Origin of the sequence: Shewanella canadensis, assembly GCF_003966225.1 — a bacterium.
In the GTDB taxonomy this organism is placed as follows: Bacteria; Pseudomonadota; Gammaproteobacteria; order Enterobacterales; family Shewanellaceae; genus Shewanella; species Shewanella canadensis.
Window position 1 is genome coordinate 1 of record NZ_RXNU01000007.1, and the last position, 57,671, is coordinate 57,671.

52 protein-coding genes and 1 rRNA gene (1 of these 53 running past the window's edge) are annotated in these 57,671 nt (G+C 46.1%); 19 read left to right on the forward strand and 34 right to left on the reverse strand.

What is annotated here, in order from left to right; translation table 11 throughout:
• The 3 genes from EKG38_RS14045 to EKG38_RS14055 all read right to left on the reverse strand — a co-directional run.
• Window positions 1-118: ribosomal RNA gene (locus EKG38_RS14045) — 16S ribosomal RNA — on the reverse strand; the annotation flags it as partial.
• 677 nt (window positions 119-795) lie between these two features.
• Entirely contained in the window at window positions 796-1,665 is an 870-nt protein-coding gene (gene fieF / locus EKG38_RS14050) for a cation efflux pump FieF (protein ID WP_126520871.1), read from the reverse strand.
• 103 nt (window positions 1,666-1,768) lie between these two features.
• On the reverse strand, window positions 1,769-2,275 hold the full coding sequence (locus EKG38_RS14055) for a Spy/CpxP family protein refolding chaperone (RefSeq protein ID WP_126520872.1): 507 nt from the start codon (window positions 2,273-2,275) through the stop codon (window positions 1,769-1,771).
• A 237-nt stretch (window positions 2,276-2,512) separates the two neighbouring features.
• Here EKG38_RS14055 and EKG38_RS14060 point away from each other — a divergent pair, with 237 nt between their 5' ends.
• Window positions 2,513-3,196 (forward strand): response regulator, encoded by a 684-nt coding sequence (locus EKG38_RS14060; RefSeq protein WP_126520873.1) that lies wholly within the window; start codon window positions 2,513-2,515, stop codon window positions 3,194-3,196.
• A complete protein-coding gene (locus EKG38_RS14065; protein WP_126521092.1) occupies window positions 3,196-4,563 on the forward strand; it encodes an ATP-binding protein in 1,368 nt (455 codons plus the stop codon). Before EKG38_RS14060 ends, EKG38_RS14065 begins: the two co-directional genes overlap by 1 nt.
• Here the strand turns inward: EKG38_RS14065 and EKG38_RS14070 are convergent.
• Window positions 4,560-5,204 (reverse strand): TetR/AcrR family transcriptional regulator, encoded by a 645-nt coding sequence (locus EKG38_RS14070; RefSeq protein ID WP_126520874.1) that lies wholly within the window; start codon window positions 5,202-5,204, stop codon window positions 4,560-4,562. The two genes, EKG38_RS14065 and EKG38_RS14070, sit on opposite strands and share 4 nt — an antisense overlap.
• A gap of 133 nt (window positions 5,205-5,337) precedes the next feature.
• Here EKG38_RS14070 and EKG38_RS14075 point away from each other — a divergent pair, with 133 nt between their 5' ends.
• Window positions 5,338-6,201 (forward strand): LysR family transcriptional regulator, encoded by an 864-nt coding sequence (locus tag EKG38_RS14075; RefSeq protein WP_126520875.1) that lies wholly within the window; start codon window positions 5,338-5,340, stop codon window positions 6,199-6,201.
• A 370-nt stretch (window positions 6,202-6,571) separates the two neighbouring features.
• Here EKG38_RS14075 and EKG38_RS14080 read toward each other — a convergent pair whose 3' ends face one another.
• The 3 genes from EKG38_RS14080 to ardA form a co-directional block, all read right to left on the reverse strand.
• Window positions 6,572-7,723, reverse strand: coding sequence for a DcaP family trimeric outer membrane transporter (locus tag EKG38_RS14080; protein WP_126521093.1), 1,152 nt, complete (start codon window positions 7,721-7,723; stop codon window positions 6,572-6,574).
• A 299-nt stretch (window positions 7,724-8,022) separates the two neighbouring features.
• A complete protein-coding gene (gene ardB, locus EKG38_RS14085) occupies window positions 8,023-8,376 on the reverse strand; it encodes an acrylate reductase cytochrome subunit ArdB (RefSeq protein ID WP_126520876.1) in 354 nt (117 codons plus the stop codon).
• 28 nt (window positions 8,377-8,404) lie between these two features.
• The gene (gene ardA / locus EKG38_RS14090) at window positions 8,405-9,925 is read right to left on the reverse strand and encodes an acrylate reductase flavoprotein subunit ArdA (protein ID WP_126520877.1); all 1,521 of its coding nucleotides are present in this window, start codon (window positions 9,923-9,925) and stop codon (window positions 8,405-8,407) included.
• 268 nt (window positions 9,926-10,193) lie between these two features.
• Between ardA and EKG38_RS14095 the strand changes: the two genes are divergently transcribed.
• Window positions 10,194-11,111 (forward strand): LysR family transcriptional regulator, encoded by a 918-nt coding sequence (locus tag EKG38_RS14095; RefSeq protein ID WP_126520878.1) that lies wholly within the window; start codon window positions 10,194-10,196, stop codon window positions 11,109-11,111.
• On the opposite strand, the gene acuI is transcribed toward EKG38_RS14095, so the two are convergent.
• Together acuI and EKG38_RS14105 are read right to left on the reverse strand one after the other, a co-directional pair.
• Window positions 11,108-12,088, reverse strand: a complete 981-nt coding sequence (acuI, locus tag EKG38_RS14100) for an acrylyl-CoA reductase (NADPH) (protein ID WP_126520879.1) — start codon at window positions 12,086-12,088, stop codon at window positions 11,108-11,110. The two genes, EKG38_RS14095 and acuI, sit on opposite strands and share 4 nt — an antisense overlap.
• Window positions 12,089-12,261: 173 nt before the next feature.
• Window positions 12,262-14,058 (reverse strand): sigma-54-dependent Fis family transcriptional regulator, encoded by a 1,797-nt coding sequence (locus EKG38_RS14105; RefSeq protein WP_126520880.1) that lies wholly within the window; start codon window positions 14,056-14,058, stop codon window positions 12,262-12,264.
• A gap of 304 nt (window positions 14,059-14,362) precedes the next feature.
• Between EKG38_RS14105 and exaC the strand changes: the two genes are divergently transcribed.
• The 3 genes from exaC (at window position 14,363) to EKG38_RS14120 (ending at window position 18,585) form a co-directional block, all read left to right on the forward strand.
• A complete protein-coding gene (gene exaC, locus EKG38_RS14110) occupies window positions 14,363-15,883 on the forward strand; it encodes an acetaldehyde dehydrogenase ExaC (protein ID WP_126520881.1) in 1,521 nt (506 codons plus the stop codon).
• 280 nt (window positions 15,884-16,163) lie between these two features.
• Window positions 16,164-17,717, forward strand: a complete 1,554-nt coding sequence (locus tag EKG38_RS14115; RefSeq protein ID WP_126520882.1) for a YjjI family glycine radical enzyme — start codon at window positions 16,164-16,166, stop codon at window positions 17,715-17,717.
• Window positions 17,689-18,585 carry a YjjW family glycine radical enzyme activase gene (locus EKG38_RS14120; protein WP_126520883.1) on the forward strand — a complete coding sequence of 299 codons (897 nt, stop codon included), beginning with the start codon at window positions 17,689-17,691 and terminating at the stop codon, window positions 18,583-18,585. Before EKG38_RS14115 ends, EKG38_RS14120 begins: the two co-directional genes overlap by 29 nt.
• Before the next feature lie 14 nt (window positions 18,586-18,599).
• Here EKG38_RS14120 and EKG38_RS14125 read toward each other — a convergent pair whose 3' ends face one another.
• Window positions 18,600-19,535 carry a LysR family transcriptional regulator gene (locus EKG38_RS14125; RefSeq protein WP_126520884.1) on the reverse strand — a complete coding sequence of 312 codons (936 nt, stop codon included), beginning with the start codon at window positions 19,533-19,535 and terminating at the stop codon, window positions 18,600-18,602.
• A gap of 266 nt (window positions 19,536-19,801) precedes the next feature.
• On the opposite strand from EKG38_RS14125, the gene trmL reads away from it, so the two are divergent.
• Window positions 19,802-20,266, forward strand: coding sequence for a tRNA (uridine(34)/cytosine(34)/5-carboxymethylaminomethyluridine(34)-2'-O)-methyltransferase TrmL (gene trmL / locus EKG38_RS14130; RefSeq protein WP_126520885.1), 465 nt, complete (start codon window positions 19,802-19,804; stop codon window positions 20,264-20,266).
• Between the two features lie 33 nt (window positions 20,267-20,299).
• On the opposite strand, the gene EKG38_RS14135 is transcribed toward trmL, so the two are convergent.
• From EKG38_RS14135 to EKG38_RS14150, 4 genes are all read right to left on the reverse strand, one after another.
• Window positions 20,300-20,812 carry a hypothetical protein gene (locus EKG38_RS14135; protein ID WP_185826861.1) on the reverse strand — a complete coding sequence of 171 codons (513 nt, stop codon included), beginning with the start codon at window positions 20,810-20,812 and terminating at the stop codon, window positions 20,300-20,302.
• A complete protein-coding gene (locus EKG38_RS14140) occupies window positions 20,793-21,359 on the reverse strand; it encodes a hypothetical protein (protein ID WP_126520887.1) in 567 nt (188 codons plus the stop codon). Before EKG38_RS14140 ends, EKG38_RS14135 begins: the two co-directional genes overlap by 20 nt.
• 142 nt (window positions 21,360-21,501) lie before the next feature.
• The gene (locus tag EKG38_RS14145) at window positions 21,502-22,944 is read right to left on the reverse strand and encodes a M16 family metallopeptidase (RefSeq protein WP_126520888.1); all 1,443 of its coding nucleotides are present in this window, start codon (window positions 22,942-22,944) and stop codon (window positions 21,502-21,504) included.
• Window positions 22,941-24,272 (reverse strand): M16 family metallopeptidase, encoded by a 1,332-nt coding sequence (locus EKG38_RS14150; RefSeq protein ID WP_126520889.1) that lies wholly within the window; start codon window positions 24,270-24,272, stop codon window positions 22,941-22,943. Before EKG38_RS14150 ends, EKG38_RS14145 begins: the two co-directional genes overlap by 4 nt.
• 270 nt (window positions 24,273-24,542) lie before the next feature.
• Here EKG38_RS14150 and EKG38_RS14155 point away from each other — a divergent pair, with 270 nt between their 5' ends.
• Window positions 24,543-25,214, forward strand: coding sequence for a flagellar brake domain-containing protein (locus EKG38_RS14155; protein ID WP_126520890.1), 672 nt, complete (start codon window positions 24,543-24,545; stop codon window positions 25,212-25,214).
• Window positions 25,215-25,282: 68 nt separating this feature from the next.
• Here EKG38_RS14155 and EKG38_RS14160 read toward each other — a convergent pair whose 3' ends face one another.
• A complete protein-coding gene (locus tag EKG38_RS14160) occupies window positions 25,283-25,918 on the reverse strand; it encodes a class I SAM-dependent methyltransferase (protein WP_126520891.1) in 636 nt (211 codons plus the stop codon).
• Between the two features lie 37 nt (window positions 25,919-25,955).
• Window positions 25,956-26,315, reverse strand: a complete 360-nt coding sequence (locus EKG38_RS14165; RefSeq protein ID WP_126520892.1) for a hypothetical protein — start codon at window positions 26,313-26,315, stop codon at window positions 25,956-25,958.
• A gap of 281 nt (window positions 26,316-26,596) precedes the next feature.
• Here EKG38_RS14165 and EKG38_RS14170 point away from each other — a divergent pair, with 281 nt between their 5' ends.
• The gene (locus tag EKG38_RS14170) at window positions 26,597-28,708 is read left to right on the forward strand and encodes a putative bifunctional diguanylate cyclase/phosphodiesterase (RefSeq protein ID WP_126520893.1); all 2,112 of its coding nucleotides are present in this window, start codon (window positions 26,597-26,599) and stop codon (window positions 28,706-28,708) included.
• Window positions 28,709-28,998: 290 nt separating this feature from the next.
• On the opposite strand, the gene EKG38_RS14175 is transcribed toward EKG38_RS14170, so the two are convergent.
• Window positions 28,999-29,592: a tRNA-uridine aminocarboxypropyltransferase gene (locus tag EKG38_RS14175; protein ID WP_126520894.1), complete on the reverse strand. Its 594-nt coding sequence runs from the start codon at window positions 29,590-29,592 to the stop codon at window positions 28,999-29,001.
• Window positions 29,593-29,813: 221 nt separating this feature from the next.
• On the opposite strand from EKG38_RS14175, the gene EKG38_RS14180 reads away from it, so the two are divergent.
• A complete protein-coding gene (locus EKG38_RS14180; protein WP_126520895.1) occupies window positions 29,814-30,698 on the forward strand; it encodes a putative porin in 885 nt (294 codons plus the stop codon).
• A 117-nt stretch (window positions 30,699-30,815) separates the two neighbouring features.
• Here the strand turns inward: EKG38_RS14180 and EKG38_RS14185 are convergent, their stop codons facing one another.
• Window positions 30,816-32,018 carry a multidrug effflux MFS transporter gene (locus EKG38_RS14185; protein ID WP_126520896.1) on the reverse strand — a complete coding sequence of 401 codons (1,203 nt, stop codon included), beginning with the start codon at window positions 32,016-32,018 and terminating at the stop codon, window positions 30,816-30,818.
• A 107-nt stretch (window positions 32,019-32,125) separates the two neighbouring features.
• On the opposite strand from EKG38_RS14185, the gene EKG38_RS14190 reads away from it, so the two are divergent.
• Both EKG38_RS14190 and EKG38_RS14195 read left to right on the forward strand, forming a co-directional pair.
• Entirely contained in the window at window positions 32,126-33,088 is a 963-nt protein-coding gene (locus EKG38_RS14190; protein WP_012004392.1) for a LysR substrate-binding domain-containing protein, read from the forward strand.
• 194 nt (window positions 33,089-33,282) lie between these two features.
• A complete protein-coding gene (locus EKG38_RS14195) occupies window positions 33,283-33,648 on the forward strand; it encodes a hypothetical protein (RefSeq protein WP_126520897.1) in 366 nt (121 codons plus the stop codon).
• A gap of 124 nt (window positions 33,649-33,772) precedes the next feature.
• On the opposite strand, the gene EKG38_RS14200 is transcribed toward EKG38_RS14195, so the two are convergent.
• The 3 genes from EKG38_RS14200 to EKG38_RS14210 form a co-directional block, all read right to left on the reverse strand.
• Window positions 33,773-35,011: a hypothetical protein gene (locus tag EKG38_RS14200; protein ID WP_246033170.1), complete on the reverse strand. Its 1,239-nt coding sequence runs from the start codon at window positions 35,009-35,011 to the stop codon at window positions 33,773-33,775.
• Between the two features lie 109 nt (window positions 35,012-35,120).
• A complete protein-coding gene (locus EKG38_RS14205) occupies window positions 35,121-36,536 on the reverse strand; it encodes a tetratricopeptide repeat protein (protein WP_126520899.1) in 1,416 nt (471 codons plus the stop codon).
• Window positions 36,537-36,594: 58 nt separating this feature from the next.
• A complete protein-coding gene (locus EKG38_RS14210) occupies window positions 36,595-37,311 on the reverse strand; it encodes a hypothetical protein (RefSeq protein ID WP_126520900.1) in 717 nt (238 codons plus the stop codon).
• Between the two features lie 184 nt (window positions 37,312-37,495).
• On the opposite strand from EKG38_RS14210, the gene EKG38_RS14215 reads away from it, so the two are divergent.
• Together EKG38_RS14215 and EKG38_RS14220 are read left to right on the forward strand one after the other, a co-directional pair.
• Window positions 37,496-38,014: a DUF2780 domain-containing protein gene (locus EKG38_RS14215; protein ID WP_126520901.1), complete on the forward strand. Its 519-nt coding sequence runs from the start codon at window positions 37,496-37,498 to the stop codon at window positions 38,012-38,014.
• A gap of 117 nt (window positions 38,015-38,131) precedes the next feature.
• Window positions 38,132-38,584, forward strand: a complete 453-nt coding sequence (locus EKG38_RS14220; protein WP_126520902.1) for a tellurite resistance TerB family protein — start codon at window positions 38,132-38,134, stop codon at window positions 38,582-38,584.
• Window positions 38,585-38,595: 11 nt separating this feature from the next.
• Here the strand turns inward: EKG38_RS14220 and EKG38_RS14225 are convergent, their stop codons facing one another.
• The 6 genes from EKG38_RS14225 to EKG38_RS14250 form a co-directional block, all read right to left on the reverse strand.
• Window positions 38,596-39,366: a class I SAM-dependent methyltransferase gene (locus EKG38_RS14225; RefSeq protein ID WP_246033171.1), complete on the reverse strand. Its 771-nt coding sequence runs from the start codon at window positions 39,364-39,366 to the stop codon at window positions 38,596-38,598.
• A 340-nt stretch (window positions 39,367-39,706) separates the two neighbouring features.
• Window positions 39,707-39,997, reverse strand: coding sequence for a cytochrome c3 family protein (locus tag EKG38_RS14230; RefSeq protein WP_126520903.1), 291 nt, complete (start codon window positions 39,995-39,997; stop codon window positions 39,707-39,709).
• Window positions 39,998-40,018: 21 nt separating this feature from the next.
• Entirely contained in the window at window positions 40,019-40,960 is a 942-nt protein-coding gene (gene nrfD, locus EKG38_RS14235) for a cytochrome c nitrite reductase subunit NrfD (RefSeq protein WP_126520904.1), read from the reverse strand.
• Window positions 40,957-41,634: a 4Fe-4S dicluster domain-containing protein gene (locus EKG38_RS14240; protein WP_126520905.1), complete on the reverse strand. Its 678-nt coding sequence runs from the start codon at window positions 41,632-41,634 to the stop codon at window positions 40,957-40,959. Before EKG38_RS14240 ends, nrfD begins: the two co-directional genes overlap by 4 nt.
• 15 nt (window positions 41,635-41,649) lie before the next feature.
• Window positions 41,650-42,123, reverse strand: coding sequence for a multiheme c-type cytochrome (locus EKG38_RS14245; protein WP_126520906.1), 474 nt, complete (start codon window positions 42,121-42,123; stop codon window positions 41,650-41,652).
• A gap of 87 nt (window positions 42,124-42,210) precedes the next feature.
• Complete coding sequence (locus EKG38_RS14250; protein WP_126520907.1) at window positions 42,211-42,711, reverse strand: DUF2726 domain-containing protein; 501 nt, start codon at window positions 42,709-42,711, stop codon at window positions 42,211-42,213.
• Window positions 42,712-43,252: 541 nt separating this feature from the next.
• Here EKG38_RS14250 and EKG38_RS14255 point away from each other — a divergent pair.
• Window positions 43,253-44,218 (forward strand): LysR family transcriptional regulator, encoded by a 966-nt coding sequence (locus tag EKG38_RS14255; protein ID WP_126520908.1) that lies wholly within the window; start codon window positions 43,253-43,255, stop codon window positions 44,216-44,218.
• 238 nt (window positions 44,219-44,456) lie between these two features.
• Here the strand turns inward: EKG38_RS14255 and EKG38_RS14260 are convergent, their stop codons facing one another.
• The 7 genes from EKG38_RS14260 to EKG38_RS14290 all read right to left on the reverse strand — a co-directional run bounded on the left by EKG38_RS14260 (window position 44,457) and on the right by EKG38_RS14290 (window position 53,878).
• A complete protein-coding gene (locus tag EKG38_RS14260) occupies window positions 44,457-45,455 on the reverse strand; it encodes a LysR family transcriptional regulator (protein WP_126520909.1) in 999 nt (332 codons plus the stop codon).
• A gap of 992 nt (window positions 45,456-46,447) precedes the next feature.
• Window positions 46,448-46,924, reverse strand: coding sequence for a hypothetical protein (locus tag EKG38_RS14265; protein ID WP_126520910.1), 477 nt, complete (start codon window positions 46,922-46,924; stop codon window positions 46,448-46,450).
• A gap of 11 nt (window positions 46,925-46,935) precedes the next feature.
• Entirely contained in the window at window positions 46,936-47,595 is a 660-nt protein-coding gene (locus EKG38_RS14270; protein WP_126520911.1) for a TorD/DmsD family molecular chaperone, read from the reverse strand.
• 53 nt (window positions 47,596-47,648) lie between these two features.
• Complete coding sequence (locus EKG38_RS14275) at window positions 47,649-48,326, reverse strand: DMSO/selenate family reductase complex B subunit (protein WP_126520912.1); 678 nt, start codon at window positions 48,324-48,326, stop codon at window positions 47,649-47,651.
• A gap of 14 nt (window positions 48,327-48,340) precedes the next feature.
• Window positions 48,341-50,869, reverse strand: coding sequence for a DMSO/selenate family reductase complex A subunit (locus EKG38_RS14280; protein ID WP_126520913.1), 2,529 nt, complete (start codon window positions 50,867-50,869; stop codon window positions 48,341-48,343).
• Window positions 50,870-50,903: 34 nt separating this feature from the next.
• Complete coding sequence (locus EKG38_RS14285) at window positions 50,904-52,913, reverse strand: MtrB/PioB family decaheme-associated outer membrane protein (RefSeq protein WP_126520914.1); 2,010 nt, start codon at window positions 52,911-52,913, stop codon at window positions 50,904-50,906.
• 14 nt (window positions 52,914-52,927) lie between these two features.
• A complete protein-coding gene (locus EKG38_RS14290; RefSeq protein ID WP_126520915.1) occupies window positions 52,928-53,878 on the reverse strand; it encodes a DmsE family decaheme c-type cytochrome in 951 nt (316 codons plus the stop codon).
• Window positions 53,879-54,649: 771 nt separating this feature from the next.
• On the opposite strand from EKG38_RS14290, the gene menD reads away from it, so the two are divergent.
• The 3 genes in view from menD to menC are tightly spaced (each overlapping or abutting the next) and all read left to right on the forward strand, a layout consistent with a single transcriptional unit that may run on beyond the window.
• Window positions 54,650-56,359, forward strand: a complete 1,710-nt coding sequence (gene menD, locus EKG38_RS14295) for a 2-succinyl-5-enolpyruvyl-6-hydroxy-3-cyclohexene-1-carboxylic-acid synthase (protein WP_126520916.1) — start codon at window positions 54,650-54,652, stop codon at window positions 56,357-56,359.
• Window positions 56,359-57,141, forward strand: coding sequence for a 2-succinyl-6-hydroxy-2,4-cyclohexadiene-1-carboxylate synthase (gene menH, locus EKG38_RS14300; RefSeq protein ID WP_126520917.1), 783 nt, complete (start codon window positions 56,359-56,361; stop codon window positions 57,139-57,141). The genes menD and menH overlap by 1 nt, the downstream gene beginning before the upstream one ends.
• Window positions 57,138-57,671, forward strand: partial view of an o-succinylbenzoate synthase gene (menC, locus tag EKG38_RS14305; RefSeq protein ID WP_126520918.1) — the 5' portion only. 522 nt of this gene lie beyond the right edge of the window; only the first 534 of its 1,056 coding nucleotides appear in the window; the start codon lies at window positions 57,138-57,140; its stop codon lies beyond the right edge, outside the window. Before menH ends, menC begins: the two co-directional genes overlap by 4 nt.

Sequence of the window (57,671 nt, forward strand, 5' to 3'; positions counted from 1 at the left end):
TTACTCACCCGTCCGCCGCTCGACGTCTGATAGCAAGCTATCTCCGTTTCCGCTCGACTTGCATGTGTTAGGCCTGCCGCCAGCGTTCAATCTGAGCCATGATCAAACTCTTCAATTAAAGTTTTTTGTTTTACTCGGTTAAGAGCAAAACGGCTCAATGAATTATACTGTTTTTCATCAATCCGAAGATTAATGAAGTTTACATATTGCTATGGTCACTCAGTGGTTCATCGAGTTAAATTTTTGATTGCTTCCTAAGAAGCAATTTCGAATAACTCAACACCTGTGAGTGTCCACACAGATTTCTTGTTTAGTATTGTTAAAGAGCTGGTGCTTGGTAGCACCGCCGTTGACGCTAGGTCGTAGGCTTTTACTTACTGACCAAGATGTTTCGTCTTGGCTAGGGAGGCGTATTCTACACGCTCCACTGTCGGCGTCAAGCGCTTATTTTAACAAGTTTTTCAAGCGGTGATTTCTTAAGCAGAAGTCGAACTCGAAGCCCTTAAAGCGATTGTCACCTGAATCTAATCTCCGAGGAGTTTCAATTCTCTAACACCGCTGCAAGTCCCGTACTCCTTAGCTTAACGCTAACTCGTTGGCCTGCTGTGCCGTGTCAGTGGATGCGCATTATAGGGATACCAGCCCAGAGTACAAGGGCTTTTTAATAAAAAACCGACCTTTTTGCAGTTTTCATCCTTAGCCACATAATACCCACCACTTACCCCCTGAGTTATCCACACAACACATTATCCGGAGGTAATTGGGGTACCTAATCACGATTAAAACAGGATCTCGTTATACAGGATCTTGATGGATGATCACTTCGGCATGATCAAAAGCATTTCTTAACCTTTCCTCGGTTTCATCTGCGATTGTATGGGCATCTCTTAATGTAAGATCGCCATCCAGTTCTAAGTGACACTGAATGAATGTTGTCTTTCCTGACTCGCGAGTTCTAAGGTCATGAAACCCGTTTACTCTCGGATCTTCCTGGATTAACTCAACAATCGTCAATCGAGTATCAGCATCCAACTCTCTATCTAGCAGTGACTGAATCGAACGGTAGCCAAGCCCAATGGCTTGTTGACCAATAAAGATGGCAATAAGAATGGCAAACAGACCATCGGCCCACCACCAACCATACTGAGATAAGACTAATGCGAGTAATACCGCTGCATTCAGAAACAGGTCAGACTTATAATGTAGCGCGTCGGCTTCTACTACTGTACTGGAAGTCTCTGCCAATGCTCTTTTCTGCAATAAGACCAAGGCAAACGTTAATACAATGGCGATAACGGATACGACAACGCCTACCATGGCATGATTAATTGGCGTCGGATTAATTAATCGATCGCCACCGTGAAACAGTAACAGGAAGGCTGAACCAAGAATAAATGCTGACTGAGCTAAGGCTGCCAGTGGCTCTGCCTTACCATGTCCGTACCTATGATCCTGATCGGCTGGTACGATTGCATACCGGATCGCAATGAAGTTAACGATTGAAGCTAGGGCATCGGCAAATGAATCTGTTAATGACGCTAACATACTGGCCGAACCAGAGTACATCCAGGCCGCCATCTTGATAATAATAAGGGTCAAGGCAGTAGCCACAGCTGCGCGGCTAGCTAACTTGACCCAGAAGTCATATTGGGAAGTCTGTTTCATAGGATCATATTTCTACTATCTATAGCTACTATCATTTTCTATTAGATAGCAGGGGAAGCACATGACCCTAAGTGTATCTTAAATCATCCTAAAACAGTGACGACTATCGGTCTCCTTTACGTTCGTGACGAGAATGCCCCCTTTCGAAGTTCTCCTTAAACTTAACTTGCTGCTCAGAAGTCAGTAGCTTATATATCTCATTCTGCACTTTAAGCATGCCTACAGCTTTATCTTGACGCTTCTCATGCTTTTGCTGCATGAGTAGTTTTACTTGAGATTCATCGAAACTATCTGCAGTGATCAAGGCAAGCATCTCTGTTTTATGTGCCTGGCGTTCATCACTCGTTGGACGGCTGTCCTGCATTGACTCTTTCTGTGCTTTCATCAATGTTTTGATTTCGGTGCGCTGCTCATCGGTTAAATCTAACCCTCTGAACATCTTCTTCATAGCACTCTTCATACCACCATTATGATGCCCCATTCTGTCACCTTTCATATGGTAGCCACTATCTTGGCATCCAGTCTGCTGTTCTGCATAAACGCTTGTAGTCAATAACGCGGTACTGGCCACAATGGCAAGTAGCCCTGCTTTCAATGTATTTGCTTTCATATAACTGGCCTCTAATTGTTTATGGGGGTAATCCCCTAAATCGACACTAGCTATTTTAGCGCCCCCTATGTAAGTCAGGGTTTTGGTTTCGTAAAAGACTGTAAATAAAGTAAGACAGGCTATTGCTGCCTATGACTGCTCCCTTATCTTTACGTAGAATTACATTGATAAACTGCAATTGACATCCAAAAGGGTATAATTCCGGTGTTAGCGTCTTGTTTTAAGGTAGAGAAATTTATGAGCCAAATTTTATTGATCGATGATGACCTAGGCCTGTCTGAGCTTTTGGCACAACTTCTTGAGTTAGAAGGGTTTGAGCTTACTCTAGCCCATGATGGGCAGACAGGACTCGAGCTAGCACTCGAAAAGCAATTTGACCTCATTCTTTTAGACGTGATGCTACCTAAACTCAATGGATTTGAAGTTCTAAAAGCACTGCGTGTCAGCAGGCAAACTCCGGTTCTCATGTTAACCGCAAGAGGTGATGAGATTGACCGAGTTGTCGGACTTGAAATTGGCGCCGACGACTATCTACCTAAACCTTTCAATGACAGAGAGCTCGTTGCCAGAATAAAAGCCATAATTAGACGCTCCAATATTTTACCGGAAGAAAAAGCAACGACTGTATATGAATATGGTGATATTCAACTCGACCCAGGCAGGCAGGAAGTCTTTTGCCAAGAACAACTACTCATATTAACCGGTACAGAGTTCGGATTACTGTTTGAGATGTTACAAAATGGCGGCGAGTTAATCAGCAAAGAGATGCTCAGCGAAAAAGTGCTGGGGAAAAAGCTGATGCCATTCGATCGCAGCCTGGATATGCATCTTTCAAACTTACGTAAAAAACTCCCCGAAAGAACTGATGGTCGACCAAGAGTCAAGACGATCCGAGGTAAGGGTTACATTTGGCTGCCTTAATGATCAAAGACAGACTCCCGAATCGAATTTTTATTAAATTATTGCTCGGCTTCTGGCTGTGTAGCTCCCTTATTATTGCTATCGTCGGTCTGCTTCCTCTATTGCAGCAAAATCATGATCGTGCCCCATTGCCTCCTCACCTTGAAAAGTTACTCGAGCGATATGCAGAACGGATCATAGATAACCCAGAGATCATTCAAAACAATCAATTCAGGCGTCTTAGTCATCGTCGTGATTTTCAGGGGAAACCGATTCGATTTTATCTGGTAAACGATCAAGGGAGGGTCATCAATACCGAAAAAGTTTCCCGAGGTATGCGGCGATTTATGCTTATGGCAGAGGAAACCAGTGAACCGATCAGCCATCAATTTAAGGATGAGCTGCTGTTTGGACCTTATGATTTTGAAGTATTAGGAAAACAATACTCACTGTATGGTCGATTTAATGATCGCCATCCGCGTCCCTGGTTCTTCTTCTTCGCTGAAAACAAGCTGCTCACGTTAACGTTGGCGATCGGGTTATCAGGGCTAATTTGTGGACTACTCGCCTGGCACTTAGGTAAACCACTTCGAACACTGAGACTCAGTGCCGATGCACTTGCCAATGGCGATCTAACCAATCGCGTCGACAATGCAACCACTAAGCGAAAAGATGAGATAGGCCAGTTAGCCCAAGCCTTTAACGGTATGGCCGACTCAGTTGAAAATATGGTTAATAGCCAACAAAGACTCATCAGTGATATCTCACATGAACTTCGTACACCTCTGACCCGATTGCAGCTCGCACTAGCTTTAGCCCGTAAGAAAGGCCAGGAGTCGGCAGAAACTAAGCGTATTGCCTATGAAGCAGAGCAGTTAGAGAAGATGATCTCAGAGCTATTAGAGCTATCTAAAGTTAAACTCAATGCTCATGACCACAAAAAACACCTCGGTTTAGCGGAGACATTAGGGCAGGTACTCGACGATGCCGAGTTTGAGGCAGAACAGCAGCAAAAGGAGTTATCAATTGAGATAGATGAGGAGATAGAGTTACCTCTCTACCCTAAGCCTCTGTCCCGCGCTATAGAAAACCTGTTACGTAACGCGATTCGTTACTCGCACTCCTCAGTCTCAATCAAAGCCCACAAGGCAATGAACATAGTGACAATTGAGATAACCGATGATGGGCCCGGTATCGATAATGAACAAGATCTACAGGCAATCTTTAAACCCTTCTATCGCCCACAATCGGCACGAGAGCGAGAGTCCGGTGGCTGGGGATTAGGCCTTGCCATTACCGAGGCAGCTGTAATGGCTCATCAGGGCAAGATTACTGCATCTAATCTCGTCCCCCATGGGCTAAATGTGACTATTGAGCTACCAAGTTAAGCCGCTGTCGCAGCCCTCTCCTGTACCAACCAGGCAGAGAACTCCATCTTTCCCGGGATACGCTTATCTGAGTGTCCCATAAGATGGGTTAGCGCATAACTGAATTGATAATACATCTGCACATCACCGCTATGCTTGTTGGCATCGTCACTATTTATCATGGCGCCGCGTAAATAGTTGACCACTAATTCGGCCCGATCGAAACCAGCAACATCACCAACTTGGGTAATTAGCCCCTTATTCCACAGCTCATACTGAGAGTAAAGCTTCTCGAATCGATGGCGATAATATTGAGTCGCTTGCACTAAAATCTCAGCATTTGGCATCACACGTTCGATGACAAAACGTTGATTAGATAGAGTATCTCGCAAGCGCCAGCAGTGGTGGAATAAGATTCGCCTTAGGGGATCGTTATAATTGAGCTCATCATCTTTAGCTTGCTCCAACCAACGGCTGTAATCTGCACACGCTACTGCGACAATAAGATCGGCCTCAGAGGGGAAATGGTTATAGATGGTTCCTTTAGATATCTGGCTTGCCTTCACTAAGTGTGAGCGACATAGATCGAATGTCTTATGCCCTTGCAGACACCTTTGAGCGACCTCTATCAGATAATGCCCACGCTGTTCCCAATTACTCATATCGACCCCATCACACTTATCAAAACAATTTAATATCAAGTTCACAATCAAACGATAACAAGTTCTATCGCGAGTGGATATTGAGTAATATAGGTAGCATTATTAACTATCTCAATATCAACGGTCTCAACCTATGCTTAAGAGTGAATTATTAGAAGGTTTTATCGCCGTCGCTGAATGCGGAAATTTGTCTAAGGCTGCGGAGAAGATCTGTCGAACTCAATCAACCCTTAGCTTACAGATTAAAAAGCTTGAGGAGAGTGTGGGCCAATCCCTGCTACTGAGAGATAATAAAGGTGTCACACTGACAGAGCCGGGTGAAACCCTGCTCAACTATGCTTATAAGATGATGCAACTAAACTCTCAGGCACTCGATGAACTAAAAGAGTGTAAAAACAAAGAAGTCATTCGCTTAGGTGTTCCTACCGATTACATTAACCGTTATCTCAGTAGTAGCCTGCTTGAGTTTATTCGCGAATTCACCTGCATCGAGTTGGTGATCGATACTGACGTCAGTGGTAACCTTTATAAACGTCTGCATCAGGGGGAGTTCGATGTTATCGTCGCGACTCACTGGCAAACGCCAGCACCAGGACATGGCGAACTGCTATTTGAACGCCGCTTTCTCTGGGCTGCAGCCAAGGGCGGTAATGCTCACAAGCGCAATACTGTCCCAATGGCGCTCTACCCTGAAAACTGTCCTATTCGAGCCCAGGTCTTTGCCAACCATCAGATATCGATGCGTCAGATCAATGTTCTGCTTTCCACTCCATCGCCAAATGCTCTGTGCATGGCGGTTGAGAACGATTTAGCCATAGCGCCTATCGCAGAGTTTAGAATCAACGACAAGATGGAAGTTCTCGATCCTATTGAGCATAACCTGCCCCCATTGCCTGTATTTAATGAGTCCCTGTACCTCAACCCCGACACACAAACTAAAGCGACGAAACAGTTAACCACACTGCTTAAGGCTCACACAGAAAAGTATCAGCAATAATTCGCCCCTCAATTATTTTTCACAAAAAAAGGAGACTTTAAGCCCTCCTTTTACTCGTCTTTAGTATCGCTCATTCAGCAATAAATCATCGACTAAAGAGACTCTCCAAAATAAGCTAAAGCGCATATTTAGCCGAGAACATCACCGATACTTCTACCAATATTTCATGCGTACCAGTACCTAAACTCACGCACAAACTGAGCGACCAACTATCAGATAACATAGATTGAGCGTACACCTAAAAATATCAGCAATAATTCGTTCTTCAATTATCGCCCACAAAAAAGGAGGCTTTAAGCCTCCTTGTACTAGTCTTTAGTATCGTAACTTCAGCAACAAATCACTTCGCAGAAATACTATTCTAAATAAGTTAAAGCACATATTTAACCGAGAAAATAACCCGATTTAACTCGCCTTTATCACCATTTTGTTTCGTGTTTTCTGCATACATGTACTCAACACCAACGGTCAAAGGCTTAACCGGTGAATAGAGTAAGTTCACATAACCAGAGTACGACTCTTCATTAACTGCTCCACCCGTTAACGCGACATCATTATCGGCCTTAAAACCTGAGACGGTGAAACTTGAGCGCAACTTATCATTCCACCAATGACGATATGAGGCAAAACCACCGTAAGAGCTAATGGTCTCAATATCACCATCACTGTTTAAGACACCAGCATTAGCATAGTTGAGCGCCATATAGCGGCCCATACCCTCACCAACCGTCGCTGAAAGTTTGATATCATCACTACCAACCGGAATGACACCAGTTAAGCTAACACCGTAACCCATTTCCTGAGTATCCAGATCACCTTGCTCAATGTTCAGCTGTCTCGCTAAACCGGCAACAGTGAACTTAGCGCCACCTTCAGTTTTGAAATTATAGCGTGCAACAAAATCCGGTACCATGCCACTGCCGCTAGTAATACGAGCACCGCCACCGTTTGGAGTCACCGTGGTCTCTGGGTTCTCTACCGCAAACTGGAAGCCACCATTGGTATAACGAACCATAGACTGACGAACAAACGGCGTACCTTCAGCCGCGCCGACAAAATCTAAGTTCTCAGGAAGCGCGCCAGGGTTTTGGAACGTACTCCAGGTCTGACCTACTGTCCAGTTATCGAAACTAACGATTGCATGACGAATACGAGGAGAGTAACTATTTGAAACACGCTCATTACCGTCTGCGTGAGTCATGAAATCAAGTTCGATAAATCCACTTAACTTATGACCATCAAGATTTGTACTGGTTTTGAAGTTAAAACGTGACTCGCGGGCCTGAAAGTCGACAACTTGCTCGCCATTCCCCTCAGCGCCATAAATAGCACCTGGCACATAAAACTGTCTGGAAATGGCCCCTGAACCCGGTGCACCATTGCTGTAATCACTGAACATGACGTCCGTTTTTACATATCCACCAAATTTGAACTCTGTATCTCCAGCCTGTGCAGTCGCACATGGAGCACTTAAGGCAACAACTACAGCGGTTCCAACTAAACTAAGTCTTCCTGAAAATATACTATTTTTCATCACATCACCGTTATATTTTTATTGTTAAAATGACCTTCCCTAAAAGAAGTTAATGAAGGGAAGGTGTTTCACATGATTGCCGCTCAACACTAATTAGGCTCATGAAGTCACCTCTTAGGTTGATTGGCAAATCCAATTGCCTTAGCCAATGTCATTTCTTGCAGGGGAACAATCGACCAAGCGCTTGTTATTGTGAAAAAGCCAACCATATTCAGAAAACACAAACTAAATATGGTTGGTCGCTTCGGTTCAGACCGAAGATGGGAAACTAACTACACTTCAGCAGACTATTTCTTATGCTTGTCAAACTTAAAAGTATGACAGTTGTTGCACATAGGCTGTTTAGGCTGGTGTTCACCATGACACTCTTGGCAAGGTAACTCTTTGCCATAGTGCAAGTTGTTGTGTGGGTTTTGCCACTTGTCTTCTTCACTTCGAGCCGTCTGCTCTGCTAGATCATCAGCATCATGACATTGCAAACATGATTGATCTGACGGAAATTGTTTAATGCCATTGTCGTGGCATGTCTTACAATCCTTTCCGATCACTTCTTTGTGGTGGTCACGTACTTCAACAGCCTGTGCAGACAGTGTTAATAGGCAACCTAATGTTAGCGCCAATACCGCTTTCAATTTAATCATCTCTAATTCCTCTTATAATCTGGCAAATTTAGGCCTGCATGACACTGCGAGCGGCTGTCATACCCATCACCATACATTCAGGAATTGAGCAACTACCGAGACGACTCACACCATGAATACCACCACACACTTCACCCGCTGCATATAAGCCAGAGATTGGTTGTCCAGTGAAGCTATCTTTCACTTCAGCTTTAGTTGTGATCTGTACACCACCTTGACAGTAATGCACTTTTGGCCACAAACGAACGACGGTGAACGGTGCTTCGATGAACTTGTCCTTCGCCTTAGTCATGTTCTTGCCAAACTGCTTATCATCACCAGATTTAACGTAGCTGTTGTACTCTTCGATCTGCGCCTTTAGTGGCTTCAGTGGCACTTCGAAATGCTTAGCCAGCTCTTCGATTGTGTCGAACTTCCAACCTACGTTGTATTTGATCACTTTCTTAGTATTAGGATGCTTCTTCGAATCCTTATAGCTGGTGATCAAGATTGGAGGTAACGCCTCACCTTTCTCATCACGACAGCTTAACTCGGCATCGGCGCGCGTCTTACGGTCGGCAATTTCATTCATGAAACGCTTACCAGTTAGACGGTGGATCGCCAATGAATGAGGGAAGTTATAGATAGTGTAGTTAGACACATAACCAAAACCACCTTCATCAGGTGATGCCCAAGGGCCAGATTGGATATGAGCCAAATGTACAGGGATTGCACCGAGACGGAACATCTCGTACATACCTTCACCAGTCGCACCAGGTGCGTTGGTACAACCTACTTCAGCGGTCAGAGTTGGATCTTGCGCCATACGCAGGTTGATGTTCTGTGCAAAACCACCAGTAGCCATAATCACACCGCGTTTGGCGCGGATATGACTTATTTTACCTGGCTGGTCTTCACCAAAATGATAGTTTTCACGCATTTTAACGCCAACAATCTCGCCCTTATCACCCACTAAGAAACCTTCAAACTTAGCGCGGTTATGGGTATGAACGCCAAGTTTACGGCATTCGTTTAATAGTGGCTGAGTGATTCCTGCGCCGCAGCTCACTGTAGTTTGGTAAGTACGAGCTACCGAATGACCACCTAATTGTTGTAGGTATGGGTGGAATTCAGAGCCAGCATCCATAGTCATCTGCAGTGCTTCACCAGCATGCTCTGCAACGTGACGTAGTAGCGCTTCATCGGCAACACCACGACCAGACTTCATCTGATCAGCAACCATTCTTTCTACAGAGTCTTGTACACCCTCTGTTTTTTGCATAGGAGTACCAGGAGCAGCAAACAAGCCACCATTGATGGCTGAGTTGCCACCAAAGTAAGACATTTTCTCGAAGATATGAACGTCTTTAGCACCTTTTCGCGAGGCTTCGATTGCTGCGGCTAAACCGGCAAAACCAGAACCAATAATTAGGACTTCAACCTCTTTGTCCCATTTTACTCCGTCCGCTTTCTCAGAAATGGCCATCGCTGGCGCTGCTATAGCAACACCCGCAGCAGCTCCCATTCCTTTAATGAAATTGCGGCGTCCAAGCAGATTTGCATCTTTCATCTGTCATCACCTTTATTTTGTTTTAATCGACACAGTGATCATAAAGATGGAATGAGTTCCAAAACGAGAGTTACAAAACATTACATTCAAAACACTTTGATAACATGTTGAAAACTAAGCCTAGGTTCAAATTCGTTTAAAATTACAACTTTAGAGGTATTTTGGACTGAGTTCCAAAAGCAGATAAAAAGCTAGAAAGGTAAGGAAAACCAAGCGTAGGCCACGTCCTGATGTTAGTGTGATGAGATAAAAACCGGAATAAGTATGTATGGAACTAGAAGATATTTACCGACAGGACCTCAGTTTGCTTATCGCATTACAGATCCTGGTTGAAGAGTGCAGTGTTACTCGAGCCGCTAAGCGATTACATCTGAGCCAGTCTGCCACCAGCAGAATTCTGGCTCGTCTGCGTGAAATGCTCAATGACCCACTTTTTTCCCGCGTTGGACAGAGGTTAGTTCCCACTCAATTTGCCCTCGATTGCTATCAACAACTACAGCAACCCACAGGCCAGTTAATTGAGATGCTTACGCCTAAGGTGTTTGTGCCTGAAGCCTGTAAACAAAAATTCACCATCGCCGCTACCGACTATGCGATGCAGGCCTTGGTGCCTTTTATATTGCCTGATATCTATCGTAAGGCACCCAATATTCAGCTTGAAATTATCCCGGTTCAACACAAAGAGATGCAATCACAGCTCAGCGCCCAAGGAGCCGATATGGCGATCTGCCGAGCCATTGGACAAACATTACAGCTCAATCAAGAGTTTCTGGGAAAGGTGGGGGTGAGTTGCCTGCTGTCGCCGGCACACCCCTTAGCGAACAGCGAATTAACGTTAGAAGATTATCTGCACTATCCCCATGCGACTATCGCGATCAGTGATGGGGTGAAGGCGCTACTGGATGCAGCTATTTCCGGTCATCAAGCTCCTACGGAACGGCTAAGAACGTCGCACCTCGATAGTGCCTTGGCATTGCTTCCCTTCCATGAGCTACTAATCATACTACCGGCAGGAATGGCTCAGCTGGCGGCAAGCAAACATAGACTGAGAGTTAAACCGCTTCCGTTTGAGATCCCCGCACTGGATTATAATCTTTTTTGGCATTCCAGATGCGAGTTAGACAAGGGTCAGCAGTGGCTTAGAAAAGAGGTAGCCACTGCGACACAAAGATTACTCGCTGATTAAAGTTTAACGAGTACTCTACCGGTGACTTTCCCTTTAACTATCTTATCGGCGAACTCAGGAACTTGATCCAGGCTGATTGTTTGCCCCGCTTGCTGATAGTAGCTGTCAGGTAACAGTTCAAGCACTTGCTCCCATGCCGCCTGGCGCTTTTCAAATGGACATGACACGGAGTCGACGCCCAGCAAGCTGACACCACGTAGAATAAATGGCATCACAGTAGTTGGCAGTGCAAATCCTCCAGCCAAACCACATATCGCCGCCGCGCCGCCATACTGCATCTGCGCCAATGCTGTCGCTAATACCTTATTACCGACGGTATCGACGATACCTGCCCAGCGCTGCTTCTCCAGTGGTCTTGCATCTTGCTCGAGCTCACTACGCTCCATCACTTCACTGGCACCAAGAGAGCGAAGAAGATCGGCATTCTCTTCGGCGCGGCCTGTACTGGCCACGACCTTATAACCCAGGCGTGATAACAGGGTGACAGCGACTGAACCTACGCCGCCACTCGCTCCCGTCACTAAGATATCACCCGACTCAGGTTTAATATTGGCATTTTGAAGTGCTTGCACGCAAAGCATAGCCGTGAGACCTGCAGTACCTATCATCATGGCTTTGTCGGCATCACAAGTTTCCGGCATAGGCACCAACCAGTCAGCGTTGACGCGTGCCTTTTCAGCCATGCCACCCCAGTGATTTTCGCCTACGCCCCATCCGGTCAGGATGACTTTATCACCCGCCTTATAGCGTGGGTCTGCAGACTCACTGACAACACCGGCGAAATCGATACCCGGTACCATAGGGAAATTGCGGATAATGCGTCCGGCCCCGGTCACCGCTAAACCATCTTTATAGTTCAACGATGAACAAGCCACATCGACTAACACCTCACCCTCAGGCAAGTCAGTCTCTGGAAGTTGACAAATATTAGCTAACGTAACCCTATCTTCTTGTGTTAATACCAGTGCTTTGAACATGTTGGACGCCTCTGAAATTATGAGCTTTAAAGCATAGTGGAAAATACTACATGACTGAACTGCATATTTTGCATAAATACAATGCACCAAACACATTACCATTCTTCGTTTGACAAGAATCCACTATTAATCACGGAATCGATAGCATGAGACTTCAAACGGCAAACCCACGATTAGCTTTTCAACCCGAGTCGCTTAAGCTTCCTATATAGGGTGTTTCGACTCACCCCCAAATGCTTAGCACACTGGCTCACATTACCTTCAAAACGCCGATAAGCGGCGACGACATTAGCATCCACGGTATCACTCAGCTCCATAGGTTCTGACTCGGTAGGAGGAATGGCTTTTCCATCCATCAACTGCATTTGCAACTCATCGGGTAGAGCAGACCAGTTAAGTTCGCTTTCACCTTCAGCCATGATACTGGCAACCTGCATAAAATTATCAAGCTCTCTGAGGTTTCCCGGCCATTGATAGTGACATAGCTGGTTCAACAAGCGGCCACATAAAGCCTGCTCACGCGCCTTATGCTTGTTATGTAGTTTCTGAATGATGCGTTCAATATCACTGCGGTGTCTCAAGGGAGGTAAGCGGATCTGTAATCCATTGAGTCGATAGTAGAGATCTTGCCTGAACAGGCCATCGGCGACCCGCTGTTTCAGATCGGTATGTGTCGCTCCTATCACCTGAATATCGACTTTATAAACATTATTACTGCCAACCGGGATCACCTCACGCTCTTGCAGAACCCGTAATAACCGACTCTGAGCGCCCAGAGACATCTCTCCAATTTCATCCAGAAACAGGAAGCCGCCATCAGCCTGACGAATCTTGCCTATATAACCGGCGCGATTAGCACCGGTGAAGGCGCCTGAGTGATAGCCAAATAACTCAGACTCAACCAGGTTATCGGGTAAGGCCGCACAATTGACCGCAACAATAGGCTGTTCTCTTCGTTGGCTCTGGGCATGTAACTGTTTAACAAATTGATCTTTTCCTACGCCGGTTTCCCCAGTGATTAGCAGGGGGATATTTTTACTCAACACTTTATTGGCATGTTGCCAGGCCCGCTCTAACTTAGGTTCGCGAAACTTTACACCCAACTGGCTCACCGGCCTATTTGAACGAGCTCTGCTTTGTACCACACCTATACGAGCCGGCTTTAGTGGCTGAGTCTGCAGATGCAGGTTTTCATGCTGCTGTATTCGTTCATTGTGGTTCCAGTCCCGCCCCAGATGTTGATCTATGGCATCACCGACTTTTGCCGAACCCAGCAACTGCTTTGCCATAGGGTTACAACCCAGTATTTTCCCATCAGTATCTGCAACTAAAATGCCCTGCCACCCCGAATTAATGAGAGAGGATTGTGACGCAAGGTTAATACGGTAGTGGCTATCGGGGAGGTGACACAAGAGTGCCGTTTCCACCTGCTGGGCCAAGCTGGAGACTAAGAGTAAGGTTTGCTGAGTGTGCCTTTGCTGCTCACTGGTAATATCGATGGCCGCTATCATCTCACCGGAAGGTGAAAATATCGGACACGCAGTACAACTCATAAATCTATGCTGTCGTATGAAGTGCTGGTCGCCGACCACTGAAACCGCCTGTCTGGCAGTCAATGCCGTACCTATCGCATTGGTTCCCTTATGCTCCTCTTGCCAGTTAACCCCGATGTCGAGCGCCACATTAGCCAGCCTGTCAGAGTATTTATCCACTCCCCAATGAGATAAGACATAGCCCTCTCTGTCAGACAAGATCAGCCGACTGCTTGTATGAGCCATTAACTGATTAAACAGGGGTAAGGCATGGCTCTGAACCAAGTCTATTAACTGGCCATGCTGCTCGTGCTTTTGCCGAATGGCCGATGAATTCAGACGAAGCTCTTCAGGTGGTTGAAATTCAGATAAACCTGCGCCCACACTTCGCTGCCATGAGTCAGATAACCAATGTTGTAATTGCAGTTTAGATGCCATAGCAGTGTTCCATTGTGGCACACCTCAGGTGTGCATTTTTATCACAGTGTGACCTCTGAGCTCATACCGACTATTGATGGCCCACACACATTCGAAAAAGCAAAATTAGCGTTTCATCATACTGTTAGCCATAAAAATCTACAACTCCTACCAATTTGGCCCACTACTTGCGATATCGGCTCCGATAGTGATGCGATAACAGTGCCCATGCAGACTGTTATAGAGCAGCTAATATTAAGGGCGTTTAGCTCCACAAGTAGAACAATAACAAGATCGATCAACAAGACAAAAAAGGAATTCAATCATGATCTATGCACAACCAGGCACCTCTGACGCACTCGTCAATTTTAAAGCCCAATACGCCAACTTTATCGGTGGTGAATGGATAGCTCCTGTCGGTGGCAAGTACTTTGACAATAGCTCTCCGGTTAACGGGCAGACGTTTTGCCAAATTCCTCGCTCCGATGAACGCGATATCGAACTCGCGTTGGACGCCGCACATGCCGCCCGGGAGTCTTGGGGATTAACATCGGTAACCGAGCGTTCTAACCTATTACTGAGAATTGCCGATAGGGTCGAGCAAAATTTAGAGTACCTCGCTGTCGCAGAGTGTTGGGAAAATGGTAAGGCGGTACGTGAAACCATTAATGCCGATCTGCCCCTGTTCGTAGACCACTTCAGGTATTTCGCCGGTTGTATCCGAGCCCAGGAGGGAAGCGCTGCCGATATCGACTCGAATACCGTTAGCTACCATTTCCCGGAGCCTCTGGGCGTCGTTGGTCAGATCATTCCATGGAACTTTCCACTCTTGATGGCAGCCTGGAAAATTGCTCCGGCACTTGCGGCAGGAAATTGCGTCGTACTCAAACCCGCCGAGCAGACCCCTGTTTCTATCCTGGTGATGCTGGAACTGATTGAAGACCTGCTACCACCAGGAATACTTAATGTGGTCAATGGCTTTGGCGCCGAGGCGGGACAAGCACTGGCCACCAGCAAACGAATTGCAAAACTTGCGTTCACCGGTTCGACCGAAATTGGTCACCACATTCTGAAGTGTGCCGCTGAGTCATTAATTCCTTCAACCGTCGAGTTAGGTGGAAAATCTCCCAACGTTTACTTTGCCGATGTGATGGATCATGAAGACGAATACCTAAGCAAAGCGATTGAGGGCATGTTGTTAGCCTTCTTTAACCAAGGGGAAGTCTGTACCTGCCCATCCCGAGTGTTGATCCACGAATCGATCTACGAACCGTTTATGGCGAAAGTTATCGAACGAGCCAAAGCCATCAAGCAGGGCAATCCATTAGATACCGATACTCAAGTTGGTGCTCAGGCATCCATGGAGCAATTCGATAAGATACTCAGCTACCTGCAGATAGGTAAAGATGAGGGTGCTCAGGTGCTACTCGGTGGGAATATGTGCAAGTTAGAGGGAGACCAGAGTAGTGGATACTATATCGAGCCCACCATACTAAAAGGCACGAACGATATGCGTATCTTCCAGGAGGAGATCTTTGGCCCCGTTATCTCGGTCACCACCTTTAAAGATGAAGCCGAAGCCTTGGCTATCGCCAATGATACCGAGTACGGCTTAGGTGCTGGTGTTTGGACTCGCGATATGAACAAGGCGCAGCGCATGGGACGCGGCATTCAAGCCGGACGCGTTTGGATTAACTGCTATCACGCCTACCCTGCTCATGCTGCATTTGGTGGCTATAAAAAGTCAGGGATCGGCCGTGAGACTCATAAGATGATGCTAGATCATTACCAGAATACCAAGAACCTCTTGGTCAGTTACGATATTAACCCTCTGGGGTTCTTCTAAAAACCAAGAAATATCGATAAAGTAAAATATCCACAGTCATGCCCTCGCGGGTATGACTGCTTATATCGATGGGTATTACACCCTATATCCAGCCACTTAATGAATATCAATTTCAACAAACTAAACCCAAGATTAGTCCGGCAATATCAATCGCTCTATTAAGTGTGAACCCAAACTTCGGATTTACGTTTTGGAAATCATGTTGCGACAGTTTTTCACTTTAGATGATGAGCCACTCGAGGTAAATTGGTAACCATAATTTTAAAGTGGATATGGCATCATGACCTTGCAGGAAAAATTGGCTCAAATCATTAGCGACCCAACGCTGTCCCCCAAGCAAAAATCGAACTACTTAGCCTTAGAAGCCGATGCAAGTTTACCTTATCTCACTATTTCAGACGCCGTCACCCAGGCCAAGAGCACAGGTATTATCTGCGATATGTTTGAGGGCAATGCCCCATTCAAACCTCGTTATGTCTTGCCCGACTACGCTAAATTTTTGCAGCAAGGATCGGAATATCTGGAACTGCAAGCCCCTCAGGATCTGGATGAAGCACTCAACGCATTAACCATCATCTACCACCACGTTCCCTCGGTAACCAATATCCCGGTTTATCTGGGGCAGTTGGATGAGATCCTGATGCCTTTCGTTGATGGACTGGATGAAGATGTCGTCTACCGAAAAATAAAACTTTTCTGGATCATGCTCGACCGTACGCTTCCCGACGCCTTTATGCATGTAAATATAGGGCCGAGCGACAACATCGTCTGCCGAACGATTTTAAGAGTCGATGCTGAACTGAAGCAGGTCGCACCGAACCTGACCTTTATGTACGATCCCGACATTACCCCGGATGAGTTATTGCAAGTTGCAGCGAGCAACATCTGTGAATGCAGCAAGCCTCATATCGCCAACTACCCTATTCACAAAAGCGCTTATGACAAACAAGGCTTCGGGATTGTAAGCTGTTATAACTCGTTACCTTTAGCGGGTGGTGCCAATACCTTAGTGCGCCTCAACCTTAAAGAGGTCGCGCTTAAAGCTGACAACATCGATACCTTCTTTGCCGATACCTTGCCCCATTATTGCCAGTTAACCTATGATCTGATTGAGGCTCGTAGCAAATACCTACACGAAGAGTCACACTTCTTCAATAGTTTCCTGATCAAAGAGGGACTCATTGAAGAGCAAAGGTTTGCGCCAATGTTCGGTATTTACGGCATGGCGGAAGCGGTAAACATATTACTGGGCAACCCGGAATTATCTGAAACAGCATTGGAGAAGCCGAGTCAGCATTACGGCCATAGCAAGATAGCGAATGAGTTAGGCCATCGAATCTCGGCCGAACTGGATAACATAGTGAAATCTACCCCAGTCACCTATGGCTACCATGGACGAGCGCTTCTTCATTCACAGGGAGGGATCAGCCTGGATATTGACGTGACGCCCGGAGTGCGGATCCCTTATGGTACCGAGCCAGACCCTATCTCCCATGTGCGGGCATTAGCCGAACATCACCAATATTATACTTCCGGGATCAGCGATATTTTGACTATCGATGAGACGATAAAATCAAACCCCGAAGCCATGTACCAACTGTGCAAAGGGACGCTGAGCTTAGGTTTCCGTGAATTTACCGCCAATGTCGCTTCTAACGACTTAATCCGAGTCACAGGCTACATGATTAAATTATCAGATATTGCTGACTTTAAGCAGCAAGGCTCCCGTACCAATACCACAGGGTTAGGTGCAGAAGCGGCAGCCAATACCGGGATTTTAAATCGCAAACCAAGAGTCACGAGTCATGAGCAATCGCCTGTCTACGCTAAGTAAAACAGCGTCAGTAAGTCAGATCATCAACTTCTCGTGTGTCGATGGGCCTGGAAGCAGGCTCGTTATTTTTTTGCAAGGCTGCAATTACAACTGCAAGAACTGCCACAATCCTCATACTATCGACATGTGTGACAGTTGTGGCGATTGCATTGCCCACTGTCCCACTCAGGCACTAACCATGGAGTCGAACGATGGTAAAGATGTCATCCGGTGGGATAGCGACTTATGCTCCGAGTGCGATACCTGCTTAACCGTATGTCCCAATCAATCTACCCCTAAGACTCGAGAGTATAGCGTCGCTCAGATGCTGGAAGTGATCCAACAGCATGGCTCATTCATCTCCGGGATAACGATTTCCGGCGGTGAGGCGACGCTACAACTTCATTTCATTATTGCCCTGTTTAAGGCCATCAAGTCGAGTGATGATCTGCAACACCTATCTTGCATGATCGATAGTAACGGCAGCTTGAATGAAACTGGCTGGCAAAAGCTCCTTCCCTATATGGATGGCGCCATGATAGATCTTAAATCCTGGCAACAGGAGACCCACAGATACATAACGGGCCGGGATAATCACAGGGTTTTTCGGTCACTTAACCTATTAAGTCAGCACAGCAAATTATATGAAGTGCGATTATTACAGATACCCGAAGTCACTGATTTTGAGTCTGAAATGGATGCGCTGGCAGTCTTCCTTACTCAGCTTCCCCCTACGACACGAATCAAGCTCAATGCGTTTCAACATCATGGTGTGACTGGAGAGGCGTTAGCATGGCAAACCTGCTCAGAGGAAAGCATCGAAAGACTGGCAAGCCAACTGACAGAACGGGGAGTTAAACAACTGATTTTACCTAGTGTTTATATTTAAGTCTGCCAGTTCAACTAGCTATTGCTGCATTCTAATATCTGTTGATATAACCAACGGTGCGCCGGATCATTCATACTCGGTCGGTGCCAAACCAAGCTATACACCACCTCGCCATAATTAAAGGGCAGAGGTTTGATCTGTAAACCTTTCGCCTGAAAGGCCGTTTTAGCCCATCGACGAGAACAGGTAAACAGCAACTCACTGTGATGACACATCAAGGCTGCACCACCAAAATCCGGTACCGAGATAGCCACTTTGCGTTGCAACTCTTGTTGCGCCAGCTGCATTTCAAAAAATGGGGTATTAAGATCGGTATCCGTAATGCCTATATGACCGTAGCTCAGGTAATCATCTATGGTAAATAGCTGGTCTTTGTTGCCTTTTTTCACCAGAGGGTGTTCCGGGCTCATCAGGCAAACCATCTCATCATTAGTCAGGGTCTCCCATACCAGATCGTTGTGAGCACTCGGAGGCTGACTGCGATCGTGAGGCAAAATGATGAAATCCAACTCTCCTTTAGCCAAGCCATCGAAACCAACACTGTCTTTTGACCAGATATCCAAACGAATATTCGGTGCCAGTGTCAACACTTGGGCACTTAACTTAGCTGCCAGCAGCTCAAATGTACTCTCACGCATGGCTAACGAGAAACGTCCCTGATAACGCGCTGGATCGAAGACCTCTTGTGTCATGATCTGATTCATATCATTGATCATCTGATGCACACAGGGGCCGAGACGACGGGCTAAAGGGGTCGCAACCAGCTTGTTCCCATGACGATAGAACAACTCATCATTCAGGCTAGTTCGCAGTTGTCCCAAGGTTTTGCTGATCGAGGACGGACTTAAACATAGCCTCTGGGCGCTGGCGGTCACACTTAGGGTATCCAACATCACATGCAAGGTGATCAAATGCTTCATGCTGATACGCGAGAGTTTAATGAGGTCCATAAACCAGTCATGCTCCAGATAGTTAAAACTCTGAGATTTATACAGCCATAATATACCCAAACCGGAATAAAGTGTGAGACGACGCCCACTGCCCTCGTAAATCTCCTTAGCCTATCGAGTACTAATAGAGTCAGGACTTCAGGGCAAACTCTGGGATTGATTAATCTAACCTTATCCAATCTAATCTAAGATATTTGATACTCAGGTTTTCCGGTCTCTGTTTTTTCCCTTATAATCATCTCTCATTATTTTTTAGGCAGGTCAGCATGTTTCATATCGCACTCTTTGAGCCAGAAATCGCTCCCAACACAGGTAATATTATTCGTCTCTGCGCCAACAACGGCTGTCAGTTGCACCTGATAGAGCCTCTGGGCTTCGATCTGGAAGAGAAGAAACTTCGTCGAGCAGGCTTAGATTACAGCGACCTCACCAGAGTAACGCGTCATAAAGATTTTGAGAGTTTTCTGACAGCAATGGATGGCAAGCGCATCATGGCATGTACCACCAAGGGCAGCAGACCTCATACAGAGCTCGCTTATGAGAAAGACGACGTACTGCTATTCGGGCCTGAAACTCGCGGACTACCGATAGAGATCATCGAGTCACTTCCCACGGCGCAGCGTCTGAAAATCCCGATGACAGCAAATAGTCGCAGCCTAAACCTGTCAAATGCCGTGGCTATCATCAGTTATGAGGCATGGAGACAAGTTGGTTTCGAAGGGGCGGTATAAGACCTCTTGATCCTAGCTCGTAGCTCAGCAATACTAATGTTCTACCGGCATCATCTCGATGCCGCGATAGAAGAGGTAACGATCGGTATCATCGTCCAGATACTGCACATTTTGCAACCAGAGCCAACCCGTCTCTTTGGGCTCAAACCTTAGTTGGATCAAAGCCGGTCGTTTATTTAACTCCCCTTCACCCAGCAATGAAAAACTTCCGTGTTGTTGATACAGACTAAAGCTCTGGCTCTTATCTTCATCCACCCCATCGAAGTAAATAAGAAAAGTGGACTCTCCTCGCTCCCTGAACCACCAGGTTTCACTGAAAGGATGCTTTGCACGACGACTGACCGAAAGCATTAACTGTCGCCTGTCTGCCGAACATATTGCGCTGACATAGGTCTGTATAGGCTTCTGTTTTAGCTTAGCCGAGGTTCCCTGCCATTGACCCGCCATCGACAGACAGAAATCACTGAAGCGAGCCTTATCGGCCAGAGATAAAGAGGGGGTTACAACAAAGAGTAATAAACTGTATTTAAAACAGCTCGATATCATCTTCTTTAGCTGATTGATTTTCATCTCGATAGAGTTTTAATGCCTCGTGAATAGGCGTTCCTTGAAGTACAAGATCGAACATTTTTCTCTCACAATCAAGTGAATAACTTTCCTGTATCTCTTCCTGTAGCTTACTCCACGCATCTGGCGATATTCGTAGTTGCTTACTGTTTAATACCTCTTCCATCAGTGCCAGCCCCATAATGACATGCTGCAGACGCTGGGAGACCCGGTCATAAAACTGAAAAGCAACCACCCCCTCATTAATCGAAGCGGCCAAATCTGCGCCATGGGAGATGATCTCATCTGGAGTGTCTGTTTGTTGTGAAAGAAAAGTGTTCACTTCATCCAAGTGTTTAGCCATGTTGGTAAACAGCGAGCCTAACTCAGTGACGTTATGCTCGCCATCGGTCAATGACAACTCAATTTGCGCCATAGCTAACAGTAAGATCTTGAGACTCTCTTGAATATGACACCAATCCACGGTGTCATCATCCTGATGAGTATCTCTGTTTTTATTAGCTGCCAATACCTGACTCATAACCATGCTGACCTTCCTTGTCCTTAAATCCGTACATAATACCAATCCGTATCAAGTGTAGAACAGGGAGAAGAAAGCTGCCGGAAGAAACGGTCACGAGAAAAACTGAAAGGTGCTTGAGGGCTTAAAAGCCCTCAAGCCTAATTTCTTATCCTCCAAATCCTACAGCTTTAATCCCAATCCGGGTTACATCACCATACTCGGCAACAATCGGCGCTATCTTGTCTGCATTACCAATAATCACAAATTGAAGGTTTTCCTGAGGGAAGTAGGTACTAATCAATCGCTGCGCCTCGGTCAGAGTCAAACCATCAACTTTCGATTGAAAGTCATTGATAAACGCATCATCGAAACCATACAGGTACATGTCAGATAACAGGCCTGCTAGCTGGCCACTCGTTTCAAACTTTGGCGGGAACTGACCTTTCACATAGGCTTTAGCTGAATTTAACGTCTTCTGATCAATGCCCGTCTCCCAGAGTCGAGCATAAGTTTTCAGTGCCAAGTCTATGGTCTCTTTGGTCGTCTCAGTTTTCGTGAAGGTGCTGATCCTGAATATACCGCCTTCCGAATAGGGAATAAACCCGGAGCGAGCCCCGTAGGTCAATCCGGCATTGACCCTTAACTCATCATTCAGCCATGACGTGAAGCGCCCGCCAAGAATGGTATTAATGACTTTCAGGCCGACATGATCGGGATTGTCACGGGCGATCCCTTTGCCGCCGATAAGGAAGGTGGTTTCGATGGCATCGCTCTTATCTACCAACAGTACTTGGCTGTTTTTCAGTTCAGGTTGATTGGATTTCAGTGCCGGATTGACGACCTCCTCACTATTTCCCCAGCGACCAAACAACTGATTAAGTGTAGATTTCATCTGTTTAACGTCGAAGTCGCCGACAACACTTATCGCAGTATTAGCGGGTTGATAATAACTCTTATGAAACGCTCTTAATTGCGAGATATTGAGCTCGGCTAACGAAACACTATTCCCCGATGAGGCGTTACCATATGGATGTGAACCATAGATAAGTTTATCAAAGTAGCGGCTGATAACGGCGCGAGGGCTCTCTTTCGCCTGAGATAGTCCGGCGATCTCCCGTTGACGTAGCTTATCGAATTCGGCGGCATCGAAATCCGGGGATATGAGTAAACTCTGGATCAGGGGCAACATCTTATCGCTATCTTTAGCCATAAAATCAGCACCTATGTAACTCCCCTCTTTTCCCGCATCGGCATAGATGGACGCACCGAGAAAATCGACCATCAGTTCGATTTCACTTTTCGACTTACCATCTGCCCCCAAAAGTAAGCTTTGAGCCGTCATTCCCGCAACACCCGAGGTGGTATCATTCACGGCTCCGGCTCGGACCACCGCGTTTACCGTGATTAGTGGTACCTCTTTTTGCGGCATTAAATAAACCGTCAAGCCATTTTCAAGCTTAAACTGCTCATAGGCAGGCATACTAAAGCTACCGGTATCGACCGATGTCGATACCGTCTGAGTGGCACAACCGGACAAGCTCATGCCTGTGATAAAGATGGCAGCAATAAGTCTGTTCGAGCTTTTTGATAGATGAGTTAAAGTCTTCATTCATCTGTCTCCTCTATGGCGGCCAATACGGCAACGGTTCGATTTGCACGACGCAGGTAAGTTTGTGCGACACGTTGCAGATCGGCAGGCGTCACTTTTCCATAAGCTTCCGGCGCATTAAACAATTTCTCAAAACTCCCGAAATAAAGCTCATACGTTCCAACGGTATTAGCTTTACCGTTGATTGTTTCCATTGAACGATAGAAATTCATCAACTTGATATTTTTTACTTTTTCCAACTCCTGATCAGTCACCCCTTCACGGGCAACCTTGTTGATCTCTGCAATCAGGTCCTTCTCAAGTTCTGTTGCCGTGATCCCGGGGTTAGCGACACCCATGACATAGAAAAGGTTAGGGTCGAAGGTCATCGGCAGATAAGTTTCGACCTCTATCGCAACCTGCTTTTCAACGAGAGATTGATAGAGGCGTGAACTATTACCTTTACTCAAAACAGAAGAGAGCAGATCGAGTGCGTAATAGTCTTCATGGGATGTTGAAGGTACATGATATGCCAACATCACATTTGGTGTACTGACAGAGGCTTTATGCACATAGACCCGACGCTCACCTTTTTGTAACGGCTCCACCGTCTTCACCTCTTTTGGAGGGGCTTGTGCGGGAATTGGCGCAAAATACTTATCTGCGAGGGCCTTAACTTCAGCGAGCTTCACATCACCGGCTATCACAACCACGGCATTATTGGGGGCATAGTAGGTCTTGTGATATTGAACTAAGTCATCCAGTGTCCATGCAGCAATATCTGATTCATGCCCGATAACTGACCAGCTATAGGGATGAGCTCGGAAAGCCGCTCCTTTTATCTCCTCCTGAAGCGTTCGCCAATTAGAGTTTTCAAGACCGGTAGTACGCTCCGATGCAACTACGCCTCGTTCGCTCTCAACCATTTTTTCATTAATATTGAGACTGGCGATTCGATCGGCTTCCAGATCGAATATGGCCTCTAATGCATTGGCCGGAAACCAATCGGTATAAACCGTGATATTTTCCGTTGTATAGGCATTGTTAGCTCCCCCCGCAGCCTCCATGGTGCGGTCAAACATCTTGGGACCATATTTTTTTGCGCCATTGAACATCATATGTTCGAAGAAATGAGAGATACCTGTGATTCCCGGCACCTCATTTCTGGAGCCCACCTTCCAAAACAGGTACATATTGGCATTCGGAATAGATGCATCTTCCAAGACCATAATTTTCATGCCATTATCAAGCGTGAAACTTTTGATATCTTCTACTTGCGTCGCCTGAGTCACCTGCGAGGTCATCATTAACCCCGCGGCCATTACCAGCGCCGATAATCTTCGGATCATTTTTTAGCTCCTTCTAAATGAGCAAGACAGTTAAATAAAGTGCTTTTAATCAATACGGAGACTTGGTCGGCATACCGATTAAAATCAAAGCAATTATAAGAGGTTAAAACAACAATAAGATCAAGCCCCAGAGCGCAAAATCTTTGTAAGCTAATGCAACCGATAAACTATACAGATGAACCACAGCAGCAGTAATATACTGATACTTAATAAAACAGGGGGTAATTGGTGGGAAGTTCAACTACTTACGAATTTTCTTATTTGAATAGCATGCCTTGCAATACAGAGGTCACTATTCAGGTGGTAACACCGAGTCAACCCATCAGGCTTAGAACGCGCCTCATTGGCGTCGATCCACATCGTGCAATTATCTTTGCTTTAGGTTCAGATAACAGCTGGCAAGAGGCAAAAAAGTTTCTCAAGCCTGGTCAATCGATTATTGTTCGCCTTGTAAATAGTGATGAACCCGATGCCAATATTCTTGCCTTTCGTAGCTCTATCAGGAAGCTACTCGGCAGTACCGAACCCTGGTTAATTATCGACTACCCTAAGGCACTACAAAAAGTCGCACTCAGGCAGCACTCACGGATCGCTATTAACCTGGAGGCCAGCATCCAGGTAATGCCAGCCGAAGGCTCTGATGAGGGAGAAACAACTCAGCTTCTTTCACCTGGACAGCTAAGTAATATATCGATCAATGGCGGAGCATTCATCGGTAAAATACTTCAAGAAATTAGCGTAGAGACCCCCTGCCTGTTACAAGTAAAAATGCTGCAAGAGGCGGAGACGATGTCGATACCTATCACCATCAAGAATATTCAGGATATTGAATATGGAAGAATGCGTGGTCAGTACGGATTTGAGCTAAGCAGTGAACAGAGTGAAACGGAAACCTTTGTTCAGAAGGTGATACTTAACCACCTGTTGCAACAGCCGAAATAGTATTCATCGGCGTTAAGGCCCCCGGTGCTTAAGCAATAAATTTTGAGAGGGTTAAACAGGCCAAGGCGTCACTTTTTATGAAAAAACACCACATCCCTATCGACTATCTCTAAGTGCCAGTCAAAATTATGGGCGACCCACTCAAAGGTTTCGATGGAATAGAAACGAATATGTGTCGGGTCGTTCTTATAATACCACTGGCCAAATGCATCTGCGTCTACCATTCTGGAGGTCATCACAGCCAAGACACCTCCGGAAGAAAGTAAGGAGTCTAAACGCGTCAACAACGCCTTAGCATCGGCAACGTGTTCTATCACTTCGGTTATGGTGACAAAATCATAATAGTGCTCCAGCACCTCGGGGGTATTGTGGTAGTAAAGATCGTAGTTACTCACCGACAGTCCAACCTCCTCAGCCATCACGCTTATCGTAGGCCCCGGGCCACATCCAAAATCTAATCCCTTAGCGTCATTAGGAAGCTGCGCAATAAGCGGCTCAAAAGTCCGGGATAAAAAATGTCGATACTTTTCATCCTCAGGGTCATTTTCATGTTGATCATAGACAGATTTTTCTGCTTCGGCGCAGAGAAGGTACTCAGGAGGGACAACGACGATATGGCAATGATTGCATCTCAGATAAGATCTACGTTTATCTCGATAGAAAAAGAACAGCGAGGCTCTTCCGCAAAGGGGACAAGAATTCAAATGAACTCCCTAATGCCGCAAAGTTCACAATCCGTCATCATGGCTTAGGGAGCTTTCGTTGTTTATCTGCAGCCTCTTTCGCCTCTCTGAGATATTTCTCCTCTCGAGACTCCCGCTCATTAAACTGCTGTTGGGCTTTCTCAACCTGTTCTGACTCCCACTCGGTTGGCTGCTGCCTTTTTAAGATCTTTTTCTCGCGACTTTGAGTCTCATTGGCGGCATCCCGGGCTTTTTGTAGCTGCTCTTGCTCAATCGTTCTCGATTGCTTCCTCGCCTCATCGGCTTTCTCTGTCAGGCTCCTCTTATCTGAGGCCTGTATCGAAATTGAAACAAGAGCGCAGAGCAGCCCTGATATCAGGATGGCCCCCAAACGTTTCAAACTCAGTGAAAACGCCATCTAACTCTCCTCAATTGACTCACATAATGAGTCTCATGGTTAGCTTTCCATCTTGATGATTAAACAACCTATGGCCACTATGCCAGAAAAAAATAACAAAAGGCTCAGATTCAGTCTAAATATCGGTTATTTATTACAAAATATCATTTCTGATTTGAGTCAAAACTCAAATCAGGTTATTTTTAACACTACAAAAATCTTTTACCAATAAATGAAATGCATTTTTAGCAAAGTTAAAAGAGTTAGTAGGAAACTGGGATTTATGACAAGGGAGTATCAGGATGGACCGTTGGTCTTATTTATTATCTAAGCTAAGTTCTGACAGACCGAGTCTGTCTCAGAGACTTCAGGCTTGGCAGTTGGAGCCCAACGCTCTCCCTCTGGCCATCATCCAAGGTTACCATTTTATCGGTGCCAACCCACTTACGCTCTCCTACTTTCAGACTCAAACGGATAACTTTGTAAACGCAACACCCTACGACTTTTCTCCCCGCATTCAATCTTCGGGTAGAAACAGTATTGAATATGCCCAACAGATGATGCGTCACGCATTAGAGGGCGACGTCGTCGAATTCAACTGGCTTCACTTGAGCCAGCAGGGCAGAGAACTCCCCACCAGAGTATCCCTGTTTCCGTTTGAATTCGAAGGTAGCCCGGTCATTCTGGCACTGTTCGAACCATCAAATCGACGCAGCAGAAGCAGAGAAAGTGCCAATAATGGCTTCGATATGCTACCTAAAGAGCTGCTGTCTATTACCTTAGAAGATAGCGCCGAGGCGGCATACATCACAGATGCCGAACATAAAATTATCGCTGTTAATAAGGCGATGTGTCGTATCAGCGGTTACAGCGCCGACCAACTACTGAATAAGAACGCCGAGCTGATTGACCTCAGAAGACATACTGCCGCAGAAGAGCAGGAACACAATAACGCGCTCGAGGAGCGGGGAAATTGGCAAGGTGAAGTGTGGAAACAGAGATCCGACGGTTCTCAATTTCCTGCCTGGAAGAGTTGCCGAAAAATACTCGCTGAGGAGAGAGTCTACTATGTCACTATTTTCAGTGATATCAGCACTAAAAAGAAGCTAGAAGCGAAGCTCACTGAGCAGGCCATGTATGACACACTCACAGGCTTGCCCAACAGGCATCACCTAAAGTTATTATTAAATCAGGCACTGCAGGAGATCAAAGTGACTCCGGGTAAAATGGGTGCCCTGATGTTTTTAGATCTCAATGGCTTCAAAAATATTAACGACTGTTTTGGTCATGCCACCGGCGACAAAGTTCTGCAGCTGGTCTCAGCAAGGTTGGAAGCAAGCTGTATTGAAAAAGCCGACATTGCCAGGCTCGGGGGAGATGAGTTTACTCTGGTTCTGAGAGACTGTAGCGGTCATCAAGAGGTGGAGGATATTTCTCAGCAGATAATGTCTCTGTTTGAGGCGCCATTTGAGATCGATGATCAGAAACTCTACCTCGGAACCAGCATAGGCATAGCGCTATTTCCAGAACACAGCTCAGAAGCCAATAAGCTTCTCAGTCTTGCCGATACTGCTATGTATAGTGCTAAACAGAGCCCTGAACACGTGCTCTTTTACAACCATTCCATGCATGAAGAAGCCGAACAAAAACTGATGATACTCAGTGATCTTCGCCACGCCCATAACCTTAAGCAATTCAGTCTCGCCTATCAGGTTATCGTGAATCTCGAGTGTAACTCGGTTATTGGTGCCGAAGCCCTGCTTCGCTGGCAGAAGCCCGATGGGGAAATACTCAATGCCAGCGATTTCGTGCCCCTACTGGAAGAGGCCGGACTGCTTATCACCATAGGGCAATGGGTGTTAAAACAAGCCTGTCTGCAAGTCGCAAAGTGGCGAACTCAACATGCTCCAGATCTAAAAGCCTGTGTCAATGTCTCGCCTATGCAGTTAGAGCATCCTGACTTTGTCCAACAAGTCACCGAAGCACTGAATTACAGTCAGTTACCTGCGAATGCCTTAGTGCTCGAGATCACCGAGTTGGCACTGCTCAGACAGCCGGAACGAGTCAAAAAGACCTTAACCTTGCTAAAAAATAAAGGCATAAGCATCGCAATCGATGATTTTGGTGCAGGTCTGTCATCACTCAGTAAGCTAGGTAGTCTGCCTATCGACAGTTTGAAAATCGATGCTGGTTTTGCCCATAGATTGAGCGAACCTCAAGGGAAACAACTTTGCCAAGCCATGATCCAACTTGCGCAGGCACTGGATATCAGTTTTGTCGTAGAAGGTATCGAAACTAAGCAGCAAAAAGAGATATTAAAGAATATGGGTAAGGGCTTTGGACAGGGCTACTTCTTTGGACATCCGAAAGAGGCAGCCAGATTCACCTCTGAAAACTTTTCGACCTATTCCTAACGTGGAGTTAAGTTCCTGGTATAGGTATATTTGCGAAAACGATGAATCAAAAATGGTAATAGAGGGATACAGTCAGCTCAGACGGATTCAAATTTAGAGTGAAAGCTGTGCCGATACCAGCAAATAGCCAGCACTGCCTCCCTGCATGGACAGTATACCAACACAGCTTTCACACCACCTGTAGAACAGATGATTCGGGCATATTAAAACCTATTTCATCAGTGATTTGCGTGATCTGAATATTGTTTTATTCAGATATTGCTGATATATATCACAAAACAGCAAATCCATTACTCATATCGTTTTTTAACAGAGTCAGGCATTGAACTAATACGTTGATTTACCATTGCATTTAATGCGTTGAGCAGAGGCGACACCTCTTGATGTGGCTCGATGGCTTTCACCATCATTGCCGCGGCTTCCAGTGTTGAAAGGCTATCGATACGGCTCGCTTTTCGAATTTTATAATTCGACGCAGACTCAATATCCAGATGCAGTGCCGGAAAGCCTTGCAACCAGGGGTTGAGCTGTAAAAGTTTATAGGCCTTTCGCCAGGTGCCATCGAGAAACAGCAGAATCACATCCTCATCGAAACTGACACTCTCGACATCCTGACTCTGCTCCGAGGGGTAAACCAGATAGACGGGTTTAACGCTTTGCTCGAGACGTTGGCGCAGTTGCGTAAAGTCATCAGGGGACTCCCCCACATATACCTGAGTATCTTCGATCACCAACTCGAGCAGACGCACACTGTTCTTCGCATGCCCAACTTCGCTTGGATCTTGCAAGACAATCAACTCCGTCGATACCCGCATCGATTCGATACTCTCACACAGACAAGCCTTAAGCGGATAATGACATTTAGGACAGATGGGACGGGACACAGGATTCTCGGGCAATGAGGTCAATGGCTATAGTGTATCTCAACTCAATATAGAATAAAGACTCTCATACTATTTACTTAGCGAGCCGCTAACGGTTATAGTTTGACCGCCAGGAAGGCAAGTATTTGTTCTTAATTAAAATATTACCTCATGGATGACAGTCATTATTGATGCCATCCACAATTCAGCCTTCCTGAGTTCACAACACACAAGGAAGAGAAATGAACAAAAATACCCTAACACTAGCCGTACTCTTAGGGCTTACCTCTATAAACATCTACGCCGTACAAGATACAGCCTACCAACATGAAGCCGACATCAATTACGCGGCTTCCAGCGAAAGCTTTTCAGACGGTACATGGAACGGACAATATCGATACTATTTCACCCCGGTCAGCCAAGACAGCACACCCTACGCCTTGAGTGGCTTCTTAGCGCAGACTTCACATTTAGGGGGCCAATACAGCAAACTGGACGTTGATTTTGATGCTTATTTCACTACCTACGCTATCGATGGTGAGTATGTCTTCGCAGATAAGTGGTACATTGGCGCCAATTATCAAAATGCAGATTGGAACAACTTCTTTTCAAAAAGTGAATCGGATACGTACGGGGTCAAACTGGGTTACTACTTTAACGATACCTCCTCCGTATATGTCAATTATGGCAAGTCTGATAATACAACCCAGCCAACATATATGACCTCACTAAATGACATTTGGCAATCCGAAGTCGACACTACGAATTACGGGATAGGAGTTAAGAGTTACCTCCCTCTATCATCTGGTCAGGGCATTTTATTCTCCGGATTGTTCAGCCACTCCTCTTCTGACGCGAAAGGAGTATCCCCAACTGATGAATCTCAATCTTCAGACTCTTCGAATCACTTAAGTGCCGCCGTCGATTGGTATATCACCCGCTCCTGGTCTATTGGCGCCACCTATGCGACCGCATTCGACAGTGACTGGGACGATCCGTATGGCATTAACACTGCCTACACTTTACGCCTAACCGATGGGCTTTCCGCGAAATTTAATCTATCTAAACAGTTTGAGCCTGATATTGATGGCGTTTTTGCCGCAATAGGCATAAACGGACGCTTCTAGCCCTTAAAGCCACCAAACCTGACCCCCCATAAAAAATGCCCGCCTCCTGTGGTTAGCAGTTGACGGGCAAGGGGGTGTTTCAAATCCTAGGTTCGAGGTTCTAGAATCATTTCAAAATTAATGAGCGTATTGTTCCTGATGCCAGTTATCGAAACGGGGCATCGCCATCATGGTCAGCAAGATTATCGCCAAGGAACCCATCACCAATGCAACGGCATAAGGTGCGGTTAGATCTGTCTGCTGCACTAACCCGGTCAGCAGTGAAGCACCACTCATCTGAATAAACCCTAAGATAGCCGTTGCCGTTCCCGCTCGTTCACCGAATGCAGCCAGTGCCATGCTCGTTGCAGGACCAAGCAATAGAGCGAAGCCGATACAGAGCAACATCATAGGTAACATAAAGCTTAATGCGGCGGGCAGACCTGTTGCCGGCCCCCACTGCTGCAAGAGTACCTGCATGATGGCCGACACAAGCATGGTGCTTAGCGCTAACATTACCGTGGGTCGGTTGCCTAACTTAGTGATCACTATAGGCGCGGCAAAACAGGCAACAATATTAACCGCGGCATTGAGGCCAAATAGTCCGCTGAATGTCAGCTCTGACATGCCTAAAGTATCGATTATCCAAACCGGCGCGTATGAGACATAACTCAGAATCGCGGCCATACCCGCCATGCATGAGAAGGCATAGAAAAGAAAGTGAGGCTCCATAATAACGGGCTTATAACGTGACCAACGATAAAGCGGGCCGGTAGTCACCGTGTTCGTCGGACGAGTTTCAGGCAGGCGGTACCCGACCAAGATCATCATGATAATGGCGTAAAGCGTCATAAATACAAAGGTTGATCGCCAGCCAAACTGCAGTGCCAGTAAGCCACCTAAAGTTGGAGCAAGCGCCGGGATCACACAGATCACCCCGTTAAGGTAACTGTAATATCGGGCACTCTCTTTGGGGGTGAAACAATCCCGCACGGCACTGAAGACCACTATCGAGGTTGAGCATGCTGCTAATCCCTGTAGCACCCTAGCTATCTGCAGCCAATGAAACTCCATGGCGACAGCCGCGAGCATACTGCTGGCGATATAAAGTAAGATACCACCCAGAGCGATGGGGCGTCGACCGTATCTATCGGCCAGAGGACCTATGACAATTTGCCCTACACCCATAGCGAACAAAAAGAGTACCAGTGTCGACTGTATCTCACTTGCCGATACCGAGAACTCGGCAGCCATAGTTGGCATGGAAGGCAGGTAAATATCGATGGCTAAGGGACTTAACACAACCATAGACATTAAGATGGGTAACAGATTTCGACGCATGATTTCTCTCTATTTGGAGCGTTATTCTATGAAAGCTATTTTAGCGCACCCAAGTTATGAACAGAAATGGTATAATTTCAGAACTGAATTTCCCTGTAGGAATATCTATGAATCTTGATAACCTGGCTAGAATCGATCTGAACCTGCTGGTGATCCTGCAAGTACTACTCGAGGAACAAAGTGTCACCCGAGCAGCCAGTCGACTCCACCTGAGTCAGTCGGCACTGAGTAAGAGCCTCAACCGGTTACGGGATACCTTAGATGACCCACTTTTTATTCGTACCGCTCATGGGTTAAAGCCGACTGCTCACGCAGTACAACTCAGCGATAAACTGCCAAGCCTACTGGAAAATCTATCACAACTGACTCAGCCGCCCACTTTTACTCCTGCGAGCAGCGATCGCAAATTCTCTTTTGCTATGGTCGAGAGTGCCTATGAGACTCTACTTCCCTACTTTATCGGGCCATTGCTAAGCAATGCGCCTAACTTAAGGCTGGATAGCTATGGTTGGATGGGGAAATCGATACAAGATCTGCAAAAAGGTCAGGTAGATTTTGGCATTGCCGGGCGCGATCTCCACCCCAAATCAAACGTTCATATGGATCGCCTACCTGATGGCATTGCCCATCAGTTACTTTTTACCGATCATCAAATATGTCTGGTCAGAGAGGAGCACCCCATCCTCTCTGCCATCACGACAGGCAACTGGAACCTGGATATCTACCTGGAGATGTCACATGTACAAGTTCGTTGCGAAGGGAATGAATGGTGGGCTTTAGATTATCATCTGGCAGAGCAAGGTCATAGACGGCGACTTAGCACAACCGTTCCTGATTTTTATGGGGCTGCAAGTGTCTGTGCCCACAGCGATCTGATCTTTACCGTACCCTCAAGCTTTGCTCGTCACGCTAAAAAGTTATACCCATTGGTTGAGCTACCGCTACCTTTTGACTTTATCCCTTTAGCCTATGTACTTCTGTGGCATGAACGTAATAATGACGAACCCGGACACAGATGGATGCGAGAAACCATCTGCAAGAGTGTTGCCGATGCGTTTAGTAATATTTAGAATTGGGCATCATTATGCTATTCAGCTTACATTAACCATGAGTATCGTATCATAGTCATTTATCGCCTCAGGTCGCTACATTAGAGGCCTTGAAGACAATCTGTTACATTTTACGCCCAAGATTAACTGAATTTAACGTGATCTGAGGTCAATAAATATGCAGACTAAGTATCAGACTATTTTTTGGAGTTTTTATGATCTACAGTCAATTTCAGCAATCACCTTTCCAGAATAGGTTCTCCGGTGTCAAAGGCTGGATGGCTTTCGCGATAGGTCTGGCCGTGATAACACTAACACTGATAGCACTGCCGTTTGTGTTGCTTATCGGTGCAGTCAGTTTCATTTTATTGAGCCTATTTGGACGGATATTCCTTAAGAGGCAGCTTGCGCGTTTTCGTCAGCAGCAGGAACAAGGTGTCTACGGCGCACAGCAGGAAACTGGTTTTTCACAGGCCAACGTTGAGAGAGAATCTCAAGTATTCAAAGAGAGCCCTTTTGCCGAACGCCGTCCTCGGGTGAGTCCACATCAAGGACGTACCTTCGAGCACGATCCGAGCTAATCGCAATCGGTATCATGCCCGGCTCTGCCACTATTAACTAACAGAAACGCTTGCTTCGGCAGGCGTTTTTCGTTTGTGGAGTTGTGAAGTCATGCACTGACCCTTATGTTTTCGAGGTAAGTCTTTAGAGAGTAAACTGCGATGCACTAAGCGGCCTTCTCAAAAGGGTTTCGAAACGTTTCCAGCGCTCCTCAAGTATAGTATTACCGCCCCTCTCCACCCACCGAGCTACACTCTCTTCACCATGGTTATAATTAATAACGTAGGCTCGATTAGAGAGATAAAACTTGACCCTCTGCCTGGCGCGTGACTCGCTATATAATCCGTAATCTCTCAAGAGACATTCGGCATCACTCACACAGATATGGCCATCGGTTAACTGCTCACATACCAGATTATCCAGATAAGCCAACCTCTTATAACAGGTGAGCACCCTATGGTAATGCTCAATATCTCCCTCGATGCCAGCTAAGGGCATCAGATAATCACGCTCAAACCCGAGCACTTCATCTTCTGACATGATCAGGCGCAAGCCATAGTTAGCACTGCCTTCCGACAAGAATGAGATAGGGCTATAGAGTGGATAGATGGCATATTCTATCCACTGCTCATTTCTGACTAAGTCTTGCTCCTGCAGCAGATTAAACACGTGATGACCCGGATAGCCTTCATGACTGGCAAGTTCCAGACAACGTTCGATATAGAGGGGTTGATCTTGGTTGAGCTGTATCAGACTCTGATAACTCCCCAGATACCAATTGTACGCCGTCCAAATCTTGTCATTGACAAACTCCATGCTGAAACTTTCACTCTCGGGCAGGGAGATATGAGCGCCGGTTAAAGCTCTTGCCTTCTCAACCGCCGCCTCGAATACCTGTGGAACTCTGTTTTGAGGGACGATAAAACCGGATCTGAATGCTTCGAAGCGTTCGGCTAACGAGCCTTTACCCGGCAATAACCCGGCCATCTCCGTCAGAACAGAATCAAAATACTCCAGGCTGAACTTATTAGCCTGAGTGTCGTATAGCCCCATAGATTCAACATCGAAACTTCCCCTCTCTCCCTGCAGGTGACGAATAAAGTACCCAACCGAAGCGACTTGTGTTCTCAGGAATCTCTGCCGTGAAACCAGCTTAGCGTCGGCATTAGCCAAGGCAACGGCATCTAACTCGCAGAGCACTCTTTTAGCATCAAACTCCAATAAGGAAAGTGGCACTAACTGGCACTCTTTGCGCCACAACTCCGGGCCATAATAGGCGTCGACATAGAAAGGGTCATGCATACCGACAGCGAGCACCAGCTTTACATAAGATTGTGCCAACTCATTGAGTCGTTCATTTTCTGATTGGGAAGCGGTAGGCAAGGTTAGTTCCATTCACATAGGACAAGGAAACAATGCTACCACCTTGAATATTGTATGCAAAGATTTGAGTGATCATAAACTCACAATGAGAGTATCGACACGTTAAGGATTAAGAGAGCAGCTCTTTTGCCCGCTGAAGAGAGGCGACTTCATCGGTGTTATCAGTCATCGACAACACGTTTTCAACCTGCAGGGACAGTGACTCCCACAAGGGTTCTATCACGGCCAGCTCTTGGAGATTACTCCGCTCACGAGCCAGTTTTAGCAGGGCCGCAGATCCCACGACATCAATTTTACCCAACATACCATCGGCAAGCGCGATACTCAGCTCAATCATAGCGGGTACACTGTGGCCATATTTAATCGCCTCCCGTAAGTACAGCTCGGCTTGTGAGAGGTCGCAACCGAAAGCATTATCGTCATTCAACATAGATTGTGCGCGGGCCAGCATTGCATCTACCTGTCCCTGCTCCGCCGCCTCGGCCATCCACTGCTCACCGGCAATCGCATCGACATCGCAACCCTCGCCTCGAGCCAACATTAACGCTAAATGATACTGAGCATGGGGAAAACCTGCCTGAGCCGCTTTAGCGATAAAATGCTTTGCCTTTTCAAGATCGCCGCGTTGATAAAAAAGGACCCCTAGATTGGCTATCGCTTCTGATTGTTCAAGATCCGCGGCCAGCTGAAGATAATGCAGGGCCTTATCCGAATCAAGTTTAATGCTCTCACCGCCTACCAGATGAAAATAGCCGAGTAGCGCCATGGCATTCGCCACATTCGCCTCAGCGGCGGCCGCGATGGCTTGTTCACCGGCTGCAATATCTGCCTCACCGCTATAACCATGAATAAGGGCAACGCCTGATTCATAGAGCGCATCCATATTGTTAGTGGCGGCTTGAGTAAACCAATATTCGGCTTTTTTGAATGTACTGTCAGACAACTGGTCCGGAGATTCTTGCTCTTGCTCCAACTCGGCTAACGCCTGCTCCTGCTCTCGCTGCATCAAGGCTTTAGTCTTAAGCGACATGCCGACTAAGTATTGTGCCAGAGGATCTGACTCCATCACGGCTCGATAACAGAGATCCCGTCCGGCAAACGAGTCGAACGCTACAAAATGATATTCAGGAAGGGGGTTGGTGGTAACTTGAGTAAATAGAGACGCGACAAGATTCAGCAGTTTCTCTATCGATTTTTCACTTAACTCAAGTAACTGTTCAGAAGTCAGGTGATACTTTTCCGGATGTGCCCCACGGTTACCGTCACCTCGCAATTTGTGCAAAGTTCTGGTCGTACGAACGTTGATCACCCGCTTCCGGTTAAGCGTTTCGATCCTGTCGTACAGATTGGGGCTATCGAAGGTTATCCCTTTAGGCTTAGCCAACAACTCGGTTAACTTATGAGTAAAGCTGCGGATTTGAAGCAGGGCTTGGGTAGGGACATCCCGGACATAGCTTTTGGCTACGGCGTAATCATGACCCAGCTCAGCAGAAAACTGAGTAACGAATTCGACATCAGTAAGCACAACGGAAACTCCGGGAAATCGAGTTCCCGGGTTCTAAAACCCGGGAACGTCTTTAATGTTAAGCCTGCTCTTCCACTTTCGGGCGTGACACCATATATAAACGGAACAGCGCAACGTTGACGAAAAGCCCAATGAAGGCAATAAAGACTTCAACGATCAACTGAAGTGGGAAGCCAACCGCATCTTGTGCTAAAGAGGAAAGCATGCCACCTATCAAGGATAATGGGATATAAAGCATCAACACCAACAGGGTTTTGAATGCTATAGCACCACTGAACTTAAAGCTTCCCTTAATCGCTTCCAGAGGAGTTAATCGCTCGACAACCACCATGAAGTTTACGTAGGCTAATCTGGCGAAAATATAGATACTAATGACCAGTCCCACCAGCCATAACGGTCCGAAGGCAGCAAACATCATCACCGGAGCTAAAATAGCTAAACCAGAGAATACCCCCGCGAGCAGTAGTGGAGGTACGAAACTCAGACTCGTTTTAAGAATAAGAGCCGTATTCGCTTCATGACCTTGTGAACGTATCTCCATAAAGAGTGTTAAAGATGCGATCAACAGAGAGAACACCAGTAGCAACGCCATTACGGCCGCCATATGCAGCGCACCAAACTGAGGATTTTCCAAATCTGCGTTCGCCATCTCCATACCCAACCAAAGTTGAATACCTACCTGAACAAATAGAATAGGAACGGTGAGAGCAGCTAACTGACTAATATGATTGCGAAAGAAGTTATATGCTTCGGTAAATATCGCGGATAATGACATGCGCGTTTCCAATTAATAAATTAAATAAGACAATAAGGCCAATAGAATACCCAAATTTCATATTTTTTGCACAGAAGAAATGGACAATTGGTGAGCTGTCTAACGTAAAAAAGCTGCAATGTTTTTGTTAAAAAAGCTAGAATGCTCGTAATATTCGGATTTATTCACCACTGGAAGGCTAACAATGAAACTATCTGCTGTGACAGGCTTACTACTCGGCAGCCTAATGATGGGCTCACCTGCAACGGCAGGTTGGTTTGACGATCTAACGTCAAAGGAGGAGGTGAAACCTCAGGTAACACAAACCCAGAGCAGTGATCTCGTTGGCAGTGTGATGTCACAACTCGGACTCAATCAGTCGCAGGCGGAAGGGGGTCTGGGTAGCCTATTCTCTTTAGCCCAATCGACATTAGGTAGTGATGATTTCGGACCGATAGCCAGTGCGATTCCCAATATGGACAGCTTACTCTCTGCGGCTCCGGCTATCGATAGTGGTTCGGGGATTTCCGGACTCCTCTCTCAAGCCGGCGATCTGGGTGCTTCTTTGCAAGGTGGCGCTCAAATCTATGATGCCTTCGAAAAATTGGGGATCTCAAAGGAGCTGGCGGTTCCTATGATAGATGTTGTCAAAGGCTACTTAGATGCCAATGCGGGAAATGGCACCACAGATCTCTTGATAAAAGGGTTAGGTGCGATTCTTTAAGCTCAGTATCAGGGTTCACTTTTCGCCCCTCATATCGATGAAAAGTGAACTCTTACCTCTTCTACCACTCTAACCCTGTATGCTTCAATCTTTAGATTATTCACAGGTATTCCATTCATGATTGCGAAATTAAAAAAGTTTCTGAGTTCACACTCACAAGCCGTGACGCCGGAAGAGCAGGCTCGTCAGCTTAATTTGGCCGCAGTGAGCTTACTGTTGGAAGTGGTATTTGCCGACGAGACCTTGTCTACGGAGGAAGCTAAGCTCCTGCCAACATTGCTAACCTCAGCACTGTCGTTGACTCAAGCCGAGGCAGAAGAGTTGATCGATGAAGCGAAGAAGGTACAGGGGAACTCGATTTCACTCTATGAATTCACCCGTGAAATCAATCAGCAATGTAGTATTGAACAGAAGCAAAAACTGATCCTCGCCATGTGGAAACTCGCCTACGCCGATGGCCAGTTATGTCGCTATGAAAATCAGATCATTCGCCGCACATCGGCTCTGCTTCATCTGAAACACAGCGAGCTGATCCAGATGCGTAATCAGGCCATAGAGAGCCAGCGTTGATTTTTCACAACTTAGTTTGTCTGCGGTTTTATAAACTTCAACATATAGCGACTCGTCTTTCCTCTGATAGCCTTATCGAACACAGAGATAGTAAGCGGGTCTGCATCATTCTTAAGAAGATCGGCGCTATCGGTCAATACAAACCCTGCCTGAGTCATCTTGCTAATAACATGCTCTGATGATAATCGATGAAACTCCTGTGCCGTCTCTTTCCCTGCACCGGAAACGGCATCATGATCGATTACCGCAACAATTCCGCCCGGCTTAAGACTATGAAATAGATTGGCAACCAGTTTGTCATCATCAATCTCGGGCCAAGTTTCATCACGGTAATAGATATCATGAAAACCCAGAATATAAAAAACTCTGTCGAGAGAATCTGCCACAAAATTCAGATCGTTGGCCTCACTCAACAGGGGAGTGACATTCGGCAGCCTAGTGGCATAACTGCGTTCATCGAGATCTTCTTTCGCAAAAGGAAGGTAAGCCTGATTATTGTGAGCAATAACCTCCCCTTCTCCTCCGACAACATAAGAGAGAAGTTCGGAGTAATAACCACCTCCGGAGAAGAGATCTAAGACAGTTTGCCCTTGCTCAATCTCAAAGAAAGCCAACACCTCTCTGGGGTGTCGGGTCGCATCCCTTTTAATATCCCTATCTAAGCGAAATTCGGACTGAACCGCGAGACGATATACGTCGTAGATTAATGCTTGGCGAGCACATGATGCGGAACTCAAGGAGAACACGAATAGCGTAAAGAAAATCCCTTTAATTAATTTCATCAGAGCTACCTTCAAAATATTAGCTTCAAAATTTTAGCTTCAAAAGAATAACTTTCAAAAGAATAGCTCCAACCAATAGTTCATAGGTGAAGCATTTGTAAGAAATTAATTCGACAATCAAAGAAGAAAGACCACCCTGGTGAGAGGGTGGCAAACCCATTTGGAGGTTGGGTGCGACTCTAAAGTTTAAGAGTGAGGCAAATAAAATGGCGTCCAGCCCAAGTACATCCTTGTCGTACGGTGGAATAAATTGCTGAAGCAAGCCTGCTTAGCCGAGTGTTCGCCAGTCGACTCTTATTGGTGACTGGCATCAGCTTAATCAGGCCTGTTCAGGCCTAAGTTAGTGACAATTGCTGCAGGAATCCTTAGCCAATGCCTCCTCATGCACCACATGGCAGTCATTACACAACAAGGCGCCTTCATGTTTATTATGAACATCACTGTCCAGTTCCTTCAAGGGCCCGTGGCAAGAGGCACAGGCCTCATTTTCAAAGGCCCCGTCGTCCGAGGGGGCCCCGTTCTCATGGCAGGCTTCACACCCTGACATTTCGGCATGGGAATCAGCAATTCCCCCCGCAAATACCGCTCCAGACAAACTTAGTAGTATTGATAACCCCAAGGCTTTAAACATGGTGAACTCCCAATTAGATAGTTAAGCAACAGTCATTTGTCCGGTATAGAGAATAAAATTACGCAGCAGTAATACTCCAACCAGGCTACAACTGGCGGTGATAGCCACATAGGAGAACTTGCGCTTCGAAGAGGTCTTCATGAAGAGGTTGAATGCCAGTGGTAAACTTAGACCCAGTACGACTATGCCCCCCCAGAATACCCAGCCCCAAAAACCTTCTCCGATAGCTGTTATGGCAGCGACTTTGCTCTGGCCCCCCGAGAGGATGAGTCCGGTGAAGAAGGTAAACAACAGCACCATCTCCACCAAGATGATCGGGATCTCTATATTGTGTATGAAATGCACCTCTTTGCCGTCGGGATCCCCCTTGAGCAACACGCCACCGAGCAGGGTTCCTGCGGCGCCGGAAGACAAGCCGGAGATCAAGAAGAGCAAGGGCAATACCGGATTATTCAACATAGGAAAGGTGGTCAGCGCAGAGAGCAGAAAGCCGGTGTAAGCCCCCAGAGAAAGCGCAAATATGGTCAAAAAGCCCGAAATGCTTGGCTCATGCTTAACCAAAGCATTCAGTAACCGGGTCACCAGAGGCCAACGCCCATTACACCAATTCAATACAGGCTCTTTAAATACACAGATTAACCAGGCAAAGAGGATCAGTTGATAAACCATCAATACGGCAACGCCGACAGACATCACGGAAGTGCCATTGTAAAAAACCAAGATCTTCCAAAAATCGAATGGCTTGGTGAGATCCAACACCAAGATCCCGAGTCCTGCGAAGACGGCCAAGGGAGCGATGAGACAAGCGGCCTGAATGAAACCGGATTTATACGCGTCTTTACCCAGCTTAAAATGCTTGAGCAATATGGCGAAAGATATTGCTCCGGCGGATACTCCTGCCAAAAAAAGATAGATGGCGATCGGCCAATGCCAAACTAGGCCATCAAAATGGAATGGACTCATAGCGTTATATCCCCTTCTTGTGATGCAATACGGAAAACTTTAGGCCGAGTGCCGAGTTCAGTCTTACTGCGATAATTGGGAGCCGACTTAAGTACTTTGACAATATTTGAGTCTGGGTCTTTCAAATCACCGAAGGTTAGCGCCTGGGTCGGACATGCTGACACGCATGCGGGCTGCTTCCCCTCTTTTAAGCGCGTCTCTTTGCAGAAATCACATTTATCGGCGGCATGGGTAACAGGATTAATGAAGCGCACCTGATAGGGACAGGCGGCGATACAATATTGGCAACCGACACACTTCCAGGAATCGACACTGACTATGCCCGTTTCCGGGTCTTTATAAGCGGCCCCGGTGGGGCAAACTTTGACGCATGGGGAATCTTCACATTGCTGGCAAGATTTACGCGTAAAACGAAAATATTGCTCCGGATATTCCCCATAGGGTCCTTCACGCTCAATCTCCAAGCGACTGACCCCCTCGGGTACCTGATTAACTTCCCGGCAGGCGATGGAGCAGGCATCACAGCCAATACATTTCGTTTCATCATGCACCAAGGCATATTTTTTTCCGTTAATTTCCACAGACTCAGTGGAACTCTTAGCAATCGTATAACCCGATGCGGCAACGACGACGGCACACGCGCTCTTAAGGAAGAGTCTTCTTGAGTTTTTCATTGGGTATCCTCCTGGTTATTTGGCACTATGGCAGCCGCTGCACATTTCGCTACGATCAAGCGCTGTCACGCCTATGATAGGGTCGATTTCAGGGTGTAACTGATGACAACTGGCACAATTAACCTTGTTGGAATGCACATCGTGGGTCCAATCGGCCTGACTCAGGGTTTCGACATCATGGCATTGGAGACATGCGGCAGTTTGAACGTCGCTTTTGGCGACAGATTTTGCACCAAATCCGATAAGCTCGGATGCTTTTCTCGGATGGCCAGCCTTTTCGCCGTGGCAGTTTTGGCAGGTTAGATCCAATGCATCATTAGCATGAAGCCCAAACATTTTGCCGTTGCGCTTGTGGCACATGATGCATTGTTTATTCTGGTTTATTTTAAACTCCACTTTCGCTGCAACCGCTGCAGGAGAGAAGGAACCCAGCACCAGCATAAGCATTGAGGCCAGTAGTGGAGCGGCAAATTTATCAATTCTGGACATAAGGAGTCCTCACATAACGAGTGATACTGATTTCTAAGAAAATTAGGAAAGGCGGTGCCGCAGTCGATGCTACGGCACTCAATTGGACTATGCGGCCAAGCCGTTTCTGATAAGACTTTCATCCCACTTTTGATTCTTGGCGAGGTGAATGACCTTAACCCCGACTTCGGCTAACGAATTATCGATAAATTCAGATTGCTCGGGAGAGTTATGCTCAGGGTCGGTGATCACCAGTTTTACCGATGATGATTCACTGTCGACCAGAACATAATCCAAATGACATCCTCTCAAATAGGAGTGGACATCGTCAGGCGTTTCCGCTTTGTCAATATCCAGTATGCTATCGAGACAGGTTCCATATAAAACATTGTATTTATCTTTAACGACCGTATTCAACTTATTAATAAACCCAACCGACTTAGGCTCCATTGGGTGACGGCTAAATTTTATTTTATCTCCCACGGATTCCGTATCGTTTGGTTTAAAAAACTTTATACAGGTCATGGTGAATGTCACTAGAACAAATGGCACCACAAGGAATAACACAAAGTACATAAAAGCATAACTTAAAATGAATGATGCATTCATAAACGCCTCCAAAACTACAGTTTAATTATTTAATTATTTAGTTTCATTTTTAACACGCTGCTAGTATTCGCATTAGCCATTATTAAAACCTTGATTCAAATCAAACAATCAAATTTATTGTTATTTTCATATTTAAATATCAAGACCAGCTTGAATTACCAAATTCAACAATTAACAAACAAACATTTTCAATTAATGAATTTGTTTATTTCAGTATTTAAAATTTCAAAACGAAACATCAAGGTTGAGTGCCAACAAGCAGGAAACAAATATGAAACAGTTGCGGCGCAAGGTGGTAACCAGGAGCCTCAACGAAATTATCAACATTAAAAACAGCTGGTTACGAAAGCGTGTGACATTTCACAGTTAAAACCAATATTCTTCCAGTAATTCAATATTGATATATTTAGTATCGAATATGTGAATAACCAAATTAGTGACTTAGCAAACAGTTTTACAAAGCAACTTGAATAAAATGATATAATAAATTTCAAATTGGTTATTATGGAAGAGCAAATAACATTTAAAAGAGGCATTAACAATGAGGGATATAGCTTTTAGTGACTTGGATTTACTAAGTTTAAATATATTGGTTAATCTCTATGAGAGTAAATCAGCAACTTCTGTATCTCACAAGTTAAACATTCCCGCGCCGAAAATAAGTCGATGCCTCAAGCATGCCAGAGAGCTATTTGGTAATGAGCTATTTATCAGAAAAAAATATGGTCTGGTACCTAATGAATTCGCAGGAAAAATCTATCCCATTGCGAAGGAAATTGTAGAATGTTCGAAAAGCTTGCAAAAGCTACACTGTGAAAATAGCGTCGAACTAACTCACCATTTTGAAATTGCCTCACCAGATCTTATCTCCTACACATTCCCAAAGGTACTATTAACCTCTATTAGGAATGCAGGAAAAGATATGAGCTTTAATATCTCAACCTGCACAAGAAAATCAATAGATAGTATCGTCACCGGTGAAGTAGATATAGGATTGTGCTGCTGTAATATTATTGATGACATCAAGAATATAGATGAGAATCTCGAAGCCATACCATTAAAAAAACTGAATAAACTCTTTCTCATCTGTCACCATGAACATCCAATACTCAAGCAAGAGATCACCTTAGAATCTATTGCAGAGTATCCGTTTGTTAACGTGAATGTTGATGACACCAAACAAAAAAGGAGTCCATTTCAAGCGTATTGCGATGCAAACAACATCCAACTTAACACTGAGATGGATCTCAGCAGTCTATCCGGCATATTTGAATACCTGAGATCGACCCAAGCCGTCGCCTTGCTCCCCTACAGTTCGATATATAACATGATAAACAGTACCCATAACCTGCATGCTTGCCGGATTTCAGATGTCGAGTCAGAGAGACTCTATATGCAAATCAAGGTGCCAACTTTGTATCTGGTTTACAATAAAACCAAAGCAGAGCCTAATCTGCAATGGTTATCGACTCAAATTCAAGGCTTGGTCAACACCGCACTGCACTGATACTTGGCATTATTAATACTGGGACTCGAACACTTAGCCATCTGTACTTGGCATCAATAGTGAGTGAACAAGTACTCACTATTTGGGGGCAAATATCGACACAGACCATACTGACTCGAGTTAAACACAGGTATGACACTCGCCCCTAGCGATTAAATAGCAAGTTAGACTCGCCGGTATCAGGCACCTTTCATCTAGCCAGGTTCGATTAGGGCTCTTAACTATCGACGGCCCGACGTTAGCTAGCGACGAGTGATTTAGCCTGTTCATATTCGTCTTGCATCAAGTCAAGTTTACGCTTCAATATTTCCGACAAAAGTTGAGTGAATTCATTCTCATTAGAATGATGATATTGCAGGTAATAATAATATTTTTGATGCTCTGTCGGCGCCAATTCTTTTTTAGCCTTAGCTAACTCAAGATGACAGAAGTCTGTGGCATCGATAAAGTCAGTATCATCACGACTCTTAAAATATTGATAGGCAAAAATGGATGCGGTACAGCACACGTCATCGGATTTAACGATATGATCCAGCGCCATGTTGTGACAAGAGGTCTTTAAGGTTAGCTTTAATTCCTCACCTCGTAGCTTCACAATGGATTCGAACCAGTTAGGCTTCGAGCCCACCTGGCAGTAATTGATGAAAACCAGTCTATTCTCGATAAGCGATGAATAACTCAGGGGCTTTCGAAAAATGGGATGACCTTTCTTGGCGACGACGAACCGATAACTGACCTCCCCCAATTCAAGGTTTTCTATCATCTCGTGATAAGTCGAGTTAGCAGTGATTGCGTAGTCCAGCTTACCTTGGGCAATCAGCTGGGAAACATTGTCACACCAGGGCTGAATGTTAACGCTCACCTCCTGCTTCAAATGAATACAGACTTCCGATATTGCCTCCAAAAAAAATGCAGACATATGTTCCTGAACCGCAACATTCACGACACGTCTCGCATCCGGCAGAGTCATAGCTACCAGATCTATCTCTTCCAGTGTAGCGACTATCGATTTAGCCAAGGGATAGATTTTTTCGGCCATCAAATTTGGCTGTAAGCCATACTGCTGACGCACAAATAATTCATTCTGGATCACTTCACGAAGGCAGCTCAAGGCGCGGCTGACTTTAGGCTGAGTTGTATTTAACTTCTCAGCCACGACACTGCAATTCTTAAACTCAAATAAACCAATGAGAACTTTAAGTGTGAAATAATCTAACCTAGAGAGTTCCTTTCGCATTAAAATACATCCATGAATATATGTGGATTAAATTTACCATTAAATAATCTTACTTTCCGCAGCGTTAATCACAGATATACATCTGTAACTAAAGATTAAACCTAATCTCAGTATTAGGTAAGCTAACAAACACCAATAGCAAAGATACAATTTGTTACACTTTTCATTATTCCTAACAACTAATAACGAATACAAGAGCGCGGACCCTAATAACAAAAAATCATTTAACACGCTTAAATTCAATGGCTTACTCACGACGCACAGACAGGCAGTAAGATCATCGAGGATAAGTCTGGGACTTGATTATTTACCAAGCAATATCTATGTTCGCAAGTTATATATTAGCTGAAAAATAAAATAAGCAAGTACCAATCATGAACTGAATTGCGCACACAAACCTTACTAATGCAAACATTAAGAACAATAAAAATGTAAAAATAGTAAAGATATAATAACAGTTATATATTACAAAGACTCCGTAACAATATAACTCATGCTATAAAAGCAATTAAAACTAAAGCACATTAATTTTAAATGATATTCATTCCTGTTTAGCATTACTCCTTAATAACTTTTTACTGGGTTAAAAACTCACGTAATACCGTCATCAATATTTAATGGAGCATCGCCCGCTTTTCTTTCGGTAAATTAGCAAGTACTTAGGAGTAGGTACCGAAAAGTGCAACCATCCATATTACTCAGCCGACATCAAATCTAAGGTGAGCAGGGTAGCTAAACTATGGGACTTCTGAAAGGTGCTTAACGCTATCTCCTTCTCGCAACAAAAGACTTCGAAGGGGTCGTTCACGATCGCGATGAATGAACAGTTAGAATGGAAAACAGCTGTTAGCGATGAAAGCTTTAATCGTGTATTAGAGTTAGTGACATGTGTAAATGAACAACTTTCCGATCACCACATTGACAACCTTATATATGATATCGAAGACAAATAATCGAATAATAAGCGTATTCCTTCTGTGTGAGCATATGATTTATCGCCCCATATTACTCTGCTGACCACGTCTTTGCAGATACAAGCGATCCAATTGAGATGATGCTATAAGCACCTGTTTTAATTTATTTCTAAGTTCAAGATGCTCCTCTGATTGAGGCTCGTTAACTTGTTCAGATACAAAGTCAGCTTCGAGTTGCGCCGCATAATGTTGGGTTAAGCGCAGAATAAGATGCTCGGCCTGATTTAAAGAGCCATGCTGAACCTCTTTGATAAACAGCAGATGAAAGCCATCGAATAACACGGACAACACCAGTTCAGTGTCGAGTGAGGTAACAGTAAAACGCTCGTCACTCTCCCGATAGCTCAATGCCGCAATAAGGTTAACGACGCTAGTCATATTGGTGGCCCCACAGAATAGCGCGCACACCTCGGCATCCTGACTTAAATAGCCTTGCAACAGATAGGCAAACTCAGCTTTTGTATGTTGCTGTCCCAATGCCTTAATTACGCTCATCTCTGCTCCCCCTATCGATGTAAGCGAACCGGCATAGAGATAAGCCGAAACACTTCAGCCAATACCTTTTGAAAATCCAGTGCCAGATGAGCAATGCCTAAATAAAAATCGGTTTGAGAATGCTCAATAGCCAGCTCGAAACAGCGCTGTGACCATGGCAACATATGCTGTTGCAGTAGCACGCTTAAGGTTCGACGGACGGACTCATCATCAGGATTGACAGCGAGCTGCCCCAAGAGTTGATCGATAACGGCAAAGTACAGGGCAATATGATCCAAGGGTTGATGATATTCCAGATCAAAGCTAATGCCATTCTGCTTATAAAACGCCATTAGCTCTACCGTCGACTTGTCGTTTAGCAACTGCTGCTCACCAAGGTAGACCGACCCCCACGGCATTGCCGTTGGCTCACCAGGACCAAAGAATAGTTGACCATAATCCAGTTTTAGCTCATCGAGCTGCATAACTGACCACTGAGACAGGTAAGCTGCAAGTGCGTTTCGTCCGGCTTGGTTATCCGATGATGAACCAAACTCAGGCCAAGTTACTGCCACACAGTGCTCTTTGAAGCCTTGCACCATTTCAGCCGTCGGATAGTTAAGCAGGACATTATGTAAAATCCGCGCAATTCCCTGACCGGCTTCAAAATCAAATTTGTTATCTGATGACATATAAATCTCAGTTAAAAGGCGCCCTTAGGCGCCTGACACATAAATTGGAAAAATTAAACTTCTGATAAGTTTAAGATCTTCCCTTCGCCACCCGATGCAGGCTGACCATTCCTGTTCGCTTTAATGATCAAGTTTGGCGAGGTAATACCCGGTGATGGTAGCGGAGCAATATGACCGTCACCATCGCCATATTTAGCGCGTAGGTTATCCATGGTATCGAAGTCCAATGCACGTAGCGGGCAAGACTCGACACATACAGGCTTACGACCTTCTGCGATCCGCTCGAAGCAACCATCGCACTTAGTCATCACCTTACGTTCGCGATCAATTTGCGGCGCATCATAGGGGCAAGCACGAGCACAGCTCTCACACCCGATACACAGCTCTGATGCCACGTGAACCAAACCATCTTCGCGACGCTTATGCATCGCACCTGTAGGGCATGCTTTAACACATACCGGCTCAGAGCAATGGTTACAGCCGATAGACATGTAATAAGCAAATACATTTTGCTCAAAACAGCCATTGTTACCCTTAGTCCATTCTCCGCCACCATACTCATACACGCGGCGCCAAGTTACGCCCTCAAGTGCAGGTAAAGCGTTACCCTCTGGATTGCTATTGTTACGAATTTCGTTGCTTTGACGGTCTTTGCAAGACACGTGACATGCTTTACAGCCACTACACTTAGTGCTGTCTACATAAAAACCATATTGAGTTGATTGAGTCATAATTAACTAGTCTCTTAAATCTTTTTAATGGCAACACGGTTAGTGTGCTGTGGATTGCCTTTAGCAACAGGGCTTGGCTGATAGCGAGTTAGCGTGTTGATCGCACCGCCTTCATCTATGATGTGACCCGTGCTACCAACTGTGTTACCAGGCTTAAACCAGGCACCCTGACCCAATGCAAACACACCAGGTGCGACACGTGGAGTGATGCGAACCTTGACGGCAATCGAACCACGCTCGTTATACATCTCAATCTTATCGCCAGCACTTAGACCGTTCTCTGCTGCATCCATTGGGTTAACCCAAACCGCATCTTCAACCGCTTCACGTAACCAAGGCACGTTGTGGTAACTCGAGTGAGTACGGCCCTTGGTGTGGTAACCCGCTAATTGAATGGGGTAATCGGTGCTGGTGTCTTCATCTTCATAACCATCCCAAGTCACGGTGTACTGAGGAATAGCGGTGATGGTGTCACCTTTAACTTTGGTCGGGTTGTCGACACTATTTTCTTGATCCCAGTTAGCCGCACGCCATGCAAGCTCGGCTGAGTAGATCTCAATCTTGCCACTTGGGGTCGACAGTGCTTTACCGCCCTTGATATAACCTTCCAAGGCAACATGGTTGTCGTTCATGTTTTTACGGAAGAAGCCAATCTCTTGTGCTTCTTTGTAAGTCGCCGGGAAGGCTGGCACGACGCCTAAGTTAGTGCTGCTGTCTTTGGTCTTCTGGTATAACTCTTCGAGCCATTGCTCTTCAGTCTTGCCTTCGGTGAATTCAGCCTCACAACCCATGTACTTAGCAATCAGTGCTGATGCTTCATACATAGACTTACAGTCCCACATGGGCTCAATCGCCGACTTCATCGCCGTGATGTAACCCAGTGCACCGGAGGCATAGCTGTCGTTAACTAAGTCATTTGATTCTAACCAGCTGGTATCAGGCAAGATTATATCGGCAAACTTAGCCCCTGGAGTCATCCAGCAATCACAGCTGACAATCAGCTCAACACCCGTTTCATCTTCTAAGATCTTAGCGGTGTTGTTGATCTCGGCATGCTGGTTCAGCAGCGAGCTGTCTGACGCAGAGATAATGACCTTGATATTGGTGCCCAGTGGCGTATCTAAACCATCAGTACCGCGAACGCCGTGGCTGCGTGCAGTCATGGTTTCGCCGTTATGAATAGCTTCAGACCAGGTAAAGAATGAGATGCTTTCTTTAACCGGGTTGCTGCCAGTTGGAATACCGGCGCGGTACATTCCGCTCATGGATGGCAGTTCACCGTTCGATGCACCTAAGGTACCCAACTTGCCCGTCAATACAGACAGCATGTAAAGCGCGCGCATGCTTTGTTCACCATTGGCCTGACGGTTAACACCGGCGCCAACGACGATATAGGGGGCTTTAGCGTTTTGTAGGTCTGTCGCAATTTGCTCAAGCTGCGCAGCCGGAATACCGGTAATTTTTTCGGCCCACTCAGTCGTCTTCAACGGCTGGTCGGCGTAAATGCCCTGGCTTAAGATGTAATCACGGTAGTTTTCTTCAGGCTTCATCACCTTAGCGTATTCTTGCTTAGTGGCATCACCACTGGTGGCAAAAATTTCTTTTTGCGCAGTAATAGAGGCAGCGTCGAAACCTACGGCATACTGATTGATAAAGCTGAGTGAATTCTGATCGACCCAACCTGAGCTAATCATTTGATAAGCAATAGCTTCTGCAAATGCCGCGTCGGTACCCGGGCGAATAGGCAACCACTTAGACTCTTTGCCTAACATAGAGTCTGTGTAACGTGGGTCAATCATCACGACTTTCAGGCCGTTACTTTTTTGCAGCGCTTTCAGGTAGTCATAACCTTCACCACTGCCGCTTTGGCGGATCTCGCTTGGGTTATAAGCTACACCCAGCAGGAAGTCACTGTTTGCCAGAGTCACCGTCGATGAGCCCGAAGTACTACCTGTACCGAAGGTATGCTTAGCCGCCTCCATCTGCTGTGCCCAAGAGTAGTTACCGTAGGCATTCAGGCAGCCACCGTTTAAGTTAAACAGACGGTTAAAACAGGCATTAGATGCAAAACCATAGTAAGCCCCAGAGCCATAGCTACGGAAAATGGCTTTGTTGCCGTGCTCGGCAATCACTGACGTTAGCTTAGTACCAATGGTTTTTGCCGCTTCGTCCCAGCTGATAGGTACAAACTTACCTTCACCACGCTTACCAACACGCTTCATCGGTGTTTTTAAGCGATCGACGGCGTAGGTGCGCTGGCGTAGTGAGCGACCACGGGCACAGGCACGCACTTGATAAATATCATCGCCGTCGGTAACGTCGTGATCGGTCTCAACGCGAGTAATAACACCATCACGGCTAAACACTTTAACCGGGCAGTTAGAGCCACAGTTAACCAGACAAGATGACCAGGTAATTTGCTCTTCACCTACAGGTGGCTTTGGCGGCACAACATTGGCATCGTCTGAACTGGTTTTACAACCTGTTACTGTAGCTGCACAACCCATGGCTGCACTCATTTTTAAGAAACTTCTACGTTCCATTAATATTTCCTCTTGCGATTTTCCGCACTGCGCCTTAGCGCAATAAATAGCTAAACGACAACATCACTTGGTGCGCGTTATAGTCATGGTTAAGCTCACCTAACGTGGTTAGCCCGGGCACAGCATTCGTCGCGACTTGAGCCGCGTCTGTGTCGTAATATCGTTCATATTGATAACTCAGCTTCAATGCCATCTGTTTGCTCAAGGCATAATCGGCATACATACGCACGCTGTGGTTATAGGAGAAGTAATCACCGTATGGCTGGGTACCATTGGCCGTAACCAGGCTGCCCCCGACCGAGGTGTCACTGATTGAGTTGCTAAACAGGTAATCACCGCCCAAAGTGAGTTTGTCCTGCATCAGACCGCCATAACTAAAGCCGGTACCTATATTGATAAACTCATCTTCGATATCGGCATTCCAGTCCGGACTACTGAAGCTCTGACTACCCGCTTGAGCCGAGTCGATCCACTGCTGACCGGCAAAACCGTAAGCCGATAGATGCTTGCTAAACTGCAGACTCAGATTGACGTCATAGCCAAAGTCTTGTGATTCAGTCAGGCCTATCTCGGTGGCGTCATAGTCATCTTTGGCGTAACGCCCGGTAACATCGATACTCATCCAAGACAGAGGCGAGTGATTAACATTTAGCTCGACGGCATTACGTTTACGATCCGCAAGATAGTACTTGCGCATCAAGGCGTTCTCTTGTGAAGAGGTGACTTCATTCACTTCATAATCCGAGCCACCGCGATTGCCATGGCTGGCTTTAAGATTGACGTTGAACGTGTCGAAGGCGCTGACATTAAGTTTGGCCCACAGGCTATCTTCATTGGTCTGCTCACGTTCGCTATAGCTGCGTTCGACCTCTTTTCTGTCATAACCGGCTTGCAGACGGTAACCACTGGCTAAGCGGTAACTGGCATTGACCTTATAGGTATTGCGCTCAATATCCTGAGGCACATTTTGCTTAAATGAGCCGCTTAAGCCGTTGTAACTGTACTGGGTAAACTCCCACACAGAGCTCTTGTTATCTCGTTTGCTGTAATCAACACTACCGCCTAAACGCAGGCGATTGCTCAACATAGAGGTCACCGCAAAACGACCATCTAAGGTGTCTATCTGCCCATCCCAGCTTTGCAGCGGGTTACCGCTCATCTGGATAAGTGCATCGTCCTGGATCATCCGTCCCGTCACCAAACGGCCGCTCATAACGGTACGATTAAGCTGATACTGGCCTGAGAGTGAAACCTGATGAGCCTCATTATCCGGGGTGGCCGAATAGACATCATTCATATGAGGCAGGCTGAGATCTTTGATGTTATTGCTGTAATAACTACCGAAATAGCTCAACTCAGTTAACCAGTTATCGCCGGATAACGATGCTCCTGCATCGAGCTGCTTAGTGGTGGCATCGACGGGCAAGCCAAAGTTGACCGGACTTGGCGCGACCAGGCTGCTCGATTGATGACCCGTTTTATCTTCCTGGCTATAGCGGATGAAGGTGTTATAAATTCCCTCGCCATAGTTGAAGCCTATCGCCGACTTCTCGCGCTTTAGTGCCAGATCAAATTCATTGGTATAGGGGCTGGGCGTTAACATTCCATCGTTATGCCAAAGCTGACTCTGCACATCGCCCGCCTGATAACTCTTAAGCGATTGATAATCTAACTCCAGTTCATAGAGGCCAGATTTACCCACCTTGATATTGGCAAAGCCATTGTCCATGCCCAACTGATGAGCTTGCATTTGTGCCCGGTACCCGGTCTCATTTTGATAGCGAATATCACCACTCACGGCAGCGATGGCACCATCTTCAGCGGTTCCCAGTGCATTACCTGCATGGATATCATCCACTGAGTTATAACCCGCAGAGACCGAGACTTCACCGCGATACCCACTGGTTGAGACACAACGTTTACACTGGTACTTATCCATATTGATCGAGTCAGTATTGGCGTTACCGACACCGAAGTTTGTAGCCATCGCCGAGCCTGAGACGGCCAGGAGCGACACTGTGATGATATTGAGTTTAAATCTCATGATATTGCTCCCTATTAGCGCTGCAGCAAGCTGCCTGACGGATGGTTAGAACCGTGGATCTTGCTGTGACAATTCAAGCAACTCTTACCACCGCCGAAGGCATCCATTCCTGGTTCCTGCACGGCACGGCTGGCATGCCCATCGGGAGCATGACACTGTTGACAGAGTTGAGGCGCACGACTCTTCAGCATGCCTTCATTGACGCTGCCATGAGGGTTATGACAGGTGACACAGTTTTCTGTAACCGGGGCATGCTCCCACAAAACAGGGCCACGCTTTTCACTGTGACATGAATAACAGGTGTCATTAATCGTCGGCTTATTCAGGGCGCTTTCACTCATAGATCCATGAGGAGAGTGACAATCGATACAGGTCATCTGGTCCCACTTTAAAGGATGAGACGAACGCTTATTCATATCGGCTTTTTCTTTGGTATGACACGAGCTACAGGTGTCATTCACACTGAGCTTATCCAGAGCGGGGTCTTTGGCGCTGTGCAGGGTATGACAGTCGGAACATGCCACCTCTTCAAGGTTATGGGTACTGCTGTGCCAGGCCATCTGTTTAGGATCGTTATGACACCCCTGACAAACACTGTTTTGCGCGGAGGCCGACAGTTTACTGTCTTTACCGAAGGCGATCATCGGCTCCTTCCCGCCCTTGTTATGCTTTCCTTGAGGGCCATGACAGGCTTCACATTGCAGGCCCGCCATTGGCGACTGCTTATTGTTCATCATGCCGTGGGTACCATCAAAAATCGCCATCACGGCTTCATTTTTTCGGTGACACATCAAGCAGGAATCGGCGCCTTTCGATGAATATTCACCAGCCGAGAATTTCTCAGCTAATTTTTGTTCAAGTTGTTCACCGGTGAGGTTTTGCCAGGGAGTAGCATGTGCACTTAGGGATAAACACAAGACTGTGACCACCCCACAAAATAAATTATAGAAAACGCGATAAATCATTAACTCGACCTTACATAAATAACAAACCAAGTTATTAACCGGAATGGAACAATTAATAACAATCAGTTCAGATGCAAATATTCTAAGGTAATTAAATATAAAATTTCATTTGTTAAAAACTAATAAATGAAACTGCGATGCGATCAATGAATATAAGAAACCTGTGATGCAACACGATAGGCAATTGATAATAAATATCATTACCAGCCACAACATAATCAAGAGTAAGTAACTGAAAAACGAAGAAAAGGAAAAATACACTAGGTTACAATGGTTACCATTTGTTAAAGCCTACATCGTCGCTTGTTAAGCGTAGGTTTGAGGCTAAAGTATTGAGAACATGATGGAGTTCAAAATATTAAAATGTTTTTTGAACGCATGAAAAAACAACATCAGAGCAGGAGTGACCAACAAAGTCATAGAAAATATAATTATGCGTCCCGCCTCCACCAAGTGATATACAAAAGGTGATCAACGACTCAAACAGCATTATAAAAAACTACTTAAGAATTTTTTCATCTACACTCAAATGTAATAAAAATTCACTTATTAATTAAGGTGCATGTATTAAGCGCCATAAGTTTCGAGGCATTAAAAAATAAGACAAGATGCATTTTAAATATGAGTTTGATTACGATTTATCATGACAAGATAAAAAACAGAACTATATAACTCCATCATAGAAACGGTCATCAAGTATCTGCCGTTAAAAAATACTCCTTTAAAGTGAATCGGGGTACACTATTAGCATCAATCAACGGGTACTTATCCATGCAAATCGACAAGACAGCAGAGCTAAATCTATTATGGGGCACTCTTATACTCGAGGAACTCGCCCGCCTTGGGGTTCAACATGTGTGTATGGCACCGGGCTCACGCTCGACCCCCTTAACACTCGCCGCAGCAAAACAATCTAAGCTTAAACAGCATCTGCATTTCGATGAGCGTGGACTTGGATTTATGGCATTGGGTCTCGCAAAAGCAAGCCGGGCTCCTGTGGCTATTATCACGACCTCCGGGACCGCAGTCGCAAATCTCTACCCGGCGATAATCGAAGCCTGGTTAACGCAAGTTCCTTTGATAGTGCTTTCGGGAGACAGACCCCCTGAATTGATCGATTGTGGCGCAAATCAAGCCATCATCCAACCCGCTATCTTTGCACAATATGCCAAACAGATTAATCTGCCGACACCGGATATCGCTATCCGACCGGAGGCGCTGCTCACCACGTTAGATGAGGCCATAAGCAATCAAAGCCTGCCCGTTCATATTAATTGCATGTATCGTGAGCCACTCTACCCATCGACCATGAGTGCCGACTTTACTCAGTACCTGAGTACACTGGGTAATTGGCAACATACGACATCGCCTTTTAATCAATACGGCAAAACGTCACAGCATAGCCTGCCAACCCAAGATACCTTGGCCCGCTTCGTTCATGGAAAAGGTGTGATCATTGCAGGTACTCTTTCGCCGGAAGAGTCACCGGAAGCCCTTGTCGAACTGTCACAGAAGTTAGGTTGGCCACTACTCACCGATGCTCAATCTCAGCTTAGACAGCATTCCGGTGTCATTGGCCACATCGATCAACTCCTGCACCAACCCAAAGCTAAGGCTCTACTGGCTCAGGCTGAATCTGTGCTGGTATTTGGCGGGCGCCTGCTCTCAAAACGCCTGATTACTTTCTTAAGCGAACAGAAATGGAAGCGCTATTGGCAGGTATTGCCCCGTCAGATGAGATTAGATCCAAGCCACAGTGCCAAGCAGGTATGGCACTCGAGTGTAAATGCCTTTGCTTCACAAGCCTGGCCACGATCATCCGACGCCAACTGGGCGCTGCAGCTCATCCAGTTTAATGACGGACTTGAGACCCTGTTTCAACAGCAGATCGACCATGCTGAGTTTGGTGAGGCTATGGTCGTTCGAGCGATAGCTAAGGCTCAAAATCGCCAAAGCCAACTCTTTATCGGTAATAGCCTGCCGGTACGTTTATATGATATGTATGCTCCGATCACTCCCGACTATCCCCGCACCTATACAAATCGCGGCGCATCGGGTATCGACGGCCTGCTCGCCACCGCTTGTGGTGTAGCTAAGCATGAGGGGAAGCCCACCACGTTACTCATTGGCGATATATCTCAGTTGCACGACCTGAACTCACTGGCCATTGCCCGGACGATTGAGAGCCCCTTTGTCATCGTCATTTTGAATAATGATGGCGGCAATATCTTTAACTTACTTCCGGTCCCCGACGAGAAACTCAGAAGTGATTATTACCGTTTGGCCCATGGACTGGAGTTCGGTTATGGGGCAGCAATGTTCGGCCTTGCCTACAATCGGGTCGATGACTTCGAGAGTTTCAACGAAGCCTATCAGGACGCCATAGGTTATCAGGGAACCTCAGTCATTGAAGTCTCGATTACTCAGCATCAAGCGAGTGAGCAGATTGCCAGCATTGCCACCTGGGTAAAACAAAACTGATGTTAGCACTGTCATGCCATGGAGATAGCCGCAAGCCCGCTTTAGTGATGCTGCATGGTTTTCTTGGCAGTAAAAACGATTGGGACACGCTTATTTCGGATTTACTCCCGCATTTTTACTGTATCTGTATCGATCTTCCCGGCCATGGGCAGAGTCCTGCGCTCTCATCGGGAGCGTCAGGATTTGAGCGGGTCGCAAGTGCGATTCAGACAAGCCTGAGCAGTTTATCCATAGTAAGATATCACCTGCTGGGCTACTCGTTGGGCGGGCGTATCGCTCTGCATCTGGCACAGGCTTACCCTGATAATTTACTCAGCCTTAGCCTGGAATCATCCCATCCTGGCCTGCAGTCGATAGCAGAGAGACAGGTGAGAGCTCGTAGCGATCATACCTGGAGCGAGAAACTCTCATCTGTACCCATCGAGTCTTTTCTCTCGCTGTGGTACCAGCAGGGGGTATTTGCCGAACTGACGGAATCGAAACGCCAAGCTTTGATCCGCAAACGCAGTCACAACAACTCAGAAGCCCTGCTCACTGTTTTCGAGCCCACCTCTCTCGCTAAGCAGGAAGATTTGTGGCAACTACCAAACCAACTGCAGCTGCCCTGCCATTATTTCGTTGGTAAGGATGACAGTAAATTTTCAGCATTAGCATCCCGGTGGGCGAACCAGACAAACATCCAAGTCCATACGATTACCGATGCAGGTCATAACGTACACCTTGCAGCTCCAACACTTTTTTGTCGTCAGCTTATTAAACACTTAATTGAGGATGCTCAATGATCATCTCAGCGCTTCACCTTTATCAATATCAGATCCCTTTAGACAAGTTACTGCCGGTCGGTAGCCAACGCATTGATGTCCGCAGAGGCTTAGTATTAAAAGTTGAAGCCATAGATGAGACAGGACAGGTGCTCACCGAGCAAGTTGAGATTGCACCACTGTCAGGGCTCGATATCGATGGCAATCCACTGCACGGTTTCAGCAAGGAAAGCCTGACTCAGGTGAGCGATAAACTGGAGAGTCTGTTAGAACAGTTAGTTCAAAAACCAATAGCTGACTTATTGGATATCGCTGATGTTGAATCTCTCCCATCTCTGGCCTTCGGTCTGAGTCTGATGCACGCCAAGCTCAAAGGACAACTCAACGGACACACGATATCGCTTAACGCGGATCGGAAGATCATCCCTCTGCTCTACCGTAACAGTGATGAGTCGATTAACGCACTGCATCAACGAGTCAGTGACCTGCCTGCCGATGTGCATGCCGCCAAGGTCAAAGTAGCGCAAACCTCACTGGAAGAGGAGGTTCAA

Excerpts from the sequence above, each read along its gene's own strand:
- fieF (WP_126520871.1), bottom strand. The coding sequence starts at position 1,665 with ATGAAACAGACTTCCCAATATGACTTCTGGGTCAAGTTAGCTAGCCGC.
- EKG38_RS14055 (WP_126520872.1), bottom strand. The coding sequence starts at position 2,275 with ATGAAAGCAAATACATTGAAAGCAGGGCTACTTGCCATTGTGGCCAGT.
- EKG38_RS14060 (WP_126520873.1), top strand. The coding sequence starts at position 2,513 with ATGAGCCAAATTTTATTGATCGATGATGACCTAGGCCTGTCTGAGCTT.
- EKG38_RS14065 (WP_126521092.1), top strand. The coding sequence starts at position 3,196 with ATGATCAAAGACAGACTCCCGAATCGAATTTTTATTAAATTATTGCTC.
- EKG38_RS14070 (WP_126520874.1), bottom strand. The coding sequence starts at position 5,204 with ATGAGTAATTGGGAACAGCGTGGGCATTATCTGATAGAGGTCGCTCAA.
- EKG38_RS14075 (WP_126520875.1), top strand. The coding sequence starts at position 5,338 with ATGCTTAAGAGTGAATTATTAGAAGGTTTTATCGCCGTCGCTGAATGC.
- ardB (WP_126520876.1), bottom strand. The coding sequence starts at position 8,376 with ATGATTAAATTGAAAGCGGTATTGGCGCTAACATTAGGTTGCCTATTA.
- ardA (WP_126520877.1), bottom strand. The coding sequence starts at position 9,925 with ATGAAAGATGCAAATCTGCTTGGACGCCGCAATTTCATTAAAGGAATG.
- EKG38_RS14095 (WP_126520878.1), top strand. The coding sequence starts at position 10,194 with ATGGAACTAGAAGATATTTACCGACAGGACCTCAGTTTGCTTATCGCA.
- acuI (WP_126520879.1), bottom strand. The coding sequence starts at position 12,088 with ATGTTCAAAGCACTGGTATTAACACAAGAAGATAGGGTTACGTTAGCT.
- EKG38_RS14105 (WP_126520880.1), bottom strand. The coding sequence starts at position 14,058 with ATGGCATCTAAACTGCAATTACAACATTGGTTATCTGACTCATGGCAG.
- exaC (WP_126520881.1), top strand. The coding sequence starts at position 14,363 with ATGATCTATGCACAACCAGGCACCTCTGACGCACTCGTCAATTTTAAA.
- EKG38_RS14115 (WP_126520882.1), top strand. The coding sequence starts at position 16,164 with ATGACCTTGCAGGAAAAATTGGCTCAAATCATTAGCGACCCAACGCTG.
- EKG38_RS14120 (WP_126520883.1), top strand. The coding sequence starts at position 17,689 with ATGAGCAATCGCCTGTCTACGCTAAGTAAAACAGCGTCAGTAAGTCAG.
- EKG38_RS14125 (WP_126520884.1), bottom strand. The coding sequence starts at position 19,535 with ATGGACCTCATTAAACTCTCGCGTATCAGCATGAAGCATTTGATCACC.
- trmL (WP_126520885.1), top strand. The coding sequence starts at position 19,802 with ATGTTTCATATCGCACTCTTTGAGCCAGAAATCGCTCCCAACACAGGT.
- EKG38_RS14135 (WP_185826861.1), bottom strand. The coding sequence starts at position 20,812 with ATGATATCGAGCTGTTTTAAATACAGTTTATTACTCTTTGTTGTAACC.
- EKG38_RS14140 (WP_126520887.1), bottom strand. The coding sequence starts at position 21,359 with ATGGTTATGAGTCAGGTATTGGCAGCTAATAAAAACAGAGATACTCAT.
- EKG38_RS14145 (WP_126520888.1), bottom strand. The coding sequence starts at position 22,944 with ATGAAGACTTTAACTCATCTATCAAAAAGCTCGAACAGACTTATTGCT.
- EKG38_RS14150 (WP_126520889.1), bottom strand. The coding sequence starts at position 24,272 with ATGATCCGAAGATTATCGGCGCTGGTAATGGCCGCGGGGTTAATGATG.
- EKG38_RS14155 (WP_126520890.1), top strand. The coding sequence starts at position 24,543 with ATGCCTTGCAATACAGAGGTCACTATTCAGGTGGTAACACCGAGTCAA.
- EKG38_RS14165 (WP_126520892.1), bottom strand. The coding sequence starts at position 26,315 with ATGGCGTTTTCACTGAGTTTGAAACGTTTGGGGGCCATCCTGATATCA.
- EKG38_RS14170 (WP_126520893.1), top strand. The coding sequence starts at position 26,597 with ATGGACCGTTGGTCTTATTTATTATCTAAGCTAAGTTCTGACAGACCG.
- EKG38_RS14180 (WP_126520895.1), top strand. The coding sequence starts at position 29,814 with ATGAACAAAAATACCCTAACACTAGCCGTACTCTTAGGGCTTACCTCT.
- EKG38_RS14185 (WP_126520896.1), bottom strand. The coding sequence starts at position 32,018 with ATGCGTCGAAATCTGTTACCCATCTTAATGTCTATGGTTGTGTTAAGT.
- EKG38_RS14190 (WP_012004392.1), top strand. The coding sequence starts at position 32,126 with ATGAATCTTGATAACCTGGCTAGAATCGATCTGAACCTGCTGGTGATC.
- EKG38_RS14195 (WP_126520897.1), top strand. The coding sequence starts at position 33,283 with ATGATCTACAGTCAATTTCAGCAATCACCTTTCCAGAATAGGTTCTCC.
- EKG38_RS14210 (WP_126520900.1), bottom strand. The coding sequence starts at position 37,311 with ATGTCATTATCCGCGATATTTACCGAAGCATATAACTTCTTTCGCAAT.
- EKG38_RS14215 (WP_126520901.1), top strand. The coding sequence starts at position 37,496 with ATGAAACTATCTGCTGTGACAGGCTTACTACTCGGCAGCCTAATGATG.
- EKG38_RS14220 (WP_126520902.1), top strand. The coding sequence starts at position 38,132 with ATGATTGCGAAATTAAAAAAGTTTCTGAGTTCACACTCACAAGCCGTG.
- EKG38_RS14225 (WP_246033171.1), bottom strand. The coding sequence starts at position 39,366 with ATGAAATTAATTAAAGGGATTTTCTTTACGCTATTCGTGTTCTCCTTG.
- EKG38_RS14230 (WP_126520903.1), bottom strand. The coding sequence starts at position 39,997 with ATGTTTAAAGCCTTGGGGTTATCAATACTACTAAGTTTGTCTGGAGCG.
- nrfD (WP_126520904.1), bottom strand. The coding sequence starts at position 40,960 with ATGAGTCCATTCCATTTTGATGGCCTAGTTTGGCATTGGCCGATCGCC.
- EKG38_RS14240 (WP_126520905.1), bottom strand. The coding sequence starts at position 41,634 with ATGAAAAACTCAAGAAGACTCTTCCTTAAGAGCGCGTGTGCCGTCGTC.
- EKG38_RS14245 (WP_126520906.1), bottom strand. The coding sequence starts at position 42,123 with ATGTCCAGAATTGATAAATTTGCCGCTCCACTACTGGCCTCAATGCTT.
- EKG38_RS14250 (WP_126520907.1), bottom strand. The coding sequence starts at position 42,711 with ATGAATGCATCATTCATTTTAAGTTATGCTTTTATGTACTTTGTGTTA.
- EKG38_RS14255 (WP_126520908.1), top strand. The coding sequence starts at position 43,253 with ATGAGGGATATAGCTTTTAGTGACTTGGATTTACTAAGTTTAAATATA.
- EKG38_RS14260 (WP_126520909.1), bottom strand. The coding sequence starts at position 45,455 with ATGCGAAAGGAACTCTCTAGGTTAGATTATTTCACACTTAAAGTTCTC.
- EKG38_RS14265 (WP_126520910.1), bottom strand. The coding sequence starts at position 46,924 with ATGAGCGTAATTAAGGCATTGGGACAGCAACATACAAAAGCTGAGTTT.
- EKG38_RS14270 (WP_126520911.1), bottom strand. The coding sequence starts at position 47,595 with ATGTCATCAGATAACAAATTTGATTTTGAAGCCGGTCAGGGAATTGCG.
- EKG38_RS14275 (WP_126520912.1), bottom strand. The coding sequence starts at position 48,326 with ATGACTCAATCAACTCAATATGGTTTTTATGTAGACAGCACTAAGTGT.
- EKG38_RS14280 (WP_126520913.1), bottom strand. The coding sequence starts at position 50,869 with ATGGAACGTAGAAGTTTCTTAAAAATGAGTGCAGCCATGGGTTGTGCA.
- EKG38_RS14285 (WP_126520914.1), bottom strand. The coding sequence starts at position 52,913 with ATGAGATTTAAACTCAATATCATCACAGTGTCGCTCCTGGCCGTCTCA.
- EKG38_RS14290 (WP_126520915.1), bottom strand. The coding sequence starts at position 53,878 with ATGATTTATCGCGTTTTCTATAATTTATTTTGTGGGGTGGTCACAGTC.
- menD (WP_126520916.1), top strand. The coding sequence starts at position 54,650 with ATGCAAATCGACAAGACAGCAGAGCTAAATCTATTATGGGGCACTCTT.
- menH (WP_126520917.1), top strand. The coding sequence starts at position 56,359 with ATGTTAGCACTGTCATGCCATGGAGATAGCCGCAAGCCCGCTTTAGTG.